The 52870-nt window shown below is 43.5% G+C and carries 72 protein-coding genes and 1 pseudogene (2 of these 73 only partly in view); 24 read left to right on the top strand and 49 right to left on the bottom strand.

Annotation, left to right across the window (positions count from 1 at the left end):
• The 4 genes in view from aroE to ACXVWB_RS07380 are tightly spaced (at most 15 nt apart) and all read right to left on the bottom strand, a layout consistent with a single transcriptional unit that may run on beyond the window.
• A protein-coding gene (aroE, locus tag ACXVWB_RS07395; protein ID WP_128787842.1) for a shikimate dehydrogenase crosses the window boundary here: on the bottom strand, positions 1 to 740 show its 5' portion. Its footprint begins 79 nt before the window's first position; the window shows 740 of its 819 coding nt (coding positions 1-740); the start codon lies at positions 738 to 740; its stop codon lies beyond the left edge, outside the window.
• A 3-nt stretch (positions 741 to 743) separates the two neighbouring features.
• Complete coding sequence (locus ACXVWB_RS07390; RefSeq protein ID WP_049356810.1) at positions 744 to 1295, bottom strand: Sua5/YciO/YrdC/YwlC family protein; 552 nt, start codon at positions 1293 to 1295, stop codon at positions 744 to 746.
• A gap of 15 nt (positions 1296 to 1310) precedes the next feature.
• Entirely contained in the window at positions 1311 to 1847 is a 537-nt protein-coding gene (locus ACXVWB_RS07385; protein WP_049356812.1) for a DNA topoisomerase family protein, read from the bottom strand.
• Positions 1848 to 1856: 9 nt separating this feature from the next.
• The gene (locus tag ACXVWB_RS07380) at positions 1857 to 3773 is read right to left on the bottom strand and encodes an ABC transporter ATP-binding protein (protein WP_458485296.1); all 1917 of its coding nucleotides are present in this window, start codon (positions 3771 to 3773) and stop codon (positions 1857 to 1859) included.
• A 139-nt stretch (positions 3774 to 3912) separates the two neighbouring features.
• Here ACXVWB_RS07380 and ACXVWB_RS07375 point away from each other — a divergent pair, with 139 nt between their 5' ends.
• The gene (locus tag ACXVWB_RS07375) at positions 3913 to 4953 is read left to right on the top strand and encodes an LLM class flavin-dependent oxidoreductase (protein WP_458485295.1); all 1041 of its coding nucleotides are present in this window, start codon (positions 3913 to 3915) and stop codon (positions 4951 to 4953) included.
• 32 nt (positions 4954 to 4985) lie between these two features.
• On the opposite strand, the gene ACXVWB_RS07370 is transcribed toward ACXVWB_RS07375, so the two are convergent.
• On the bottom strand, positions 4986 to 5888 hold the full coding sequence (locus tag ACXVWB_RS07370) for a LysR family transcriptional regulator (protein ID WP_458485294.1): 903 nt from the start codon (positions 5886 to 5888) through the stop codon (positions 4986 to 4988).
• Positions 5889 to 6016: 128 nt separating this feature from the next.
• On the opposite strand from ACXVWB_RS07370, the gene hchA reads away from it, so the two are divergent.
• On the top strand, positions 6017 to 6883 hold the full coding sequence (hchA, locus tag ACXVWB_RS07365; RefSeq protein ID WP_049356820.1) for a glyoxalase III HchA: 867 nt from the start codon (positions 6017 to 6019) through the stop codon (positions 6881 to 6883).
• Between the two features lie 136 nt (positions 6884 to 7019).
• On the opposite strand, the gene glpE is transcribed toward hchA, so the two are convergent.
• The 3 genes and pseudogenes from glpE to ilvY form a co-directional block, all read right to left on the bottom strand.
• On the bottom strand, positions 7020 to 7337 hold the full coding sequence (glpE, locus tag ACXVWB_RS07360) for a thiosulfate sulfurtransferase GlpE (RefSeq protein WP_049356822.1): 318 nt from the start codon (positions 7335 to 7337) through the stop codon (positions 7020 to 7022).
• Positions 7327 to 8214, bottom strand: a complete 888-nt coding sequence (gene rarD / locus ACXVWB_RS07355; RefSeq protein WP_049356824.1) for an EamA family transporter RarD — start codon at positions 8212 to 8214, stop codon at positions 7327 to 7329. The genes glpE and rarD overlap by 11 nt, the downstream gene beginning before the upstream one ends.
• A gap of 32 nt (positions 8215 to 8246) precedes the next feature.
• Positions 8247 to 9080 (bottom strand): annotated as a pseudogene (gene ilvY / locus ACXVWB_RS07350) (HTH-type transcriptional activator IlvY); the annotation flags it as partial.
• A 223-nt stretch (positions 9081 to 9303) separates the two neighbouring features.
• Here ilvY and ACXVWB_RS07345 point away from each other — a divergent pair.
• Positions 9304 to 9567 carry a hypothetical protein gene (locus ACXVWB_RS07345; protein WP_458485293.1) on the top strand — a complete coding sequence of 88 codons (264 nt, stop codon included), beginning with the start codon at positions 9304 to 9306 and terminating at the stop codon, positions 9565 to 9567.
• A gap of 39 nt (positions 9568 to 9606) precedes the next feature.
• Here ACXVWB_RS07345 and ACXVWB_RS07340 read toward each other — a convergent pair whose 3' ends face one another.
• The 13 genes from ACXVWB_RS07340 to ACXVWB_RS07280 all read right to left on the bottom strand — a co-directional run bounded on the left by ACXVWB_RS07340 (position 9607) and on the right by ACXVWB_RS07280 (position 20648).
• The gene (locus ACXVWB_RS07340) at positions 9607 to 10452 is read right to left on the bottom strand and encodes a DNA adenine methylase (protein WP_458485292.1); all 846 of its coding nucleotides are present in this window, start codon (positions 10450 to 10452) and stop codon (positions 9607 to 9609) included.
• A 61-nt stretch (positions 10453 to 10513) separates the two neighbouring features.
• Positions 10514 to 10633, bottom strand: a complete 120-nt coding sequence (locus tag ACXVWB_RS07335; RefSeq protein ID WP_005641687.1) for a Com family DNA-binding transcriptional regulator — start codon at positions 10631 to 10633, stop codon at positions 10514 to 10516.
• Between the two features lie 175 nt (positions 10634 to 10808).
• Positions 10809 to 11285, bottom strand: a complete 477-nt coding sequence (locus ACXVWB_RS07330; RefSeq protein WP_458485291.1) for an enoyl-CoA hydratase — start codon at positions 11283 to 11285, stop codon at positions 10809 to 10811.
• Positions 11278 to 12033, bottom strand: coding sequence for a hypothetical protein (locus ACXVWB_RS07325; protein WP_458485290.1), 756 nt, complete (start codon positions 12031 to 12033; stop codon positions 11278 to 11280). Before ACXVWB_RS07325 ends, ACXVWB_RS07330 begins: the two co-directional genes overlap by 8 nt.
• 10 nt (positions 12034 to 12043) lie before the next feature.
• Entirely contained in the window at positions 12044 to 12919 is an 876-nt protein-coding gene (locus tag ACXVWB_RS07320) for a phage tail protein (protein WP_458485289.1), read from the bottom strand.
• Between the two features lie 17 nt (positions 12920 to 12936).
• Entirely contained in the window at positions 12937 to 13515 is a 579-nt protein-coding gene (locus tag ACXVWB_RS07315; protein ID WP_458485288.1) for a phage tail protein, read from the bottom strand.
• The gene (locus ACXVWB_RS07310) at positions 13508 to 14608 is read right to left on the bottom strand and encodes a baseplate assembly protein (protein ID WP_458485287.1); all 1101 of its coding nucleotides are present in this window, start codon (positions 14606 to 14608) and stop codon (positions 13508 to 13510) included. The genes ACXVWB_RS07315 and ACXVWB_RS07310 overlap by 8 nt, the downstream gene beginning before the upstream one ends.
• An 8-nt stretch (positions 14609 to 14616) precedes the next feature.
• Complete coding sequence (locus ACXVWB_RS07305) at positions 14617 to 14979, bottom strand: GPW/gp25 family protein (protein WP_458485286.1); 363 nt, start codon at positions 14977 to 14979, stop codon at positions 14617 to 14619.
• Positions 14980 to 15038: 59 nt separating this feature from the next.
• Entirely contained in the window at positions 15039 to 15587 is a 549-nt protein-coding gene (locus ACXVWB_RS07300) for a phage baseplate assembly protein V (RefSeq protein ID WP_458485285.1), read from the bottom strand.
• The gene (locus ACXVWB_RS07295) at positions 15574 to 16635 is read right to left on the bottom strand and encodes a phage late control D family protein (protein WP_289902004.1); all 1062 of its coding nucleotides are present in this window, start codon (positions 16633 to 16635) and stop codon (positions 15574 to 15576) included. The genes ACXVWB_RS07300 and ACXVWB_RS07295 overlap by 14 nt, the downstream gene beginning before the upstream one ends.
• Entirely contained in the window at positions 16628 to 16858 is a 231-nt protein-coding gene (locus ACXVWB_RS07290; protein WP_005640674.1) for a tail protein X, read from the bottom strand. The genes ACXVWB_RS07295 and ACXVWB_RS07290 overlap by 8 nt, the downstream gene beginning before the upstream one ends.
• Positions 16839 to 17774 (bottom strand): phage tail protein, encoded by a 936-nt coding sequence (locus tag ACXVWB_RS07285; protein WP_289902005.1) that lies wholly within the window; start codon positions 17772 to 17774, stop codon positions 16839 to 16841. Before ACXVWB_RS07285 ends, ACXVWB_RS07290 begins: the two co-directional genes overlap by 20 nt.
• 12 nt (positions 17775 to 17786) lie before the next feature.
• Complete coding sequence (locus ACXVWB_RS07280; protein WP_458485284.1) at positions 17787 to 20648, bottom strand: phage tail tape measure protein; 2862 nt, start codon at positions 20646 to 20648, stop codon at positions 17787 to 17789.
• A gap of 45 nt (positions 20649 to 20693) precedes the next feature.
• Between ACXVWB_RS07280 and ACXVWB_RS07275 the strand changes: the two genes are divergently transcribed.
• The gene (locus ACXVWB_RS07275) at positions 20694 to 21008 is read left to right on the top strand and encodes a hypothetical protein (RefSeq protein WP_458485283.1); all 315 of its coding nucleotides are present in this window, start codon (positions 20694 to 20696) and stop codon (positions 21006 to 21008) included.
• Here ACXVWB_RS07275 and ACXVWB_RS07270 read toward each other — a convergent pair.
• From ACXVWB_RS07270 to ACXVWB_RS07150, 25 genes are all read right to left on the bottom strand, one after another.
• Entirely contained in the window at positions 20993 to 21145 is a 153-nt protein-coding gene (locus ACXVWB_RS07270) for a GpE family phage tail protein (protein WP_458485282.1), read from the bottom strand. The two genes, ACXVWB_RS07275 and ACXVWB_RS07270, sit on opposite strands and share 16 nt — an antisense overlap.
• Complete coding sequence (locus tag ACXVWB_RS07265; protein ID WP_458485280.1) at positions 21123 to 21407, bottom strand: phage tail assembly protein; 285 nt, start codon at positions 21405 to 21407, stop codon at positions 21123 to 21125. The genes ACXVWB_RS07270 and ACXVWB_RS07265 overlap by 23 nt, the downstream gene beginning before the upstream one ends.
• Before the next feature lie 89 nt (positions 21408 to 21496).
• A complete protein-coding gene (locus ACXVWB_RS07260; protein ID WP_458485279.1) occupies positions 21497 to 22015 on the bottom strand; it encodes a phage major tail tube protein in 519 nt (172 codons plus the stop codon).
• 12 nt (positions 22016 to 22027) lie between these two features.
• Positions 22028 to 23413, bottom strand: a complete 1386-nt coding sequence (locus ACXVWB_RS07255) for a phage tail sheath family protein (RefSeq protein WP_458485278.1) — start codon at positions 23411 to 23413, stop codon at positions 22028 to 22030.
• A 10-nt stretch (positions 23414 to 23423) separates the two neighbouring features.
• Positions 23424 to 23891, bottom strand: a complete 468-nt coding sequence (locus ACXVWB_RS07250; RefSeq protein ID WP_458485277.1) for a Gp37 family protein — start codon at positions 23889 to 23891, stop codon at positions 23424 to 23426.
• Between the two features lie 10 nt (positions 23892 to 23901).
• Positions 23902 to 24336: a gp436 family protein gene (locus ACXVWB_RS07245; RefSeq protein ID WP_458485275.1), complete on the bottom strand. Its 435-nt coding sequence runs from the start codon at positions 24334 to 24336 to the stop codon at positions 23902 to 23904.
• Complete coding sequence (locus tag ACXVWB_RS07240) at positions 24336 to 24575, bottom strand: hypothetical protein (protein ID WP_458485274.1); 240 nt, start codon at positions 24573 to 24575, stop codon at positions 24336 to 24338. Before ACXVWB_RS07240 ends, ACXVWB_RS07245 begins: the two co-directional genes overlap by 1 nt.
• Positions 24576 to 24648: 73 nt before the next feature.
• Entirely contained in the window at positions 24649 to 25575 is a 927-nt protein-coding gene (locus ACXVWB_RS07235) for a major capsid protein (RefSeq protein WP_458485272.1), read from the bottom strand.
• Positions 25576 to 25586: 11 nt separating this feature from the next.
• Complete coding sequence (locus tag ACXVWB_RS07230; protein ID WP_329505940.1) at positions 25587 to 26699, bottom strand: peptidase; 1113 nt, start codon at positions 26697 to 26699, stop codon at positions 25587 to 25589.
• Positions 26700 to 26933: 234 nt separating this feature from the next.
• On the bottom strand, positions 26934 to 27392 hold the full coding sequence (locus ACXVWB_RS07225) for a phage virion morphogenesis protein (RefSeq protein ID WP_458485271.1): 459 nt from the start codon (positions 27390 to 27392) through the stop codon (positions 26934 to 26936).
• Between the two features lie 115 nt (positions 27393 to 27507).
• Positions 27508 to 28761 (bottom strand): phage minor head protein, encoded by a 1254-nt coding sequence (locus tag ACXVWB_RS07220; RefSeq protein ID WP_458485270.1) that lies wholly within the window; start codon positions 28759 to 28761, stop codon positions 27508 to 27510.
• Between the two features lie 13 nt (positions 28762 to 28774).
• A complete protein-coding gene (locus ACXVWB_RS07215; RefSeq protein ID WP_458485268.1) occupies positions 28775 to 30232 on the bottom strand; it encodes a DUF935 domain-containing protein in 1458 nt (485 codons plus the stop codon).
• Positions 30233 to 30354: 122 nt separating this feature from the next.
• The gene (locus ACXVWB_RS07210; protein ID WP_458485267.1) at positions 30355 to 31851 is read right to left on the bottom strand and encodes a terminase large subunit domain-containing protein; all 1497 of its coding nucleotides are present in this window, start codon (positions 31849 to 31851) and stop codon (positions 30355 to 30357) included.
• Positions 31851 to 32393, bottom strand: a complete 543-nt coding sequence (locus tag ACXVWB_RS07205) for a DUF3486 family protein (protein WP_005708262.1) — start codon at positions 32391 to 32393, stop codon at positions 31851 to 31853. The genes ACXVWB_RS07210 and ACXVWB_RS07205 overlap by 1 nt, the downstream gene beginning before the upstream one ends.
• Before the next feature lie 9 nt (positions 32394 to 32402).
• On the bottom strand, positions 32403 to 32705 hold the full coding sequence (locus ACXVWB_RS07200; RefSeq protein ID WP_289902018.1) for a hypothetical protein: 303 nt from the start codon (positions 32703 to 32705) through the stop codon (positions 32403 to 32405).
• On the bottom strand, positions 32702 to 33010 hold the full coding sequence (locus tag ACXVWB_RS07195) for a hypothetical protein (protein WP_005661694.1): 309 nt from the start codon (positions 33008 to 33010) through the stop codon (positions 32702 to 32704). The genes ACXVWB_RS07200 and ACXVWB_RS07195 overlap by 4 nt, the downstream gene beginning before the upstream one ends.
• A gap of 116 nt (positions 33011 to 33126) precedes the next feature.
• Positions 33127 to 33330 (bottom strand): DUF2681 domain-containing protein, encoded by a 204-nt coding sequence (locus ACXVWB_RS07190; protein WP_390891371.1) that lies wholly within the window; start codon positions 33328 to 33330, stop codon positions 33127 to 33129.
• Positions 33331 to 33380: 50 nt separating this feature from the next.
• Positions 33381 to 33608 carry a DUF2644 domain-containing protein gene (locus tag ACXVWB_RS07185; protein ID WP_115180419.1) on the bottom strand — a complete coding sequence of 76 codons (228 nt, stop codon included), beginning with the start codon at positions 33606 to 33608 and terminating at the stop codon, positions 33381 to 33383.
• Positions 33592 to 33948, bottom strand: a complete 357-nt coding sequence (locus ACXVWB_RS07180; protein WP_115180420.1) for a hypothetical protein — start codon at positions 33946 to 33948, stop codon at positions 33592 to 33594. The genes ACXVWB_RS07185 and ACXVWB_RS07180 overlap by 17 nt, the downstream gene beginning before the upstream one ends.
• Positions 33949 to 34093: 145 nt before the next feature.
• Complete coding sequence (locus ACXVWB_RS07175; protein ID WP_458485266.1) at positions 34094 to 34642, bottom strand: N-acetylmuramoyl-L-alanine amidase; 549 nt, start codon at positions 34640 to 34642, stop codon at positions 34094 to 34096.
• Positions 34643 to 34727: 85 nt separating this feature from the next.
• Positions 34728 to 35642 (bottom strand): hypothetical protein, encoded by a 915-nt coding sequence (locus tag ACXVWB_RS07170; RefSeq protein WP_458485264.1) that lies wholly within the window; start codon positions 35640 to 35642, stop codon positions 34728 to 34730.
• A gap of 17 nt (positions 35643 to 35659) precedes the next feature.
• Complete coding sequence (locus ACXVWB_RS07165; RefSeq protein WP_289902022.1) at positions 35660 to 35881, bottom strand: excalibur calcium-binding domain-containing protein; 222 nt, start codon at positions 35879 to 35881, stop codon at positions 35660 to 35662.
• A gap of 21 nt (positions 35882 to 35902) precedes the next feature.
• A complete protein-coding gene (locus ACXVWB_RS07160) occupies positions 35903 to 36295 on the bottom strand; it encodes a hypothetical protein (protein WP_315568767.1) in 393 nt (130 codons plus the stop codon).
• Complete coding sequence (locus ACXVWB_RS07155; protein WP_458485263.1) at positions 36296 to 36739, bottom strand: helix-turn-helix domain-containing protein; 444 nt, start codon at positions 36737 to 36739, stop codon at positions 36296 to 36298.
• A gap of 193 nt (positions 36740 to 36932) precedes the next feature.
• On the bottom strand, positions 36933 to 37217 hold the full coding sequence (locus ACXVWB_RS07150) for a hypothetical protein (RefSeq protein ID WP_315568765.1): 285 nt from the start codon (positions 37215 to 37217) through the stop codon (positions 36933 to 36935).
• A gap of 64 nt (positions 37218 to 37281) precedes the next feature.
• On the opposite strand from ACXVWB_RS07150, the gene ACXVWB_RS07145 reads away from it, so the two are divergent.
• Positions 37282 to 37515 carry a DNA-binding protein gene (locus ACXVWB_RS07145; RefSeq protein ID WP_032827590.1) on the top strand — a complete coding sequence of 78 codons (234 nt, stop codon included), beginning with the start codon at positions 37282 to 37284 and terminating at the stop codon, positions 37513 to 37515.
• Between the two features lie 136 nt (positions 37516 to 37651).
• Here the strand turns inward: ACXVWB_RS07145 and ACXVWB_RS07140 are convergent, their stop codons facing one another.
• Complete coding sequence (locus ACXVWB_RS07140; protein ID WP_458485262.1) at positions 37652 to 37939, bottom strand: hypothetical protein; 288 nt, start codon at positions 37937 to 37939, stop codon at positions 37652 to 37654.
• 57 nt (positions 37940 to 37996) lie between these two features.
• Here ACXVWB_RS07140 and ACXVWB_RS07135 point away from each other — a divergent pair, with 57 nt between their 5' ends.
• From ACXVWB_RS07135 to ACXVWB_RS07050, 18 genes are all read left to right on the top strand, one after another.
• The gene (locus ACXVWB_RS07135) at positions 37997 to 38137 is read left to right on the top strand and encodes a hypothetical protein (RefSeq protein WP_289902027.1); all 141 of its coding nucleotides are present in this window, start codon (positions 37997 to 37999) and stop codon (positions 38135 to 38137) included.
• On the top strand, positions 38134 to 38433 hold the full coding sequence (locus ACXVWB_RS07130; protein WP_289902028.1) for a helix-turn-helix domain-containing protein: 300 nt from the start codon (positions 38134 to 38136) through the stop codon (positions 38431 to 38433). The genes ACXVWB_RS07135 and ACXVWB_RS07130 overlap by 4 nt, the downstream gene beginning before the upstream one ends.
• A gap of 10 nt (positions 38434 to 38443) precedes the next feature.
• Complete coding sequence (locus tag ACXVWB_RS07125) at positions 38444 to 39424, top strand: hypothetical protein (protein WP_289902029.1); 981 nt, start codon at positions 38444 to 38446, stop codon at positions 39422 to 39424.
• A 9-nt stretch (positions 39425 to 39433) separates the two neighbouring features.
• Positions 39434 to 41254: a transposase gene (locus ACXVWB_RS07120; RefSeq protein WP_458485261.1), complete on the top strand. Its 1821-nt coding sequence runs from the start codon at positions 39434 to 39436 to the stop codon at positions 41252 to 41254.
• Between the two features lie 18 nt (positions 41255 to 41272).
• Entirely contained in the window at positions 41273 to 42445 is a 1173-nt protein-coding gene (locus tag ACXVWB_RS07115; protein WP_458485260.1) for an AAA family ATPase, read from the top strand.
• A gap of 8 nt (positions 42446 to 42453) precedes the next feature.
• A complete protein-coding gene (locus tag ACXVWB_RS07110; protein ID WP_458485258.1) occupies positions 42454 to 42657 on the top strand; it encodes a hypothetical protein in 204 nt (67 codons plus the stop codon).
• Positions 42650 to 42871 carry a hypothetical protein gene (locus ACXVWB_RS07105; RefSeq protein ID WP_458485257.1) on the top strand — a complete coding sequence of 74 codons (222 nt, stop codon included), beginning with the start codon at positions 42650 to 42652 and terminating at the stop codon, positions 42869 to 42871. The genes ACXVWB_RS07110 and ACXVWB_RS07105 overlap by 8 nt, the downstream gene beginning before the upstream one ends.
• 3 nt (positions 42872 to 42874) lie before the next feature.
• Positions 42875 to 43399 (top strand): host-nuclease inhibitor Gam family protein, encoded by a 525-nt coding sequence (locus ACXVWB_RS07100; protein ID WP_458485256.1) that lies wholly within the window; start codon positions 42875 to 42877, stop codon positions 43397 to 43399.
• Positions 43396 to 43617 carry an ANR family transcriptional regulator gene (locus ACXVWB_RS07095; protein ID WP_289902035.1) on the top strand — a complete coding sequence of 74 codons (222 nt, stop codon included), beginning with the start codon at positions 43396 to 43398 and terminating at the stop codon, positions 43615 to 43617. The genes ACXVWB_RS07100 and ACXVWB_RS07095 overlap by 4 nt, the downstream gene beginning before the upstream one ends.
• Positions 43614 to 43772, top strand: a complete 159-nt coding sequence (locus tag ACXVWB_RS07090) for a hypothetical protein (RefSeq protein ID WP_458485254.1) — start codon at positions 43614 to 43616, stop codon at positions 43770 to 43772. The genes ACXVWB_RS07095 and ACXVWB_RS07090 overlap by 4 nt, the downstream gene beginning before the upstream one ends.
• Before the next feature lie 50 nt (positions 43773 to 43822).
• Positions 43823 to 44302, top strand: a complete 480-nt coding sequence (locus ACXVWB_RS07085) for a hypothetical protein (RefSeq protein ID WP_458485253.1) — start codon at positions 43823 to 43825, stop codon at positions 44300 to 44302.
• Entirely contained in the window at positions 44278 to 44652 is a 375-nt protein-coding gene (locus tag ACXVWB_RS07080) for a hypothetical protein (protein ID WP_458485252.1), read from the top strand. Before ACXVWB_RS07085 ends, ACXVWB_RS07080 begins: the two co-directional genes overlap by 25 nt.
• Positions 44649 to 45035, top strand: coding sequence for a phage protein GemA/Gp16 family protein (locus ACXVWB_RS07075; protein ID WP_458485251.1), 387 nt, complete (start codon positions 44649 to 44651; stop codon positions 45033 to 45035). Before ACXVWB_RS07080 ends, ACXVWB_RS07075 begins: the two co-directional genes overlap by 4 nt.
• Positions 45035 to 45412 carry a Mor transcription activator family protein gene (locus tag ACXVWB_RS07070; RefSeq protein WP_458485298.1) on the top strand — a complete coding sequence of 126 codons (378 nt, stop codon included), beginning with the start codon at positions 45035 to 45037 and terminating at the stop codon, positions 45410 to 45412. Before ACXVWB_RS07075 ends, ACXVWB_RS07070 begins: the two co-directional genes overlap by 1 nt.
• Positions 45413 to 46175: 763 nt before the next feature.
• Positions 46176 to 47657 (top strand): ketol-acid reductoisomerase, encoded by a 1482-nt coding sequence (gene ilvC / locus ACXVWB_RS07065; protein ID WP_049356828.1) that lies wholly within the window; start codon positions 46176 to 46178, stop codon positions 47655 to 47657.
• A gap of 70 nt (positions 47658 to 47727) precedes the next feature.
• Complete coding sequence (locus tag ACXVWB_RS07060; protein ID WP_289902418.1) at positions 47728 to 48342, top strand: hypothetical protein; 615 nt, start codon at positions 47728 to 47730, stop codon at positions 48340 to 48342.
• Positions 48343 to 48442: 100 nt separating this feature from the next.
• Positions 48443 to 50251 (top strand): autotransporter outer membrane beta-barrel domain-containing protein, encoded by a 1809-nt coding sequence (locus ACXVWB_RS07055; RefSeq protein ID WP_289902417.1) that lies wholly within the window; start codon positions 48443 to 48445, stop codon positions 50249 to 50251.
• Positions 50252 to 50306: 55 nt separating this feature from the next.
• The gene (locus ACXVWB_RS07050) at positions 50307 to 50993 is read left to right on the top strand and encodes an rRNA large subunit pseudouridine synthase E (protein WP_049356831.1); all 687 of its coding nucleotides are present in this window, start codon (positions 50307 to 50309) and stop codon (positions 50991 to 50993) included.
• 2 nt (positions 50994 to 50995) lie between these two features.
• Here the strand turns inward: ACXVWB_RS07050 and ACXVWB_RS07045 are convergent, their stop codons facing one another.
• Complete coding sequence (locus ACXVWB_RS07045) at positions 50996 to 51763, bottom strand: hypothetical protein (RefSeq protein ID WP_289902416.1); 768 nt, start codon at positions 51761 to 51763, stop codon at positions 50996 to 50998.
• Between the two features lie 63 nt (positions 51764 to 51826).
• Entirely contained in the window at positions 51827 to 52510 is a 684-nt protein-coding gene (locus ACXVWB_RS07040) for a 2,3-diphosphoglycerate-dependent phosphoglycerate mutase (protein ID WP_005694847.1), read from the bottom strand.
• 186 nt (positions 52511 to 52696) lie between these two features.
• Between ACXVWB_RS07040 and envC the strand changes: the two genes are divergently transcribed.
• Positions 52697 to 52870, top strand: partial view of a murein hydrolase activator EnvC gene (envC, locus tag ACXVWB_RS07035; RefSeq protein WP_289902415.1) — the start only. The gene runs 1059 nt beyond the window's last position; only the first 174 of its 1233 coding nucleotides appear in the window; the start codon lies at positions 52697 to 52699; its stop codon lies beyond the right edge, outside the window.

The raw sequence follows: 52870 nt of genomic DNA, 5'->3' as shown, positions 1-52870 counted from the left end.
GCAGCTTGCGCGACCAACATTCCAAAGCCATCGCTAACATTGGTTAAACCTAAACTTTTACATAATGCGATAAATGGCGTATCCGCACCTTTCGCATATTGCATATCATAAAAAGCCGAGCCCAATTTTAAAATTTCAGTATCAATTGGAGCCGTTCCACCACTTAATCCAGCGGAAGTCGCATTAATCACCAAATCATAAGTTTGTAGCGGAATAGAATCCATTGAGGCGGCTTGAATATTGCCATAAGGCTGAAATCTTTCAGCTAATTCTTTTGCTTTCGAAAAAGTGCGGTTAGCAAGGACAATATTTTGTTGAGCTTGTAAAAGTGGCAATAATACGCCTTTTGTCGCGCCTCCCGCTCCTAACATTAATACACGCTGATTTGGACGAAGCCAATTTAAACGCTCCAAATCCGTCACTAAGCCAATCCCATCGGTGTTATCCGCATAAAGCTCCCCATTATCGAGTTTTTTTAGCGTATTACAGGCTTCCGCCAGTTTTGCTCGTTGGCTATATTCGTCTGCCAGCTGATAAGCTCGTTCTTTAAAAGGCGAAGTAATATTGCAACCTTTTGCGCCCTCCTCAAAAAATGCCAAAAGCTGTTGTTCAAAAGCATCAAGATCGCCTAACTTTGCAATGTATTCTATGGCTTGATGCGTTTGCGCTGCTAACTGACTTTGAATTAACGGGGATTTACTTTGCGCAATCGGATTCCCCCACACAGCATAAAGATCCATAAATTATCCCTGTCTAAAAAGTTGATTTGTGCGCAAGTCTCGAATTTCGGATGGATTGCGTGCCCCGCCTACCATTTCATCTAATACTGGAAAATCTGCACCGAATTGTGACCGCACTTCATCAGCGATGCGGCAAGGTGGCTCACCAGTCAAATTGGCGCTAGTAGAAGTTAATGCAAACCCCGTGAGTTCACATAAGGCTTTTACGGAAGGATGATCGCACAAACGTACTGCGATGCTATCAAATTTGCCTGTGAGAAAATGCGGGGTGGTCGATTTAGCTGGCACAATCCAAGTAGTTGGACGTTCATATTTACCTTGAAGGCGAGAAAGCTGCTCATCATTAATCTGCTCAAAATCGACAAAAGGACGGAAAAAATCCAAGCTAGGTGCCACTAAAATCAACCCTTTTTCCACGGGACGTTGCTTTAAATCAAGTAATTTTTTTACCGCACTTTCACTTTGCGGATTACAGCCCAAGCCAAATACAGCTTCAGTGGGATAAGCAACCACTTGATTTTGTCGAAGGGCCTCGGCGACTTGTTCTCTATTCATTTCACTCTTTTACTTTTATTGCTCAAAAATATGACGGCAAGTTTTATTTGCACACTGGAAAATTTGTTTTTCCCCATCTTCGCTTTTTAACAAAGAAAGTGGAAAATGGCACGTTGGGCAAGGCACGGTATAAGGCTTGGCAGGCAAAGAAAATTTACATTTAGGGAAATTATCACAGCCGTAAAAAATCTTTCCTTGACGACCACGACGAGAAATCAAATGCCCCGTTTTGCATTCAGGACAAGCCATTTTTTCCTCAGATTCAGATTCTTCCCGCACCACAAAATCGCATTCAGGATAATAACTACAACCAATAAACATTCCAAAACTGCCTTGTTTCAACTGCAATAAATTACCGCACTTCGGACAAATTTCATCAAGTGTTTTTAATACTTTATGTTCCGATCGTTGCAAAGGTCGCAAATAATCACATTCAGGATAAGCAGAGCAACCTAAAAACAGCCCTTTTTTGCCTTGTTTAATTTGCAAAGGCGCACCACATTGAGGGCAATATTCCTGTTGTTTGCTATGATGAAAAAGGCTTTGATTCATAATCTGTCCTTATGCTTGAAGCATTGCTTCCAATTCTTCCTGGGCTGCCAACCAATCCATCTCGACTTCTTCCAATGCTTTCTTCTCCTCTACTTGCTGTGCCAAAAGTGCGGTCAATTTTTCTTTATTTTCTGCGCTGTATAGTTCGGAATCAGCCAATTGCTTTTCAATCTCCGCAAGTTTGGAGGCATGTTTATTCATTTTTTCCTCCAATTGAGAGATTTGTTTACGAAGAGGCGCAGTTTGTTGACGAAGTTCGGCCTCGCGACGTTTTTGTTCCTTGCGGTTTTGCATGGAATTTTCATTGTCGTCATTTTTCTCCGAGGATTTATTTTCTGGTGCACTATTTTGTTCATTCAGCCATTTTTGATAATCCTCTAAATCGCCTTTGAATTCTTCCACTTTTTTATCGTGTACCAAATAGAATTCTTCCACGGTATTACGTAGTAAGTGGCGATCGTGAGAAACCACCACCAAAGAGCCTTCGTAATCCACCAGTGCTTCAGTTAATGCCTGACGCATATCCAAATCCAAGTGGTTGGTTGGTTCATCAAGTAATAGCAAATTCGGTCGTTGCCAAACAATCAAAGCTAACACCAAGCGGGCTTTTTCTCCTCCTGAAAAGGATTTCACTGTTTGATTTACTTTATCGCCGTGAAACGCAAAACCACCCAAATAATCTCGAACCTGTTGCTCAGTTTGCTCAGGCGCGAGTTTTTGCATATGCCAGAGAGCGGATTCGTCTGCACGTAGCGTATCAAGCTGATGCTGAGCAAAATAACCGAGTTGCACGCCTTTAGCCAACTGTACTGTGCCTGAAAGTGCGGTCAGTTCTCCCGCTAAAAGTTTAATCAAGGTTGATTTTCCTGCACCATTTTTACCGAGTAAACCAATGCGCGAACCCGGTACTAAATTCAGCTTAATTTTACTTAAAATTTCTATCGCACTTTCACCGCTACCATAACCTGCACTCGCCTGCTCAATCATCACCAATGGATTCGGCAAGGATTGCGGCGGACGAAATTCAAAGGTAAAAGGATTATCCACATAAGCCGGTGCAATCAGTTCCATGCGCTCTAAGGCTTTCATGCGGCTTTGTGCTTGTTTGGCTTTGGTCGCTTTCGCTTTAAAGCGGTCGATATATTTTTGTAAATGAGAGATCTTTTGTTGTTGCTGACGATACATGGCAGTTTGTTGTGCCAGTTTAGTTGCTCGTTGCACTTCAAAGGAAGAATAATCGCCCGTGTATTCGTTAAGCTTCTGATTTTCGATATGGAGGATTTTTGTCACAATCGGATCGAGAAAATCACGGTCGTGGGAAATTAATACCAAGGAGCCTTGATATTGCACTAACCAACGTTCTAACCAAATAACCGCATCTAAATCCAAATGGTTGGTCGGCTCATCCAGTAATAATAAATCTGACGGACAAAGCAGAGCTTGCGCCAAATTCAAACGCATCCGCCAACCACCCGAAAAGGTTTTCACTGGCTGAGTTGTTTCTTCTTGGCTAAATCCTAAACCATGCAATAAAGAAGCTGCGCGAGATTGAATTGTCCACGCATCTAAGGTTTCTAATTGCCCGTGAATACGCGCAATGGCGTTACCGTCATTGCGTTCATTTGCTTGCTCAAGCTCTTGTTGCAAGCGGCAATATTCACGATCTCCTTGAATCACATAATCAATGGCAGGAATATCCAATGCCGGCGTTTCTTGATTCACCCAAGATACCCGCCAGTTGGATGGATAAGTGATCTCTCCACCCTCTGGCGTTAATTCTTTTTTTAATAGGGCAAAAAGAGACGACTTACCGCAACCATTCTTCCCCACCAAGCCGACTTTTTGTTTCGGATTGATGGTTGCCGTGGCATTCTCGAGCAATTCGGTTTGCCCGCGCTTTAGGGAAATATTATTAAATACAATCATTTTTTCGAATACATCTGAATTTGTGCCTATTTTGCAATATTTTTCCTTTTCTCGGAACAGTCTATTCCAATTTTATCGATATTTCTGCCAGAAAAAACACGTATAATGACGCTCAACAAATCAATCATGAGGAAATAAAATGAAGCTCTCAATTCTTAATCTCGCCCCTGTTCGAGAAGGGCAAACTTATTTGCAAGCGGTCGATTCGATGGTAAATCTTGCAAAACATGCTGAGAGCATTGGCATTGAACGCTATTGGATTGCTGAGCATCATAATATGAAAAATTTGGTGAGTTCAGCGACCGCACTTTTAATTCAACATACGCTAGCCAATACGAAGACCTTACGCGTGGGGTCTGGTGGCGTGATGTTACCAAATCATTCGCCGTATGTAGTAGCGGAGCAATATGGCACACTGGAGACGCTTTATCCAAACCGTGTTGAACTCGGTTTAGGCCGTGCGCCAGGAACGGATATGCAAACGGCTGCGGCACTTCGTCGTGGACGAAACAGCTTAGATTTCCCTGCAGAAATTGCGGAACTTCGCGGTTACTTTAAAGATAGCAACCCAGTTTCAGCTTATCCTTCCGCGGGCTTGAATATACCATTTTATATTTTAGGATCTAGCACCGAAAGTGCCTATCTTGCGGCAGAGCTTGGCTTGCCTTATGCTTTTGCTTCACACTTTGCGCCACGCATGATGGAAATGGCGGTGGAGATTTACCGCAAAAACTTCAAACCATCGACCTATCTTGCTGAGCCTTATGTCATCTTAGGTGTAAACGCGATTGTCGCCGAAACCGATAAAGAAGCAAGACAACTCGCGACGACACAAACATTATTTTTCTTAAATGTGGTGACTAACGCACAACAAAATTTACAACCACCGATGGCATCAGAAGAAGATGTTTGGAAAGCTCAAATGCACGCCCAAAAGAAACCGCACTTTGGCCCAGTCGATTTCGAGGAAATCCCAATTTACAACCAAGAGCGTGCCGTAGTGGAACAAATGACCGCTTGTTCGCTTATCGGTAGTCCTGAAAGCGTGGATTTTCAACTCAAGCAATTACGTGAACGGGTACATTTTGATGAAATTATGGCGGTGAGCTATATTTTTGATGAACAAAAACAAGCCCAATCTTATACAATGTTGAAAGCGATTGTGGATAAGCTATCGTGAAAAAAACATGGCGAGATTATCTCGCCATATTTTTATGCCTTAACCATTTTCGCTAACAAGATCTCTTTTAGTTTGTTATATACCCATATCACCCGCTCGGCGACAATCGTTTGATATGGTCGATATAAATAAAGCTGCCATTTTTGCTTTTCAATTTCAGGGAAGAGCTCCACCAATTGACCGTTTTCTAAATAGGGATCACAAACACTGTTGATAAAATAAGAGCAAGCGCGTCCAGCCAATGCTGATTGCAGTTCGCTTTGCACATCTGAGGCAAAAAAAATCGCGCGGTTTGGCATAAAGCGTTGTTCAGCATTGATTTGCCACTGCCAAATACGTTTAAGCTTAGGGTCAATCAAACCACTCAGCGGATAATTTTGAGCTAAATCTTGCAGATCTTTAGGAAAATCTAATCGTTTGAGTAAAGTTGGCGAAGCGACAATTTTTTCCGAAAAAGTGCAAATATGCTGCGCCACCCAATCCAGCTCGGGTTCTTGACAAATTCGCAAGCCAATATCGATCTGGTCATCCACACTTTTGAGCTTATCAATGCCCACCCACCAGTCAATCGCAATATCCGGGTAAGGCTCAAGTGCAGTTAATAATTCAAACAAAATTTCATCGTTATAAGGCATCGGAGGCAAAGTAATTCTCACAACGCCTTGCATTGCTTTATCTTTCACATTGTTTATGGAAAACAGCCGTTCACCTTCCGCCAAATATTGTGTGGCTTTCGGCAAAAATTGTTCGCCAAACTCTGTTAGCTTGATATTTCGTGTGTTACGTTTAAACACACTTTCACCTAATAAAGCCTCAAGATCGGCGATCATTCTTGTTACCACTTGAGGTGAAACGGCAAGCCGCTGAGCCGTTTCGCGAAAATTTAAGGTTTCAGCTGCGGAGCAAAAATAGCGAAGAGCCTCTAATTTATTCATCATTATTCCTTTTTTAAGAATAGTTTATTCTCATTTTATTGATTTTCAGTTCAAAAAACTAGGCTATACTTCACATCATTACGACAAATAACCTGTTTTAAATTTTCTTTTAACATTAGGAGAACAAAATGGCAGATCTCAAAAGTCCTGTGGCAGACCGTGCAGAACATAATGCGTTTTTCCCTTCAACGTACTCATTAAGCCAATATGTGGCAAAAAAAACGGATTTCGATGGTTTTAAATTCAACAAACCTTACACAGGCGGCAAACACAAAATTTTAATGGTCGCATCAGACGAGCGTTATCTTGAAATGAAAAATGGCAAATTATTCTCAACAGGTAATCACCCTGTAGAAACAATGTTGCCAATGTTACACATTCACCACGCAGGTTTTGAAATTGAAGTAGCAACCCTTTCAGGTAACGCTGTAAAATTTGAAATGTGGGCTATGCCAACAGAAGATGAAGCGGTGATGGGCTTATACGAAACCTACTTGCCGAAATTCAAAAGTCCACGTAAATTAGCGGATATGTTGGCGGAAGTCACTGCGGAAGATTCGCCATACTTAGGCGTGTTCATCCCTGGTGGCCACGCAGCATTGCACGGCTTACCGTTCAGCACCGATATGAAAGCTGTGTTAAACTGGGCGATAAAAAATGATAAATATATCATCAGTTTATGTCATGGTCCTGCGGCATTCTTAGCGGCAAGCGTGGACGAAAAACCAGAAGATTTCCCATTCAAAGGTTATGAAATCTGCGTGTTCCCAGACGCATTAGATGAAGGCGCAAACGTGGATATCGGCTACATTCCAGGTAAATTACAGTGGTTATTGGCTGAGCGCTTAGAAGCTTTAGGAATGAAAATATTGAATGAAGGCATTACCGGTCAAGTACACAACGATCGTAATGTACTAACTGGCGACAGTCCACTGGCGTCAAATAATCTTGGTATTTTAGCGGCGAATGAGTTGTTAAAGAAAGTAGGACAATAAGCCTAAATCAAGAAAAAGTGCGGTGAAATCAGATTTCATCGCACTTTTTGTTTATTAAGCCGGTTTTATGTCTACTAAATTCTCCCTATTAGAAAATAGGTATCAGATTAACCGCATTTTAAATCAACGAAAAATATTAATAAGCTGTTTCTATTGGTAAACCTGCCTTCTCCCAACCATCAAACCCACCGATTAAACTAAATACATTTTCATAGCCTTGCTCAACGAGAAACGTCGCCACATTTCGGCTACTCACGCCATGATAACAACTCACAATAATCGGGGAATCGAAATCCACCTGTTCTTCAAATTGTAAAAAGCTTTGGTTGGTTAAATGAAATGCCCCTTTTGCGTGGGAATAAGTAAAACGTTGTGGATCCCGAATATCTGCAAGCATGGCACCATTTTGTACCATTTCCCAAGCTTGTTCTGGACTAATTTCTTTAAATGACATGGTTTATTCCTTTAGCCCGTTGTTTATACACACCATCAAAAATAATCAGACTCATGGCCAATACTAAACAAATGAATAACGGATAGCTATTCGCATCCATTTCCTCTCCAATTAAAAATGAAATAATCACCATCAAAATGGTTTCAACATAACCTAAAAGGCCAAGTAAATTCATTGGCAGCATATTGCTCGCAATAACATAAGCAATCAATGCTGAGCCACTAATAAGCCCGAGTAATACCAATAATACCCAAATATTAGGATTCGATTCCTGCACGGTGGCAAAATCGGTTTGAAGGGCAAAGTAAACGCTTACTGGTAGTAATGCGATCATTTCTAAACAAAATGCGCCAAGATCAGTATTTTTTAAGGCTTTTCTTAGAGAGAAATAAGTCGTGTAGCCAACACAAATGACAATAGCTTCCCAAGATAAGCCACCTTTTAATATGATGTTGGAAATCACCCCGACTGTAGCAATTAATACCGCAATCAATTTTAGTGTCGAAATTCGTTCTTTAAAAATGAGTCGCCCCGCAGCCACCATCACAATTGGTAACAACAAATAACCGAAAGAGACACTTAAGGAGCTACCATTATTGGGTGCCCACAAAAAGAGCCACATTTGATAGCCCATTAATGCACCACAAATAATATAGGAGAGAACAAAGAGCGGTTGTTTTTTTATGCGTTTTATATGTTCCACTAATGCCTGTTTCTGTTTAAACATGATGACGGAAAGGGCGACGAAAGGAAATGTAAAAATCATTCGGTAGCCGAAAATATCCGTGCCGCTGAGGGGTTTCAGCAGCGTGGAAAAGTAATACATATAGCCAAATAAAAATGAGGCTAAAAGTGAAATGAGTACGCCTCTTAACATAATAAATCCTTAGGTCAATTTTGCTTATTATTCTAGTCTAACATCTCCCAAAATGCACGAATTAAGGGGTTTGCCAAATTTCTTTTTTGTACACAAACGCCCAAATCAAATGCCTCGACAGGATTGTCCAAATGCAAACGAGATACCTCCTTTGCCATCGGGTTATTATCAATCACCACATCAGGCAACATCGCTAATCCAAAACCGAGCGCTACCATTGGCACGATCCCTTCGTGTCCTGCTACGGTGGCATAAATTTTTGGATGTTTAATGTGTTTGCTACGTAGCCATTGTTCAATACGCTGCCGCGCCATTCCATCTAACGGCAAAATGAAAGGCATTTGCTGCCAATTGATGGGTTCTTCCTGTAATAATTGTGTCGCTAAACAAGCCACGTGAGGTGCAATCAATGAAAGGGAAATATCATCAATCTTATAAAACTCTAACCCTGCCGGCAGGTTGTTTGGTTTTCCTGCCAATGCAAGATCCACTTGCTCTGATTGAATAAATTGTACCGCTGAAGCGGGATCACCAGTTGTCAGTTGAATTTCTACTTTAGGATAACGTGTACGAAACTTGGCTAACACCTGTGGCAAGTGGCTATATGAAGCCGTTACCGAGCAAAATAAACGTAACTCCCCGCTTAATTCCGCAGAATTATCCCGAAGTTGGCGCTTAAACTGTTGCCAATTTTGCCATTCTGTTTTCGCAAATTGCAAAAATTTTTCACCTTGTTCGGTTAAACGCACTTGTCGATTATCACGAATAAATAAAGGCTGTTCTAATTCTTCTTCCATTCGTTGAATCTGACGTGAAAGCGTAGAAGGAGACATGTGGTTTTGGGTGGCGGTTCTGGCGAAGTTTTTTTAAACCCGCGCAACATAACCGCCCCTAAAAAAGCAAGATAATTTCTATTTCTTGCTTTTTTCATTTAGTGAAATAGCTTTACATATCTGCACTTATTTAGCCGTCCACACCTCCCCAGCTTAATTCGACCGCAGCCAGTCGTTTTGCCGCAATGATGACTTGCTATGCCCGCCGAAGAGAGTAATCCTGTGACCAACTTAAACAAATACAGGAAACCGCAAAATGACAAATTTTAAAATGAGAACCGAGCAGGAAATGATGATGGAATTAGCCCTTGTTGCGGTGAAAGAACACGACGGTTTTATTACGGACGGTTCGCAATATTCACTACCTAACGGACGGGGGCAAACCTTTGTGTATAACACGGCGTTTTTAGATGTGCGGTTTGTGGAAGACGGGCATAAAGATTGTGTAGTCAGATTTACGTCCACACTTGCCCCTTTCGCCCCACCGTTTTATTGTTTGCTTTCCGAATTAGAAGACTAATGCAAAAGGCTTCGTGATCACGCGAAGCCTTTTTTACTACTAGAATTTATAGACTAAATTATCTTCATACGCCACTTGGTAGTTCAGTTTTGCATTCACCGTAATGCGTTTGGCATTTTCAAACGCCTGCCAATTATCCACCTTGTTTTCCAACATATAATTCACAAATCGAATAAACTCCGACTTCGTCGAGCTAAAAAACACATACGGCGGACGAGTGATATTGACCAGTCGCAAGAAGTCAATCAAGTCAAAATAGGTGGCTTGTTTGTAACTTTCCTGTTTGGTGCAAAGGTAAGGCGGATCTAACACAAATAGGGCTTTCGGATCGTTGGCATACTTTGGCAGCAAGGTATGAAATGACTCGCGTACAACTTCTACGCCGTCCAAATAACCGTCCGCACTTGGATAATCGCTCAAGCGCACACAATGCCAGAAATCTTTGTGGTAGAGTTCTTCAAGCGAACCGACTTGCTGACCGCTAAACAATAACCAGCTCGCCAAGCAGTTTAAGTCTTTATAACCCTGAAATTCATCAATGATTTTAATGATTTCTGCCTTCAATACCTTTGGTAACCGCTTATTTTTTTGCGTAGCGTTACCGATTTTTGCAAAGATTTGTGCGCGTAGGGCGTTTGTGTCGTCTATATGCACCAATCTTTCCGCATAGCCATCAAAATCATTGTAAATGACGCGGGCTTTCGGTTTTAACCGTTTGGCGGTGTGACTGAGTAAGCCCGAGCCGCCAAAAGTATCAAGAATTGTCCAGCCTTCGCCGTTATCAGGAATGTTCTCATTTAAAATCTGCTCAAATTGTTTGAGAAACATACGTTTTTGTCCGATAAACGGCAATGGGGCTTGTTTAAAGGTATTTTGATTTGCCATAGTTTTTCCTTTCTATTCTATGGCGTTCCGATGCTCAGGGCATTCTGACACTCAAATCAAATTAACGTGTAGTATTAACGGTTTTGCAACGAGGGCATTTGATTTCTAAATAACCAACTATCCCCACTTTCGCCAATAATTTGTTACAAAATGTGCAACGGATTGCTTTAATTGACTGCATATATTTCTCCTAATCAAAAGATTTGTTACAATCCGCCAGCCTTGCGCAAGGTAGGCGGCGTATGGCTATATGCAGGCTAGTTCTGCGTAGCTGGTAACAACGAGCATTCCTAGTGCCGTTGTTATCGCCGTCTTTTCTTTACTGAATTAAACTTTGTGCAGGGTAAACGCTCCTTTTAACTAAATATAGCCCCTAATTGATTCGGGCTAAACCGCCAACCACTCTCGCCACCGTGAATCGCATTAAAACACCACTCACTGCAAAAATATTTTGAGCGTTTTTGTTTGATGCCTAGCACAATTCCTAACGCACCCCACCAGTCATATTTACAACCCAAAGTGCGGTCAAAATAAGCTTTGATTTGTTGCTCGGTGACATCGTTGAGTGGGATTAAATCCCATTTAGTATTATCGGATACATCAATCTGTTTGCACCGCACGCCACCGTCTTGCACCGATGATGAGTAGCAGTCATATACTGTCGCATGCTCATAATGATGCCCATTGCCAAACTCAATACGCTCAATGGCAATCTCACAATGCGAGTATTGACCTTTGGTAAAAAATCGAGTAATGCGGTCGGCGATTGCTTTAACTGGCTCTTTGCGCCAGTCTCGCTTGTGTTTGTACATCGCCAAATAAACCTTAGCCATTTTGATATGCCTCCATCAAGTTATCCATTTGCTTGATAATGTCATCATGGATTGATTGCAGTTGCTCAAGTGTGAGATTAGGGACTTGGAGTTCATATTTGCGCATACGTTGGTTGGCAAGCTCCATTTGTAGTTTTTCCAAGCCTGCCGCTTGCGTCAAAATCAGGTTTGTGGCGGTCTTGTTATCCAGTCTCGCACGTTGTGCAAAGTCTGAGATATATCGACTGCACTCACCTTCATAATTTGCTGATTTAAATGCTTCTGCGGCCGCTTGGCGTTCGCGATACTCACTCTCAAAACGTGTCCAGGTGCTGTAGATTTTTGCCGCGTGCTCGTCGATGTTGGCGATAAGGTAAGTTTGTTTTTTTGTAAAATTATCAGCAATCTTCACTTCATCTTTCACCCATTCTGTGTCATTCCACTTGCAAGGCTCGGCAAGTGGCGCAAGTGCGGTTAAATTTTCGGGCAATTCACCCAGGGCGGTATGTTCTACTTTTTCGCCTGTTTCCTTGCTGTAATAGGTGCCCCGATGGTCGGATTGATATTGCCAACTGTTATCTGCTCGCACAATGACAAAGCCTTGTTTCGGTTGTGGAGGTGCATCTAAATAACTACCTGAGGAAAGGCTTCCGCCTTCGCTCACATATTCGGTGGCACTGTGGCTATAAATACCTTGGTTGTCTGTGCAATACACGATGATATCACCACTGGTTTCGGCAAAGCCTTCTTGGTTAAATGTTATGGTCATGCTGTACTCCTTATTCGGCTAGGCAGATGTAGTGATAGGCGATGTTGCGTGGGCGGTTTTCGTTTGCAGTCGGAACTACACGACTAGCATCAAATGTTGCAAACGAATAATATTCTCCAGAGTTAGTTGAGGTTGAACCTAGGATATTGTTTTTTCTCTCCCCATAAAATACTTTACTTAAATAGGTGAACGCCCCGTTACTATAAAATCCGATATCACCAGTAATATTTCTAATTGCATCACTTTGTGCCGACAACACTCCACGCCCTGCATCTACACCCCGCCCATTATCCAAACCACGGATAAATTCACCGCGCATGTCTGGTAATTGCCCTGACGGATATTTCTGTGCCAATTTGGGATAACGACGAGTATCAAACCGCTGTCCGTTCATAGCCAAGCAACCTGTTGGGACGCTAGAGAGCGGATAAGGAATAGGGATACCAATGAATAAATCATGTAAGGCATTAAAATCAGTGGCGTTGGCTTTTTTCCCAATTTCCGCAAGCAAAGTCGCCTTTAAGTTTGCATCACCCGCTAATGCACGTGCCAGTTCTTCCAACGTGTCTAACGCTACTGGGGCAGTCCCCACCAATGCAGCGATTGCCGTTTTCACAAACGCAGTAGTCGCAATTTGCGCATTATTCGTCCCTGCCGCAGCCGTTGGTGCAGTGGGTATGCCGGTGAAAGCGGGGCTGGCTTTTGGGGCGTAGCCTGTGCGGTCTCGGTTGATTCCATCCACTTGGTCTTTTAGATAATTGGTTCTCGCCCCTAGCTCTTTGGCTTGGCGATTATCAATACCGTCTGGCCCGCCCATTACAGGGTCGGATGTTTCCAATTGATAGATGTTTTCTACCCATTGTCGGGTTAAGGTTAAATTTGCCATTTTGTTTCCTTTTTGAATTAAGCTGTACCACGATTAAATCTGCCGTTACGCATTGCCATACCGTTGTGCCGAAGTGCTGCTTGACGGTAGTCTAAACTTGCCAACACACAGCGTGCTGGTGCAAATACACGCAAGGTCTTACGCAGTAAATCGGCTTGGTCGTTGGTGATGGCTTGTTGCAAAATCACGCGGTAATGTGCCCATTTTGAACGGTCACCGTGGTAGTAAGTGCCATCTCGAATAAATGAACCGTCGCGACGTTTGTCAAACAAGCCTTCAATAATTTCCACTTCGCCAAAGCCCAGCTGGCGAATAATTTCTCGCATTGCCCACGGTGTGCCTTTGTAGCGGTGCAGCTCGACCGCGCGTTTAATCAGCTTGCGTTTGGCGTCAATACTTTCGGCGAGCACCCAGCCGTCATAGCCGGTGACACTCCATTTTTCGGCAAGCAATTCCAAAAACTCGGTCGGAACTAAATCTACAAAGCTGGTCATAATTTGCGATTTATCCAGCCGATTTAACCGCTTGCCAAGGTCGGCAAGTGCGGTCAGTTTTGGCGATATTTCAATAATTGACGGATATTGCAACTTAGCCATCTTTGCGCTCCGCATTGATGTTTATCGTGATACTTTCGCATTCTGCCCATTGTTCAGGTGTGAGCTCGGTAAGTTGTGGGCTTACCAAATGCACGTTATACACGCCTGCGACTTTCAGCACGCTTTGAATATCAAGCGGTACGATGTCCAGCCCCAATTTTTGCGTGCGTGATGAAAGATAGGTTCGCAAAGCGGTTTCAGCTTTGGCTTTCACTTCATTTTCGGCGACGGTAGCGAGCAAATCTAAGTTAGCAACCACACGATAGCTTTTGCGTTCAGGCGCAGCCACAATCACGGTGTCACACAGCGGTCGGTGTTTTTCACCACTGATGTAATGGCGAATTTTTTTCTGCAAAATCTCAGACGGCAGTCCGTGCTTGGTCAGCACTGTGACTTTCACCGTGCCGCCTTGTGGGGTGGAAATTGCCACATCAGAAATCACTTGCGACACGCTGCGGGTGTGATATTCATACGCCGCCACCGAACCGCACGTGGTGAACGCTTCAGGCGCGAGCAAAATCCGCTTGCGGTAGTCGTCATCGTTTTCCGTATCAATGCCATTTGCCGACACATCAATGTTGGAAACCGTTACGCTCGCAGGCAATTCGCTTTTGAGCGTTTTCACTTGCCCGATTTGCCAGCCATTGCCACTTTCGCCTGTGGTTTGGCAAATGGCGGTAACGTCTACATATTGCTCGGTCGGGTTAATTCGCACTTCGGTTTGCGTAGCGAATAATAGGCTGTCGGTTGCACCAACTAACGTGCCTTGCGGAATCACGATTGCCGAATGACTGCCTGCAACACTAAATCGTAAGGTAACATCTGCTGCTTGGTCAGATAGACGATAACAGCCCATCGGCTCACCGCATAAATCTAAAGCAAGCCCTGTGGCAAATTGCGGAAAGGTTTGCAAAAAGGCATGGTTAATTCCTTGTCGCACTAACATTTCGCGGTAGGCGTAAGATTGAATAATAGAGCGTTCAATATGGGCAGGTTGCAATGTTTTACTTGTGCGCTGCTCGTAGTCGGCAATGGCGTCCGCTAAAATTTGCTTGATGTCGTCAGACACAATTTTTACGTCTTCTTTTTTCATTGCGGTTCCTACATTACGAGTGTGGTTTGATAAATCTCCCGATACACTTCATCCACTAACGCCCAATAAATTGTCAGTTCAAAATACGGAGCCTGTCCGTCAATGGCGATATGATCAACCTCGATGCGGGGTTCCCATTTTTGCAGGGCAAGCGTGATTTCACGCACCATATTGGGCAGTGCGATGCCTTCGGGGTAGTCGATGTAACGAAAGTGGTCGGAGCCAAATTCGGGGCGAAGCACATCGGTGCCTTTGAGCGTGTTGAGAATGTTGGCAATACACTGATGAATATCATCAATGCCTTGCATCGCCTGTTCATTAAGGTTAGGTGCAAGTTGCCAGTGGGTTGAGTGTATCGGATTTGTATTCATAGCCTTGATGATACAAGGCTATTTGGGCTGGGGCTTTTAAACTGATTTAAAGAAGTGGGCTATTCTGGAATGCCTGTTTTACCGCCGGAGTCACCTGTGTGTTTATGTTTGCCGAGTTCAATGCTTCCTTGAGTTACTTTCGGTGCGGAAACTCCTGTGCCTGATGTAATTTTTCCTGTGGCGTGCAATTTGCCATTGATAGTGGTGTCAGCGTTAATAGTTGCACCACCGTCTGCTGTTGCAGTGAGGTGCCCTTGGGTTTTCACAACGACATCACCGCTTTTACGATTGTGCGAAATGACCGTACCGTTACTGAATTTCTTCATCCACATATCGCCATCACTAGTTGGTGTCGGGTCTTGCGCGTTATAAATTGCACCTAGCACACAACCGCCCTCACCGCGCGCGTCAAGGAGTAGCGCGACTAATTCGCCCACGTCTGGCAGGCAATAAAATTGATTGCCACCTGCGTTGGGCGTCAGATACGAAAGCCACGCGGTTTCCAAATCTTCAAGCGCGGGGATTCTGCACCGCACTTTGTGGCTTTTCGGGTCGATTGCCGACACAATGCCTTCTTGATAGGTCGCACCAAAATTATGGGTTTGCATTCGTCATCTCCATGCCTAAAGTCATCAAATCATCTGGGATAAATTCCAACATTCTCACCTCGATGCTGGTGGTGTAGCCCTGTTTGTTAAAGGTATGGCGTGATTGTTTGATTAAGTATTTGCCTGAAAACACGCCCAAATTTTTAACCATAATGGTTGAACCTGCCACCAGTTTGGGGTTGCCAATCAGGGTAATATCGCCTGCACTTTGGTCTTCGTTTTGCTCACTTAATGCAGCATCGCCTCTGGCATCAATCTGTTCTTGGCTTTCGCCACGTGTCGTGATTTTGAGCGTATCGCCACTTGCTGCCTGTGCCTGTTTCATTTTCGGGCGAAGTGCGGTGGCTTTTTTGCTTTTTTTCACCACTTTTTTACCGCTTGTATCAAATCCTTTGATTTCCACTTGCTTTGCTGTATCTTTAATCCGATCTCGAAGTCGCAAGCTAATACATTCGCTTTCATCGAGTACGACTACAGGTTCGCTTTGCCCGAGTTCATCTTTATCGGTAAACACCAGCTGATTGCCCACAATCTTGAAACTGTGATGATATTCACGGGCAAGGCGGGCAAGAAATTCCACATCGCGCTCTTGATATTGGGTGATGCGTTGAATGGGAATGTGGCGAATTTTTCCTACCAATTTGAGCTTCAAACGGTTCGCTACCGCAGCCACCACTTGGGCAAGCGTGGTGTTCTCGTAGGCTTTCGGTTTAAGCGTACGGTTGGATTTGCTAATTCCTGTGGATAAGGCTCGCAAGGTAATGCTAGATGGGTGATAGCCGTATTCCACCTCATCAATCTCAAACGCCCCAATTTCGACTAACGGCTCGCCCTGATAGCCAATCGCTGCCTTGAGTTTGTCGCCCTGTGTCGGGAACCATTGGCGAATCCACTTACCGTTGATGTCTTCAAACTGCACGGAGAGTTCGTCTGATTGCCCTTCAAGATAGTCGGTGTAGGTCAATTCAATCAAGGACGACTCAATATCAGCGGTAATGTTGGTTTTCTCATAAAAAAGCGAAAAATCGGGCGTTTGGACTTTACTCATTATTTCCTCTTAACCACGGCGGTAAATTTTCGTTTTGGGTCGGCTTCACATTTAGCACTGGGATAAACACTGTCGCCCCTGTAGGCAACACTTCGCAAAAGCTGATATGTGGATTGGCTCTAATGATGCGAGCATATTCCAGAGCGTCGCCATAGTAATAATAAGCAAGGTTATCCCAGCGTTCGCCTTGTTTGACAGTGTGTTTAAGGACGGTTTGGGTCATTTTCATTCTCCACGTTTTCATCTTCACGCAACACGATCCAAGCGGTCATTTTGGCCACTGAATTTGCAGAATTATCCAGCCGCTCATTGATTTCAGTTAAAGCATTATCGGCAGGCGTAAACCAGTTATTCCATTCGCTATCAGCAGACGCCCGACTGAAACTCTGTTTCATTATTTGCAAATCATCATATACCGCAGACACATCACGGCTAAATTCGCTAATGGCAGGCAGATACTGGCGAACGCCCTCGAAAGCAGATTGCATTCCGACCAGTTCGCCAAAACCACCCAAGGCGTTGTCTAAATTAGCAAGCGTACTCGGCAAATACGCCAATGCGGAAGCGGGGTCGTGTGCCAACTGGCGAACTACTGCAACGGTGTTGCGAACTTCATCCACCGCACGTTTGCCTTGGTTGTAGAGTTCCACGCCACGGCTAACCGCACTTTTCACAGTTGAAAGTGTGTTGGTTAAACCTTTCGGCAAAATCGAACCGAGCAGCGATTTACCGCCTACATTCAACGCCGCACCAAGTAAGCCCGCTTGCCCATTGCCGACAAACTCTTTCAGGCTAATATTCATCTCACGCGCCAAAGCATTACCTTTGCCGTCGGTAAATAGTGTGGTTGATGAAATATCAGTAATCACAAAATTGCCTTTGTATTTTGAACCCCACATCAAGGCAAGAGCGTCTTGCTTAGCTTTTGCCGAAAGTAGCGATTGATAACGACTTTCCACGCCGCCGATTTTGTGGTGCAGGCGAATCGCAAAGGATAAATCTGTCAGTTTCTCGCCCATAGCTTGCAGTTTTGGCTTGCCTTTAAGCACCGCGTGTTCGGCAAAATCCGCAGAATGGGTTTCGTTGAAGTCGGTCAAATTGACTGGCTCAAAGGCGATATTACCTAGCATAAAATACATCGTTGTTTCTCCTTAGTAGGCTCTACGCATTTTCTGATCCATAATTCGTTCGATAGCTTTTTCTAATTCATACAAACTCATTTGCATACCTTGCTGAACTTGCTCCAACACGCCCTGATTCTGGCTACCGTTCACGTTAATGGTCGGGTTAAAATTGACCACAATGCCGTTGTGCTGATTGGTTTCGTTATTTGTCACCGCATTTCTATTTAGCGGTTGATAATCGCGAAAGATTGACGGATTTTGACCGCTTGCCTGATTAAAATCAGGCGTGCGGAAATCGGTCGATTGATTTAGCCCAAGCAGATTGCCGACAAAATTCGCCCCAAATTTCACATCGTCCCACAGTGTGCCTAAAAAGCCTTTTTTCTCGTTTAACAGCGATTTAAAGGCGGTTTCAACGCCATTTAAAACAGGCTCGAATTTCACCGCACTTTTTGCTACCAGTGGTTCAACCGTTGGCATTTTTGGGGCTTTTATTGCAGGTGCAGCCACGTTTTTTGGAGTTGCTTTCTTGACCTTTTTCCCCATTTTATCGACCGCTTGTGTGGCTTGAAGGGCATTTTCAGCAATCCCAATGGCAAGCCCTGAGACGATATTTTCGCCATAACCTTTAAACACACGCGAAGGGGAATGGATCTTCATTTCGCCAGTAAACCAACCTTTGATAGATTGTCCTAAACCAATAACCCATTCTTTCGCTCCGTCCCACGCATTGCGAATACCATTGACTAAGCCGTTGATAAGGTTAGAACCAAATTCGGTAAACTTACTTGGTAAATCAATCCCAAACCACGAAAGCACGCCTGCAAAAGCTTGATAGAATAAGCCTAATGGCGACCAGTTCAGAATGGTTGCGGTGATGTTGCCGATGCCTGAGTTGAAGAAGATGGTGATGTTATTCCAAAGTTGCCCGAAGTAATCCGACACACCTGCCCACGCACTCGAAACCCATTCAGTTGCTCCTGTCCAAATGTCTTGCACCCAGTTGCAGAAGTTTTGGAAGTAACCTGTGACTTTCGTCCAAAGGTTGGAAAACCAAGTTGAAACAGGTTCCCAATTGTCATAGATGAGATAGGCGGCAACAGCGATGGCGGTAATGGTTAAGCCGATAGGGTTGGTAAGCAAAGCTTTCCCTAATCCAATAAAAGCTTTTTTCGCAACACCAAAGGCTGAGCCAAGCCATTTCATTACTCTACCTGTTTTGGTAATTGTACCCGTTAAGGTTTCAAGTTCTTTGGCTGCTTTAATTGCCTTAAATACTTTAAATGGCATAAATGCTGCTGAAAAAATGGATGCTATGCCATTAAACGCAAATTTTGTTGCTAATACGCCTGTGCTTAGTAAGGAAAAACCGCCTGCAGTAGCAGCGATCCACTTAATCGCTGTTTTATGCTCGCTGACAAAAGGTGTCAATGTATCTTCAACAAAACCTTGTAGTGCTTTCGCTCCCGATTTAATATCATCGGCAAAAACAGACCCTATATTCCCGACTGCACTTTCCCATGCACCGCCTAAACTCTCAAGGGCAGAACCAAGTGTTTTCGTTTTTTGGGCAACACGTTCTTCAAGGCTGGCTTGGTCTTTCATTTTCTGCAAGAAATCTTGTAAGCCTTTTGTGCCTTGCTGACCTAATAAGGTGGCAACACGCTTACCCTCAGTGCCAAACATTGCATCTGCCACATCCTCAGCGGCTTGATCACCAAATTTTTTGCGTATAATTTCTAATTTCTCAAGCTCCTTGACCATTCCGTCAATACCTTTGAAATTGCCTTTTTTATCCCAGAAATTAAACTTTACACCGCTTTTTTCGAGAATATCCCGAGCTTCTGCCTTCATCCCTTTCTTGGCTTCGGCAATCATTTGCGGACCTTTGCTCATTCGGTCAAGCATTGTGGAAAAGTTTGTACCGAATGAGGTGCCCTCTAAACCTTGTTGAGCTGCTAAACCCTCAATAGCATAAATTTTTTGTGAGTTTTCTCGCCCTGTTAATTTCATCGAACGGACTTTAGATGCGTAATAGGTCATCGCCCCGTACATATCATCTTTTTTCATGCCTGCAGCGAACATGGCTCGTTGCATATCATCCGCTGATGCCCCGAGCTCAGCTTCAGATAAGCCGTGTGACTCCATCATTTTGGCAAAGAACTCACCGCCTTGCTCCTGATCCATTTCAAGTAAAACGTTGAGTTTTGCCGATGTTTTTAAGCCACCGTTAATCAAAGTGTCATCAGAGACACCTTGCATTTTCATTGCTTTGGCAAGCTTATAGAAATCTTCACGTGTTCCAGGTAAATCCGTGCCAAGTTGGTCGGCAATTTTGCCTATTTCCTTAAATTTGCCGAATGTACCGTCAGCTTTCATCATTGAAATTTTCAGGTTATTTGCTGCTTCTTCCTGTTGCATATAGGTTTTCACAGCATTCCACGTAGGTAACGCTACGCTAGCTGTTATTGCGGTAGATTTAGCTAACTTACCTTTTAATTCATCACGGTTTTGTTTGCGTGCCTGTTGTTTTTCTAAAGTACTAGATAAGGAACGTTGAGCTTTTTCAGAAGATTGAATGGCTCGGGTAAAATGTTGTTGCTTTTCTGCTGTGCGAGCAATTACTGCCTGCATTCGCTCATAACGTCGAGTAAGTTTGCCAATATTCTGATCGCCCGAAAGATAGGCAAGTTGCATTTTTTGATGCAGTGCGACTTGGCGTTCTTGCCATTTCGCCATTTTTTCACCCAATTTTTCGTTTTGCTGGGTTGCTTTACCCAAATTATTAGAAAGGTTTTCAATGGTTTTATTCGCCTTTCCAAAGGCAGCAGAAAAACTACCTTTTAAAGAAGCACCAATCACTAAACCAAGTACTAAATTATTTGCCATTTTTTGCTCACTATGTTAAATATACGAAAAATTCAGGAGGCGTTTATGTTCGACTTATTCAAAGAAATCATAGAAGACTGGAAAGATTACGATATAGTAGAAAAAGCCTACTGGTCTGTGATAGGTTTATTGTTTTCTATCGGTTTTTTGGCGTTTTCTTGGTGGTATTGGGTAGGTATGTTTAATGCCACAGACAGCTTTTTTATTGCTTTTGGTATGGGCTTTATTCTTTATCTTGTGTTAGGCACGATTATCGCTTTAGTAACTGCCCCTTTAATGACCTTGCTTTCTTTAAGTGCCGCTACAATCACAGGGGCAATTATTGGGCTGGTTAAATTTTACCGTCAAGCTCGTACATAACCCGCCTTAACCTGACGATTGGCTTGAAAAAGCCAATCGTCAAATTCTTTTAGTGTCCAACCATCAATTTCTTCTGCTGAAAAACCAAACCACCAAACAATGTCGGCAATCGCATTATTCAGCGTCTCTATCTTCACTGCTTGCACCAAACAGAAATCGTTGAATTTGAACGTAATCTTTCCATTTGATTAAGTCCATATCTTCCAAGACTAAACCACAACATAAGGCAGCCACGATAATTTCTCGGTCTTCTGCTGTTTTACCTTGTTGGCTTGCAATACGGAAATCTTTGACTAACGGATCACGCACTTTGACTTCTTCAATGACTGTGCCATCAGGTAAGTTAATCGGGCTGGATAATTTAATGGTGGTGCGAACTGCATCGACTTTTTGAGACATAAAAAACTCCTTTGTGAGTATGTTGTTTAACTTTCACAAAGGAGTTTACTTAAATGAGCTTTAAAGGTCGTTTAAACTGCTTTAAAGAATTACTGCCCAATATTCGTGCGGTATTTTTGCAATACATCCTGACCGTTTACACGGTAGATGTTCGCAAGCACGTCAACGAACAAAATTTCTTTGCCTGCCAGCGTTTGCTTGATAGACATAATTTGGAAGCTGTCGGAATGTTCCGTCGCTTCTTTATTCTTCAAGCTACCGCCTGTAGTTTTGTTAAATGCCACGTTCATAATGGTGACAAGTGCTTCTTCCGCAGCCAAACCACGAGAATCAAACACTTGCACATTAGAGCGTGCCATCAGTTGCACGTTTTTATAAGGATTATAGGCATTTACTCGCACTTCAGAATAGAAACTATCCCAAATCACTTCGCCTTCCATAGCATTCAACCCTGCAGGCAGTTTGATTGTGCCGTGTAGCCCCAAGCCTTTGTGTTCGATAAATTCGAACTCAATGTCAGGCAATTTAAACTCTTTGGCTTTGCCCAAAAGCGAATTGCCGTTCATATACACATTGGCGTTCACAATCTGATGAATTGCGGTACTCATAATTTTCTCCTTCTAGCGTTGTGACACCAAGTTCACTAAATATTTACGGGTCATTACCGATTTATTGCTGATAAGCTCGGCTGGCAATTTCGGCGTGTATTCATACATCAACGGCACGTGACCTTTGCTAAATTCATCGACTAAGTCAGTGTCGTAGTCAAGGCTGACGCGATAACCTACGATTGACGGCAAGGCTCGCAAATAGGTGTCCACTGTTTCCAATAAACTGTCAATCAACGCATCATCAATCGGGCGGTCGATAAATTGCAACTCTGTGCGGCGAATGCTTTCGTCGATTAAGTCACCTGTGCGCAACGCCGTTTCAAAATTGATGACATGGGTTACTGTTGGATAGTTTGACGAACGGTTACCCCATAAGCGGAAGCCTGTACCAAAGCTATTGAAAATCGTGGTAATGCCGACTGCGTTAAGTAGGTTGGTTTCCGATTGCTCATCATCCACGCGAGCGGTTAAAGGTACTTCCATACCTATTACGCCTTGTAATTGACGGTTAGAAGTGGAGAACCAGTAGCCGTTGTCGGTATCGGTTTTCATCCGCAAGCCTGCCGCGTGTACCGCTAAACTTTCTAATGTATTACTTGAGCCAAGCGCATAGGGATAGAAATGGCGAACACGTTCAGAGCTTGCGGAGGCATTCAATACACCAATCGGGCCGCGAGCTTGAATCGCTTTAGAAAGCGATGTGCCTTTTGGTAGTTGCACGTAAGCTACTGCTTTGAGCTGTTCCGCAAGAGTTGAAAGTGCAGCTGCACAACTTGCCGTTTTGTCAAACTCTGGGCAGATTAAAATTTTGGCATCCGCACCGTATAAATTGAAACCGTCACGCACCAATTCCAAGCCTTTGCGTTTGCCGGTAGCAGCGTCAATACCGCCTTTGATGTCCGCTTCGGTCACTTTTTCAGGATCAGCATAAGCGTAAGTCGCTTTTAACCCTTCGTGGCGTGTAGTAAAGGTAATTTCGCCTGTTTGCAAGTTTACGCTGTAATCAGTGCCTTCTTGCAAGGTTTGGCTAGATGATTGAATGCTGATGTTCAATAAGCCTGCTTTCGCTGTTTTTGTCATTAAGGTGGAGCTGTCTTGCGTTAAGACTTCGTCTGTAATGTCAGTTTTGTGTTTTTTCGGATCTAACACATTGACCACATACACCTTACCTGCAGCATAGCGTGCTAATACATCAAAGGCATCAAGCAGGGTAAAGCCTTGGTTTAAAATCACACCAAATTGGGCAAAATCTTTGGTGGTTTGGCACACGGTCAATTCATTGACTGCGCCGATAGGTGCAGTCCCTACGATGCCAATAATTGCACCGTCCACCGTTTCCACCGCGACAGAACCGCCTGCCACGCGTGTTGTTTTCGTTCCGTGATGAAACGCCATAATGTTCTCCTTATGGTTCTTTGCGGCGGTAACGTGCCGCGGTAAATTTTGGTAAATTTTGCGGCTGGTGTGCTTCCACCTGCCACGTTTCAGTTTGAATAATCAGTTGGTATTGCCACAGCCCATTGTCTTCGCCTGCAAATTCTTCACTAATTAAATGACAAGCGGTGCAATTGGTAGGCTTAAATCCCACAATCGCCAGCCGTAACTGGTCGAGCATATCCAGTGCACCTGTGTCATCGTGTTGGCTGCGGGCAATTACCGTGAGGGCAATCAGCACTTTGCGGCGCTGTTGGATAATGTCGGTGCTATCAAGACTTTCAAATTTGGAACCTGCATACTGCACCAGCACCGCACCATATTGGTCGGTGAGGTTGTAGCGGTCTAAGTCATCGGGAAACAACTCGATGGAAAAACGCGTGGTCTTCTGTTCGATGTGGTTTCGGATGCTTTCCAAAATAGGCAAAGTGGCACTCATTGATGATCCCTTAATAGTCCGATAAATCCAATTTCTGCGGTGCACGGGCTTTAAATTTCAACGCAGACGGCAAACTGTCATCGCCTTCCGCGCCGATTTCCGTTAAGCCCAAATGCAGTTTGCCACTGGCAATGCGCTCCAAATCTTTTAAGGCTTGGCTGTGGGTTTCTTTCACATTGTCGGGAAAGCCTTTGCCTTCAGGACGGCGTGAATACAACCAATAGCGAGCCAGTTGTAGGCAAATGTTACGCACAAGCGTTGGCACATCATTTAACGGTAGCAAATAACGTGAACGTAAATAGCCGTCCACCGTTTCGGTAGCGTATTCGCACGCCTTGTTTAATACGGCATAATCGACTTCCGTTGCTCTTGTGTTGTCATTAGAGAGTTGCACAAGCACCACTTCGCTCACCACTTCCGTTAAATCTTGTGCCTGAATGTACATTATTCTTTACCTTCGCCTTTATTGTTTTTGTTTGCCTTTTCCGCTTCTTTGCGGGCTTTTTCTGCTTCAGCTTCCGCCTGTTTGCGTTTTTCGTCTTCGGCTTCATCTAGCTTCACATAAAGCGAGATTTTTTCGGCTTCTTCGTCTGTGAGTTCTAGCTTGTCGCCTTGCTCATAGCGTTGGTTGTTGTGGTAAATCGCCATGGTGCTGATGACGGCGTATAGTTTGGTTTTGTCCATTGATTTTCTCCTAGTGAAACGGTGTTACAAATCTTCCCTAACCCCTCTTTACTAAAGAGGGGGATTTTTGAGGTTATAGGCAACCTTTAATCAAATAACCAGCCGATGCACCGAGTAAGTGCGGTTTGTGAATATCGGTGGTGCGAATGACTTCAAGCTTGCCACCGTTTTCTTTGTAGGTGTCCACAAATAAACCACCTTGACGACGGACGGTGTAGCCATAAGACGGCTCATACACTGTGCCTTTGCGTTCGGTTGAACGTGGCGCAACATAGGCAAGCACAATGGCATCAGACCAGATGTCTTTAAGCTGATTGCTTTCTTCGTAAACTGCTTCGCCGATTTTCACGGTGTCGATACCAATCAATTTGGCGAACACTTCAGGCGTTACAATCGCCACCTGTGAGTATTTGAGTTTTTCAATCACCGCAGGGTGTTCTTTCAACGCCGCCCACACATCGCCTGCAATCACGCATACATTCGGCTTGCGACCAATCGCACGCTTCACGGCACGAATGCCGGTGTCGAACATCGCAAAAATGTCCGCTTGTTTGCTGGTGATTTTTGATGTACCGCTTAACGTGATTTTGTTGCCGCTGTCGTATTTGTTTTCGTCTAAGGCGAGCGTTGCCACTTCTTTTTCACGACCGAGTGCAATCACATCTTGGGTGGTGTTTAAGGCGAATTGACGGAGCGAGAAAATCGCTTCGTTTTCCTCGCGGTAGTCGATGGCGTATTCCACATCGTGCTCTTCCAACGCCACGTCGATTGCCGTGATGTCTTCAGGGTCTAAACGGTTTGACGTGCCGCGTAAGTTACGCACCGTACTTGGTAAGCGGAATGCAAGGCGACCGAATTTCGGAATTTTGCCCGCTTCTTTGTCGATTTCGACGGTCGGCATTAACACTTCGCCGATGAGTTCTAAATTGTGATAGCCCTGTGCCAATTTGGTTAAAACAGGATCTTGCACACGGAGTGCTGCGAGATTGTGAGCAGTCATAAATTTCCCTTCTATTGATAAATTGCGTTAAAGGCGGCGGTGTAGCTCACGCCGTGTTCTTTGGCATACGCCATAATTTTTTGGTCAGCTTCGATGCTGGCTGGGTTTGTGCCTTCGGCATATTCCACCGTGCCGTCTTGCGGAGCTGCCACTTTGTCTTTGGTGGCGACTTCACCGAAGTTCACCACTTGTGGCTGAGCATCCAAAAAGGCTTTGAGTTTGCTGTGTAGGTTTTCGCCTTCGCTAAATTCAACTACACCACCTTGCATTGTGGTGGAAGCATAGTTCAATAAATCTACCGCTTGCTGTTTAGCAATCGGGGCAAGTTTGCCCGCTTTCACTAAACCTTCAGCAAAGTCGGCATTTTCGGCTTTGGCTTGGTTGAGCGCGGTTTCAGCTTTTTCGGCTTTCAATTTTTCGTTTTCTGCCTTGAGCTGTTCAATTTCTTCAGGTGTCATTTCAAGTTCTCCTTCGGTTGATTGAGCTGGGTCTGAAGTTGGGTTATTCGGTTCATTAAAATTCGGCACAGGAAAACCTGCTTCATCTTGTTGATACCGTTTCAAATCATTGCGGATAGATTCTTCTACCACGCTATTGACTAAATAATCAGGCAATGCTTTGTCGGCTTCATCTTGTCCGTGTTTGCCAATCAGCCATTCACGCAAACGTCGCCACAAACCTGCTTCCGCCCAGTCGGAAAAATCCACTACGCCTTGTTCGTTTTCGGCAAATTCAGGGTTACGCAAGCCTTTTACGGCGGGTGGCATTGCCCCTAAGAAACCGACGTGGCGTAAGTACAAACTGCCCGGGCAAGGATTGTTTGGGCTATCGGCAAGATAGAACGAAGACGACACTTTCTTAAATCGTCCTTTTTCCACCATTTCGGCAAATTCAGGATCCACTTGGTCGAACTCGGCTTTGAGTACATCACCGTCCAACTCAAGGCGTTTTACCCAGCCATAGGCAGGTGCATTGTGTTTTGGGTGTCCAACTACCGCGGGGGATTCGTGAAAGTTTACGTCGTAGGCATTGACGGCTTGTTGCAAATCATCGATGGTAATTTCCACTTCTACGCCATTTGCATCTAGTCGTTTGCCGGCTTTGAAAATTTCAATAAAGGTCATTTTGTTCTCCTTGTTTGCACACATCATAGAAAAAATGACCGCTTGTAGCTTTTAAACTGGTTTAAGGATTGAAAAAGAGAATTTGAAATGGGAAGAAGGAGAAAAGGCGTGTTTTTGCGTGTTTACGGGTGTTTATAAACACGCCCAAGGGATTTCGAGCAATCATTTATCGAATCCAATTTAAAACGCCACAGAGGGCGTTTTATGCGTTATTTTTGAGTTTAGACAAAGTGACTAACTTTGGTCGATTTGGCGTTGCAAAAGAGCGGTCGCTTTTCGCAAGAGTTTTTGCTCGTCTTGTTCGCTTACGCCTAACCACGGACGTTTAGGAATGGTGACTTTACCCCCACGCCCCGCCTTACCGCCGAATTGGTGCAAACGGGCATATTTAGCATCTGAACCAAACTCGACATTTTGGTCGTTATAGTTATAGGCGGTTTTCTCCGACAAATAACCGTCTTGACGCAGGATTTTGGTGGTCTTGCCTTTCTTTTGTTTGCAAGCCAAGGTTTTTGGCGAAAGCGACTGCCAGTTATTGCCTTCAGGATCAACTTCCTGCTTAAACCGTTCCGCATGGATTTTCTTCAAGGTTTCGCCCAGCACGCCATAGAGCTTGCGAGGGTGTTGCAGTTGTTGGGCAATACTGTGGAGTTTTGCGGCTGCTTGGATGTCGTTGAGGGTGATTTTGATCATAACATTTGCCTTTTAAAAAAGAGTGGCGTATAGTCATTTTAACGGTGGGGGTTTCCTACTGGAAAGGTTGTGCTGTCAAAGGCTCATTATCCTGTTCGAATCAGGCAAACCACCGTTATAATTTCCCCCACAACACTTCATATTTGTGCATTCCTGACTTATCTGTAAATACACTCGCCGTTCTGACCAAATTGACTCTATGAGGTAGCTTTTTCTTACTTAATTCATCTTTCAGTTTGATTTCATAGTCCATTTTTACCGCAACTTTGCCTTGCTCGGTTTCATAGATAAAAAGCAAGGTGGGTAATTTCTGATCACGTTCCAACAAAATCGCCTTTGGATTTCTCAACTTCTCTGGCAACTGCTCCCAAAACTCAATCGGCAGGTTAATACCTTTGGCTTGTTTGGTATCACGCAGGGCGTGCAGTACATCTTCATCACGCACGGCAATCACGGCAGATTGCGGTGCTTTTTCAAGTGCTGTCAATTTATCAATCACTTTGGCTGGGATTATGCCCACGTTTTTCATTTGTCCACGTGCCATTTTTTCGGTGGCAACGGTATCTACCATCGACTTCATCGCGCCGTTTAACATCATCACGGCACGCGGATTTTGTAACACGTTTTCAATCAGTAGGCTGGCAAGTTTTGGCTCGGCATTGACGAACTTATTGAACAACAGCTGATCCACGTCCGTATTTCGCCCTGCAGTCAAGCGGTCAAAATTATGCGGTTGAAATCCTACATCATAGCCCTTCGGCACACGCACCATTCTTGGATTGCCCGAACGTGTACCTACTAGTTTTTCTTCCCATTCGATTTCAGGCGATGGGCTGACGGTTTTACCCATTTCTTTCAAATCGTCTTCATCGTGGGCGGTCACGGTGCAGTGGCAGCCGTAGGCTTTAATGGGGTAGTAATAACGCCAAAATGGATCGCTTGCGGGCAAAATCGTGCCGTCTAAATCAATATGCTCTTGACGTGGGTGAGCGTTGTCGTGGTGATGATATTCCCAATAAGGCATCACATCGGCTAAGTCCAAATGCTGTTGCAAGCGTCCGCGATTGTAGGCGGCGTAAACGTTGGTGTCGTAAATAATACGGGTTCGCCAATTTCTACCGCCTTTGTAATCCCAGCCTGTGCGAGCGATAACCTCATCAAAACGCTTGCGGAAGCCTTCCAGTGTTTTGCCGTTGTTGATGGCTTCGTCCACCGCTTCGCGAAAGGCAAGCAGCACTTCATTACGATTTGCTCCTGCGACCATAAAAAAGTAGTCGTGTTCTTCGCCTAATACGTCAAGGTAGCTGTTGGTCGGTAGATTGAGCTTTTTCTCAAAGTATTTGACTTGATTTTCAAAGGTGAATTTCATTGAAAAATCTCCTCTAGCCCTTCTTTACTAAAGAGGGAGACTTGGCACGCTCATCTTCTACAGATTGTCGCCCTGCAAATTGGGCAGTGGTTGAACCCCACGCCAGCAGTTCGCCATATTCCGCAAAACTTAATTCAGGAATAAGGCTATCCAGCTGATTGCGGAAATCCTCAAGGCTTTCGGCTTGCCCTAATTGGTCGCGAATGCTTTGCAGCCAATGTTCAACGTGGGTTTCGCCCTCTACTTCTAACTGTTCGCCGATGGTCTCAATCACGCTTTTCGGGATAGGTTCGGCAAAGTCGGCAGTGTTGGCAGATTTTTCCGCTTTTTCGACCGCTTGCATAATGATGTCACCATCTTCAAAACCATAAGTGCGGTGGATATATTGCTCGGTAAAGCTCACGCCGATTTCAGTCAAAATCTTGTCACGTTCCGCCTGCAGTTTGTCAATGCTTTCTTGCTCGAATAGCTCGAAGGTTGGCAAGGTTTCTACGTTGAAATTCAGCTCACAAATCCACGCCAGCAACTGATTGAACACGCCTTCCACAAGGCTGGCATCGTCGTTGCGAATATCACGCGTCACTTCTAGCCCTGCGGTGGCACTGGCTCGGTTAGCTTCCGCTTCGGTGGTTTGGTTTTGCCCTAAAATCGCAATGGCGATTTCCGATTTGCAATACTTGATAAAGTTATCAAAGGCTTCTGATGAGCCACTTTTATCAGCACCTTCCACTAAGCCTATAGAGCTATCATCAGGAATTGCGGCAACAGCAGTGCCAAGCATTGCTTCCATACTATCGAGCAAATCCTCCACTTCGTGAATTTGCGCTTGTCGCGGATGTTTCCCCACTAGCCAAGGCGAGCCGTATTTTTCGGTAAATTCCAACCAATACTTAAAGCCTGCTTTTTTAAAGGTCGCCGCCCAAAAGCAGAGCGAGAGATCGCCCAAGCCATACGGGTTGATGTAGGTCGCATTTTGGGTTGCCAGCAACATTCGATAAAGCGGCAGTTCTTCGCCGTTGATGTTCTCTTTGGTACGAAGTTTAAGCTGGTTTTCATCATCGAAAACGAACCATTCTTGCGGTTTGCCGACAATGGCAACAGGCAACAACAAGCCGTCGTTGCTTTCCCACATTACTTCCAACACTTGATAACCAAACAACGTGGCATCTAAAATTTGGCTAATAATGTGCGACATCGGCAAGCGATCGAAAAGTGCGGTCAAAATCTCGTCCGTTTTTTCGTTTCCTGTCGGTGTAATTCGCCACTCTAAGCCTTTGATTGCCGCTTTACGTCGGCGAACACAGCCCCCGACATGGCTATCAGAAAGGATTTCACGGTAGGCGGAAATATCCTTGCCCATTTTCTTCAACACAGGATCAGGGTTCGGCAAATAGTGCATAAACGACCAATAGTCAATGGCGTTGGCACGGCTGGCGATGACGCGGATTAAATCTTGTTTTTTTGGTGTCATTGGCTTTCCTTATTTTTCATAATCCACAAAGGTGGCAAGCAATAAAAATACCCACCAAAACGGTTTGTCGTAAAAAATCAGCACAGCGGCAGAAATGGTTAAAGTTACAAATGCGATCATGGTTAATATCCTTGCGTTAATTTTCGGCTGGCTCTTGGTTTGCGACTGTGAGCTTTAACAGGCAACTGCACCAACTGACGGCTAGCATAATGAGCAAGCAATAAAGAAATTGCGGTGTCGCCGTGGCGTTTGTTTTTGCCGTCTGCACTTTTGGTTCGTTTATCGGGAATGCGAGGCACACCTTTTACCACTTGGAATGAGCGCAAATCGGCAAGAATATCGGCATCTTTGGGAATGCTGTCGAGTTCGCCATCTTCGAGCGCGGCTTTAAATGGGGCGGTGTGTTCGCGATACCATTTTTCCGATAACTGCACGCAATCCACCAATGAACCAAACGCATCGCGAGCGGCTTCAGCTAAATAGCCTCCGTTCCCTCGTGCATCAAAAGCTGCACCGGCGAAGCGTGGCAAATGCTTGAGAATAAACAGCACAATTTGTTCTTGTTGCTTGTAAGGCATATTGCCCAGCTCCACAATCAACCGAACGCTTTTGGTTAAGTTTTGCTGTTGTGCTAACACCACAAAGGACGTCATATCGCCACTGCGGGCAAAGTCTTCGCCTAAAAAATGTAATTGTGTTTGATCTAAGGTTTGCAAAATCGGCTGAAGCGTGGTTTCACACCAATCCTGCATTTCCTGATAGCGTGTCGGTTCAGGCACAAGGCTAAAGCCATCTTTTGCCGTCATTCGGATTATGGGCGTGCTTTCGCTCATTTGGCGTTCAATCAACGCACGTGAGAGCCATAACCCTGTGCCGTTTTTCGGTACGCAGTAGTATTCTTCTTCCGCATCTTCTTTGGTTGCCGTGTCATTGAGTAGGTTTTCTTTCCACTCGGCTTCTTTTTCAGGTGTCCATTCTTGTTTACTGACTTGGCAAATGCGTTGATATAAGCCTTCGGCACAAGCGTCATCAAGGGTAATGGTGTGTACGGAATAACGTTTTCTACCTGCCCGACTATCTAAAATCAGCTCATTGAAAAGGTTGTCCGCACCGTTGTGGGTAGAAATCAACCGCACTTTTGCCCCCCACATTGTCAGCGCAAGAGCGGCTTTTAATACTTCCGCAAGGTATTCGTGAAAGGCTGCTTCATCAATGACCACCACGCCTTGCATACCACGTAAGTTTTTCGGGTTGCTGGAAAGAGCTTTTACTTTGAAGCCTGATGCAAAATAGATTACATAGGTCAGAATGTCCTTATCTTCATCTTGCAACACTTCTTCTTGAATTTCGCCTGCTGCATAGTTAAACGCCCTTGCCCACATTGCCACCGCGTCAATAAATTCGCGTGCCATTTCCTTGTTTGACCCAATGTAGAACACATCAGAGCCCCCATCTTTTTTAGCAAGGCTGGCAATCAAAGCATCATCAGCAGCTTCTGCCCACGTCAAACCTGTTCGACGAGATTTTTCAGCGATTTTGAGCTGGGATTTATCGGCTATCCAACGTTTTTGGTAGCCCAACAGTAGCTCATTTGGGTCAAAGGGAATAAGATCTTTCACTATGCAATACCTAAAATTTGCTGTTTGATTTTGTCTGCGGTTTCTGCCGATAAGCCCGCCTGAATAACAATTTTTTCCGTTTCTTCTGCGGCAAGTTCCGCACGCCGTTTCACATCAGCTTGATAGACTTTGAGCTTGGTGCTTGCTTGAATGAGTGATGCCACATTTTTGCCTGCAAAACTTAGGGCTTGGAATTTCTCCATCGGGGTCATCTCATCGTCTTTGGCTTCTTCGATGTCCACAAGCGCGTCAAATAGGGACGACTGCAACATCCCCATTAAGGCTTCACTACGTTTGTCTTCCTTATCTTCTGCGCCTTCGGCAATAATGCGAGCCGCTTCAGTACTGTCCTTGATTGCCTTAAAACGGCGTTCAATCTTCTGCCCATAGCGATGAATCGCCGATTTGCTGATGGAATAACCTTTCTCACGCAATAGCGTTTCCAATTCCACATAACCCGAAAAACCGTTCTCAGTTAAGGCGCGTTCCAGCCAGCGGCGGACATCTTCGGGCAGTTTTTCGATACTTGAACGGGGTGCCATGATTTCCCCCTATGCCCAATACTTTTCAGGGCGTGCAATTCCTGCTTGGCAGTCGATGGTGTATTCCACAATGTCCACGCCTAGGCGGTTAATATCGGCAAACCACACGCCGTGCGGTTGTTTGTCGATTTCGACCAGTTTGCGGTCGGTGAGGTATTCCAACTGCTGACGCACTTCAAGAGCGGTGACGTTTGGGTAAATGCCACGCATCACATCAAGTAAAAACTGCTCGCTGGTGGTGTAAGGCATTGCTTTATGTAATACGTTGAGCAACTGCCAACGCATACCTTCTCGGCGGGCTTTTTCCATCATTTTGCACTCTCCATTTTGTATAAATCACTTAAGGTTTTGTGTAGGGCATCCATTTTGGCTTCCAGCACCGTTTGCCCACGAATGTAGTCATCTCGCAACACATAAACGAGCGGCAAGGACGACTGCATTTGATTGAATTGCTTTTCCAATTCTTCCACTTTGTCGTTTACTTTGAGCTGGTTTTGGTGGCGTTCACTCAAACTGTTTTGGAACTGCGATACTAAAATCTTGGCAAAGCCAAAACAGCAACCAAGAAACGACAACAACAACCCGACCAAATGCCAAAATTCCACGTTAATGGTCATTGCTTGTCTCCTTGCAAATCTCCCGATAGGTCGCGTTATGCACCGCAATTTGGCGTAGGGTTTCGGTGGTGTCTTGGCGACTGGCTTTGATTATGCCAAAGCCCGAACAGCTGGGGTTAATCACGGAGATCGCCTTGTTGTTGCAGGCGGTTAATGACATCATCACGGCGAGAGCCACGAGTGTTTTCTTCATTTTTCTTTCTCACTTCAAAATGTTTGACTTGGGTTTGAGCAACTGCTTTATCCTGTTGCAGTTGCTCGTTTTGCTTAGACAAGCGGTCGATTTCTTGTCGAGATTTGCGGATTTTATAGGTGGCCATCATTGTCCCTACCAGACCTACTACAGCAAAACCTAAAATCAGATAAAAAATCATTCTTCACGCCCCCGATTATTTAACGCATTGGCAAAACCTTTGGTTGCCACGCCACCACCGCAGAATAGAGCGAAGGTGGTAAAGAGTTCGCCTACATAAGTGCGGTCAAGCCAGACGGCATACACCAAAATGCCAGCCATCAATAACGCTCCGAAAAATTGGATAAAGGCGGTGGTGGAAAGACGACCGTTATCGTTGGTAATCAACTCACTCAGTTTTTTCATTTTCTTTTTCCTTGTTGAAATAGTTTTGTTGGGCTGAAGCATAGCCAAAGAAAGTCAGGATACTCGCACAAACAAAGTAGCCGTAATATGCCAACATAATGCCAAGCAAAGTATTTGTGATCATTTCCCAATGATACTTAGCTTTGGTGTATTGGAATCTCGGCTTTGAAGAGCCAAAGAACATTGCCAATATCGCAAGTGCGGTCATAAAGTAAAAGAACCATTCATAGGCTTGTACAAGGTTTTTAATGCCTAATTCATTGGCAGAAATAAAACCACCGAAAATAATGATTTCCCATACCAAAGAGAAAAAGGTAATTCCGCGAATTTCTCGTTTCATTTTAGTAACTCCAGCGTAAGTAAAAGGCAGTAGCAGCGGTTGTGCCACCGTTGATTTTGCGATTTCGTTTGGCGTTGCTACTCATTCGCCAACCTCGTGTAAATTGCTTCTGATGATTTGGAAAACGTATTGATGCACTCATCATTTATCCCTTAAATAAATGCTCAACATTCACGACTTCTTCACTATCCAGCCAACTCCACACATCAAAGCACGGGCAGTCTTTAATCCATTCATTAGGCGTGATTGTTCCATCGCCATTTAAGTCTGGGCTTAAATCGCGATGTCCACAAATGCGAGCGCTGGGATATTTCGCCTCAAGCTCACGCAGTAAACGGTGCAGGGCTTTCCATTGGGCTTCCGTATATTCGCCGTGATTGCGTTTATCTTTGGTAATACCGCCGACCAAGCAGATGCCAAGGCTGTTTAAGTTATGCCCTTTGACGTGTGCGCCTGTTTCGCCCTCTTTGCGACCGGTTTCAACTGTGCCGTCGGTATCAATCACAAAGTGATAGCCAATATGTTGTAGATGAGGATTAAAGGCTTTGTAATTGCCTGCTAAACGCTGAAAGCCACGCTGTTTGTGCCAGTCGTCGATACGTTGTGCGGCGGTTTGAGTGGTGGTGCGTAACTGCTTGCCGTTTTGGGTGGCTGAGCAGTGGATTACGATTTTGGTGATGGGTGAGGTGTGCATAAAAAAAACTCCAGTTATCAAGGATTGGTTGATAACTGGAGTTTAAGAAATATGACTTTAAAATGATTTTAAACAGGTTTAAAGATTATTTTGTATGTAACACATCAAGGATAATTTTTTTACGCTCAATCTTATCGCCTTTTTCACGATAAACCAAAGTAACGGTTGCCTTTACCGCTTCCTGTTTTGCCAATATACTCAGATCTACGGTTAGTGGAATTTCAATCGGCAGACGTTGCGTAAATGCACCTTCTATATACCCTAACCAGCCAGTATATTTATCACGATCCAATGAACGAATTTGTAGCGTGATATTTTCAAATGTTGTTGTTTTATCTTCTGAAACTTCAGGCTCTTGATAGGCTGGTACGTGGGCAATCACCTCCGCTGGAATTTCAAGTGGTTTTTCTGTGCTTCCTTGTCCAAAAGTTACAGCACCGTTACTTGTTGCAGATTTTGCCATTTGCACAAATTTTTGGGCGTTTTTTGCCAATTTAGCTTTATCATCAACACTGTCTTCAATCGCTTTTTTAAAGGCTTCTTCACTGATATTGAGCGTGCCAGCCCCATTGGTGATAATCGTGCCATAATTATTGATAATGACACGCTCACCTTCGGCGGTTGATTTTTTTCTTAAACGATAAATGCCATAGCTTAATAAGCCTGTTAGCACCACCGCCCCCAATGTTGTTACCATAGAATGTTCAATAGCCCAAGTTCGAGTTTGCTCAATAAACAAATCTAAATTTGCCTGATCTTTGAAAAGCAATTTTAAAATAATATCTTCTTTAAGACTACCTTTCTCAATATCATCAATCAATAAATCCACAGAAATAATTTCTGTATTGGTTAATACACCGAAAGCACGTGATGATTGTTTAGCAATTTGCTCTAAGGCTTGCAAATGTTTAACTAACTCAGGCACAGTAATTGGCAGGTCGGTTTCCAGTTTGATATGTTCTTTTAATGAAAAGCTATAAATAATTTGTTGTTCTACCATATCTATTTCCTAAGTCCTTATTTCTTTTTCTTCCCACCACAAATACTTTCACAAGGTACGCCGTCTTTGTCGCGGTCTAGGCTACTGACACCGCATTGAGTAAGATAGAAACGGGCTTCTTCGCAGCTATCCATCTCTTTACAGGTTCGTTTGCCTTCGCATTGGAATTGTTCTTTGGCAAATACGGCAGCCGCCACGCCTAGTAGGGCGAAAGCGATGTATTTTAGGGATTTTTTCATTTCGGTTTCCTTAATAATAAATTACTGTTGTTCTGCTGTTTTTAGCCACATGAAAAGCCATAGAACGCCGCCGAAAAAGAACCATGTCATTTTGGGCGAATGAAAGTATTGTGAACCGATATAGCTAATCACAATACTTAATACAAAACCGACTAAGCCAATTAAAGAGCAAAAGCCTTTTTGTCTTTCTCGCTCACGTTGCTCTGCAATCTGTTCTTGTTCATTGAAATACTGCTTAATCCCAAAGGTGCATTTGCCGTTGTAGCAGTATTCATTGAAGCGGTAGCTTTCTCCGCCGCACTGTGGGCAAATCACGATGTGTGGGCTGTTTTTATCAATCGCTTTTTCGGCTTGATGAAAGTGAGCTTGATTGATGTGATTAAGCTGTTCTACCTTGTTGATATTTACGTCCATTTATTTTCCTTTATTAAAATGAATGCCGCCTGCAAGGTGTTCGATGTTGTTTTGTTGTTCTACGTTGCCGATATTCATCGTGGTGCGAGAACGGTGCTGCGGGTTGATTTTCGCCGCCAAAGCACTTGCGGTTTTCTCTATGGCTTCTTTGCCTTGCTCGTTGCTTTCGCGGTAGTCTTCGAGCAGGATTTGTTCTGAGGGTGAAAGTTCATTATTCGGAATTTTTCCGATAAAAATATCTCCTATTCCAGCAATAATCCAATTTGCATTCACATTAAACTTGGTGATTAGTTCAAACATCAAGTCATCAGGCAGTTTTTGCTTACCTCTAATAACATCACTTAAGCGTGAAGCGGTCGTTTTTTCTAAAGCCTCTGCAAATTTTTCTGCACTTGAATAACCTAATTCTTTCTGTAATTGCTTAATTCTTGCCCCAATAGTCATATTTTTAGCCTTTTACAGGAAATAATCCGAAAATAATTTGGGTTTTTCGGAAGTTTCACTTGTTATTTCGGAATTATTCCGTTATATTTTACCACATCAACAACAAACGAACCATAAACCAACAGAAAGAAGGAGACATTTATGTTCAGCCGTTTATTGATTTATTTTTTGAAAAAGCCACAGGTGGCAAAGGTTATTCGGGAGATTGCTCACCCGCCTGTTGAGCCATTAAATCTGCAAACGTCTTTAGACGATTTTGAACAACTTCTGGCACGCGTCCTTGAACAGCGAAAACGGCGTGGGTATCCAACATCTCTCGAATAACTTGGCTCACAGCTTGTTTTTCCTTACTGCCTAATGCGGCAGAAGCAACAGTATTTAGTAAGAGAGATTGAGTAGATAAAAGAAGTGTGAGTTCTTCTTGCTCGGTTCTTAATTGTTTAATTTCGTTTTTTAATTCGGCAATTTGATTTTCCATTTTACGCTCCCAAGCAAATAAAAATTGATTGCCATAATTTACCACAAAACAACACGGAGAAGAAATGACAAACAAGGTATTTCATCCCTTGCCGTATCCACAAACGCTAGAGAGTGCAAGGGCTTATTTCTTACTGCACGGGATTAACCGTAGCGAATGGGCAAGGCACTTTGGTGTGGATCAGCAAGCGATTTCCGATTTACTTCGCGGACAGCTGAAAGGCACTTGGGGCGAAGCCCATAAAACGGCGGTGTTGTTGGGTTTAAAGCCTAACCCAGACCACAAAGCGGCGGCTTAATCACGCAACCTGCTCTTTAACAATTTGGAAAAAACAGCGAAAAATCGACCGCTCTTTATAAAAACAATAGGAGATTTTATGCAGAAAGAAAAGAAATCAGACAAGCCTGACAGCCTGTCTGTTGAAGAAAAGGAAGCTACTTATCCAAAAGAGATAGTAGTTGGTTAAGATAAACGGATCTGTTATTCCGTTTTTGGGGAGATGGCAGCGCGTTTTCCACATCGTCCAAGCCGAGTTCGTAAAGAGTCTCAAAATCTTTAATCCACGCTTGGCGTTCATTGTTGGGCAAGATGGAAATCAGCGAAGCCAGAATAGATTGATAAAGCCGATTTTCTGTATCGAGATTTTGAACGTGAATTTCTAGTTCATTTACTCGTTGTTCGAGTTCGGTGAGCCGTTTTATCGGCAATTTAATTACCGTCATAGGGTTTCCTTTTGGAAGTTGAGAGAGCCAATAGGATACCACAGGGAGAAAAATCAAATGAAAATGTTAGAAAAATTATGTTTATGGTATTTGAAAAAGTACTGGAATAGCAAAGGTTACAAAAAGGCTTATGCCCTTGAGCAACAAAAACAGGCGGAAAACGTACCGCAGTTTATGAAATCAGGGCAAGCCAAATGAAAGAAAAAATTAACGGCACGCAGCGTGCGTTGCGGATTTTAAAAGCCCTGAAAGGGCGAACGATGGACGGCTTAAGCAATAAGGATTTGTGCGAAGCGATTGATGAAACACCGGTGAATATCACCCGCGCTACGGCAATTTTAGAAAGCGAGGGCTTTTTGCGCAAACTGCCCACAGGCAACTGGACGCTTAGTTTTGCCCTGCTCAATCTTGCGGTGTGTTATGAGCAGGATATGCAGGCAGTAAATGAACGGTTTAATGAAGTGCGCCATCGGGTGATGACGGGCGGTTTTTAAGGAGTGAACAATGACAGATTTAAGATTAAGTGAACAGCAAGATGCGGTGGCATTGGCAACAAAGGCAATGACACAAGATTTGGCAGAAGCCTACGAAGTTATGGGAACATTGAAAGCCTTTAACTTTGTACAAAAACTTCTGACGGTCGGAAGTTTGAAAAAATTGCAAGAAATCAAAGAAACCAAGAAATACAAAGGATTGAGCGTTGTTGATGATAGCGGAAATCTTCTGACTGTCGGAAATTTTGCTGATTTCTGTAAAGCCTGTGGGTTAAGTGATAAGAAGGTTTATGAAGATCTACAAAACCTTAACTATTTCGGTGAAGAATTTATGGAAACCAGCCAACGCCTCGGCTTAGGCTACCGCGAAATGCGAAAACTTCGCCAGTTGCCTGAAGAAGCCCGAGCGGAAATTGTGGACGCGGATTATTCAGACACCACCGATAAGGAAGAGTTGATTGAGAAAATCGAAGACTTGACCGCCCAACACGCGAAGGAGAAAGAAGCCTTACAAGTCCAGTTGAAACGCAAATCGGACGATTATGAAGCGCAAGCGAAAGTGCTTGCCACCAAAAATGAGCGGATTAACCACTTAGATTTGGAGCTGGCGAAGAAAACCAAAGCGATTGAAACCCAAACGCCTGAACAACGTGGTGGCGTGTTACGCGAAGAAGCGGCTGCGATTTCTTACAAAGCAGAAGCCGTGCTACGCGGACAAGTTTTCCAAGCCTTTGAAGCCTTAACCGCTCACACGGAAGCCACAGGCATTGACCACAAGCAGTTTATGAGTGGTGTGCTTGCCGAGTATCAGTTGATTTTGTCAGAACTCAAAGAACGCTTTGGGTTGGATGATACGCCAAGCGGCGAAGCCTTACCTGAATGGGCGAGAGAAGATTATCAGCCTGACGGCAAGTTAGATGAAAGTGTAACGAGCATTTTGGACGAGATTGAGCTTGATGCTCGCATTCAAGATGCGGAAGTGGTGGGTTAAGGAAATGCAATGGCAATACTACCGAGCGTTCTCGCCCAATATGCCGAGCGTGTGGAGAAAGCAGGCTTTGGCGAGAAGGAAAAAATTATTGAAGAAGGCTGTGCATTCACCGGTTTAAGCCGAGCCACCTTTCTTCGGCAAATTAAGCCCTACCGCCCAGCGAGTGGTCGCAAAGTACGGTCAGACAAGGGGAAACATCAAATGGATGCGAACGAGCTGAAATTGATTAGTGCGGCGTGGTTACACCTACGGCGGAAAAATGGCAAAACCATGGCAACGTTGGAGCGGATTTTAGACATATTGCGAGCCAATGACAAAGTGAAAGCGGAGTTTGTGGACGAGAAAACAGGCGAAGTCCGCCCTTATTCGGCAAGTTCGGTGGAGCGTGCATTACGCAATGCTAATTTGCACCCTGACCAGCTGTTACGCCCTGCCCCAGTGGTACAGTTGCAAAGCCGACACCCGAACCACGTTTGGCAAATCGACCCGTCTTTGTGTGTGCTGTATTACCTGAAAGAAACCGGCAAAGGCAATGGGTTGTGCGTAATGGAAGCCGAGCAATTCTACAAAAACAAGCCAGCGAATGTGGCGAAAGTCGAACCACAGCGGGTGTGGCGGTATGTCATTACCGACCACGCGAGTGGCGTGATTTATGTGGAATATGTGTATGGTGGTGAAACGGCGGAGAACATTTCTGAAACCTTTATTAACGCCATTCAGAAGAAAGATAACCCTGCCGAGCCATTTTTCGGCGTGCCGAAAATTTTGATGTTCGACCGTGGTTCTGCCAATACGTCGCAAATGTTCACGCACTTGCTGAACCAGTTAGACGTAAAAATTGAAGTGCCGAAAGCTCACAATGCCCGAGCCAAAGGACAAGTGGAAAAAGGCAATGATATTGTAGAGCGTCAATTTGAAAGCGGTTTGCGGTTTATGAACGTGAGTGGTTTGGCAGAACTCAATCAGCTTGCCCACCAGTGGATGCGGTATTTCAACGCCAAGGCGGTGCATAGCCGCCACGGTATGACCCGCTATTCTGCGTGGCAGAAAATTCACGCCAAGGATTTGATTTATCCGCCCAGCCGTGAGATTTGCCAAGAGCTGATGATTACTGCACTCACCGAGCGATTGGTGACCGATAAGTTGGAAATCAGCTTTGAAAATCGCCGATATGATGTGCGTGATGTACCTGATGTGAAAATTGGCGAGAAAATCACGGTGGGCAAAAATCCGTACCGCCCTGAATGTGTGCAAGTGCAGTGCTTTGAGCAGATTTTTGCCGATGATGGCACGATGAGCCTGAAACCTTACTGGGTGGTGTTGGAGCCTGTGAAAATCAACGAACTAGGCTTCCGTGTGGATGCTGCAATCATCGGCGAAGAATACAAAGCCCACCGCAAAACGGCATTTGAAACCAACAAGGAACAGGCGGAGCAACTGGCTTATGGTGTGGAAACCGAAGATGAGTTGAAACGAGCCAAGAAAGCCAACGCACCGTTATTCAACGGCGAAATCAACCCTTACAAACACATTGAAGAGAGCAAGCTGACGTGGTTCTTACCGAAAAAAGGACAAGAACACGAACTCACCACTAACGCACGCCGTGTGGAGCAAAAGCCAATGTCGGCGGTGGAATTTGCCAAAAACGGCAAGGCACGCTGGGGTGAGTTGTGGACGGGCGAATGCTATCAATGGATTACTGGCAAATATCCGCAAGGTGTGCCACAGGTGGAAGCCGAACGGTTGCTGGGCTTAGGTTTTGATGAGTTTAAGGCGGAGTTTGTTGCACCAACACCAACAAAATCACATTTGAAGTTGCTCGCAGCTTAATGATGAACGGAGCATTTTATGCTGAAACTAAAACAGGTGCTGATTGATAAGGGCGTGAGCCTGCGACAGTTGGCACAGATGATGAACGTGTCGCCTGCGACCATTTCCCAGTTGATTAACCACGATCAGCGGGTGCGGGAGTGGGCGGCATTTGAGAAGAATTTAATAGCGGCTTTGCAAAAAATTGGGATAAACCAACCGCTTGCAACGCTATTAGAAAAGGAAGCGACAGGGGAAAGTTTGGCGACCGAGCCTGCCGCTTCCGCCCTTAAAACAACACAAGAGATTAAGGACGAGATTATGTTACTCGCAAAACAGGCTTTATTTCCAGCCACTAAGAAACATTTTTCATTACCGATTGACCCTTTTTCCGTCGATATTCGCTCGGCTGACGAAGTTTTCGCCACCAGCGACATTCGTTATGTGCGGGAGTCGCTTTATCAAACCGCTAAGCACGGTGGCTTTATGGCGGTGGTGGGAGAATCAGGTGCGGGCAAATCGACCCTGCGCCGTGATTTGATTGATCGCATTCGAGCAGAAAACGCCCCAATTGCGGTGATTGAGCCTTACATCATTGCGATGGAAGACAACGACATCAAGGGTAAAACACTGAAAGCAGCCCATATTGCCGAAGCGATTATTTCCACCCTTGCCCCATTGCAAAGCGTGAAACGTTCGCCCGAGGCACGTTTTCGCCAGTTGCACCAAGTGTTGAAAGAAAGCTGTAAATCGGGCTATTCGAACGTGCTCATCATCGAAGAAGCGCACTCCTTGCCAATTCCGACGCTTAAACACTTGAAACGCTTTTTTGAGTTGGAAGATGGCTTTAAAAAGCTGATTTCGATTGTGCTAATTGGTCAGCCTGAATTGAAGCTGAAACTATCGGAACGCAACACCGAAGTGCGCGAAGTGGTGCAACGCTGTGAAGTAGTGGAACTTGCTCCCCTTGATGCAGAGTTAGAAAACTATGTGGCATTCCGCTTGGCGAAAGTCGGCAAAAAACTCAGCGATATTTTTGATGAAGATGCTTTCCTTGCGGTGCGACAACGCTTAACGGCGGTGGGAAGAAATAAAACCACCACCAGCTTGTTATATCCGCTCGCAGTAAATAACTTGCTAACTGCGGCGATGAACTTGGCAGAAAGTTTAGGTGTGCCGAAAGTGAACGGCGATGTAGTGATGCAGGTTTAGGGGGCGATATGAGAAAAACAACCTTAATTTTAACCGCATTTTTGTTGGCTGGCTGTGATGACGGAATGATACAAAAGCAAACGTGGGCGTATGCCGAACTTTGTATCAGCGGTGTAGTTTACCTCCGCTCGCCCAACGGCAGCTTAACCCCAAAAATTAACGCGGATTTTTATCCTTACACTTGCACGAAAGGAGTAACGAACAATGACTAATCTTGAAATTATTAACAGAGATAATAAAGAAGAATTTTTTAAATGTTGTTTTGTCTTTGCGACTAAAACACAAAAAAATCCAATGGTAATGGCAAAAGCGCTTGAGCAAGGAATCGACCATTTCGAACTTAATCGAGAAAATGGAATGATTGAAATCAAAGCAGTTTTAATGACTGATGTTGAAGAATGTCAAATATCCGCTAGTAAGGAGTAAGCAATGGCTAAACGAGCAACACGAGTAAAAAGCGAAGTATTAGAAATCACCTTGCAAACCCAAGATGAAGTGGCGATGGCAATTAAGCAAATCGGCGATTTAGAACGTGAGCAGGTGCGATTAAGCACCCAGCAAGCGGACGAGAAAGCAGCGGTTGATGAAAAATACACGGCACAGTTGACTGCGCTGAAAGAACAAGTGAAGCCGTTGCAAAAGGCGGTGCAGGCGTTTTGTGAAACTCGTCGTTTAGAGCTCACTAACGGCGGCAAACAGAAGACGGCTTACTTTACCACCGGAGAAGTACAATGGCGTGCCAAACCGCCAGCAGTGGTTGCCAAAGGCATTGACGGCATTTTAGAAAGCCTGCGCAATTTGGGGCTTTTTCGCTTTATTCGCACGAAAGAAGAGCTCAATAAGGAAGCGATGCTTGCCGAGCCTGATATTGCACGCTCTATTTCGGGCGTAACTATTCGAGAAGGCGTGGAAGAGTTTGTGATTAAGCCGAATGATGAAGAGGTGCGGAAATGAGTCGAAGACCAAAGATCGACCGCGATGTGCTAGAAGAAGCCTATCGCGAAGCAACAGAAGTCGCAGCAGAAATGGAGCGTTCTGGCAATTATGCCCGAGCTAGTGAATTGTGGGGAGAAGCAGCAAAGCAAGCGGTAACACTCAAACAACGTGAGTGGTGCAACACGCGCAAAACCTACTGCAAAACATGGCAAGGTAAACGGGAGAAAAGACAATGATTTCCACACTAGATGCCTTAAAAATGCAACTTCGCCAAGCGATTATTCAGCTGGAACAGGCTGAAAAATCACTAGATAAAGAAGAAATGATGCACGCCAGTATTTATGTGCAGAATGCGAAGGGGATTTTGATGAAACTTGGCATTACTTTTTAAGATAAACCAAACCGCCTTCGGGCGGTTTTCTTGTATTAGGAGAACCGAAAATGAAAGTGAAATGTAGTGCGTGTGGAGCGTTGCATTCGTTGGATGCGTTGATTGTCAACAAGGCAGCAAGTGATGCCTTAAATGCGGCATTGTTGGTGAGTGGTGAGTTAGGCGAAGCCTTAATTCGTTATTTGGGGCTGTTTCGTCCTGCGAAAAGTTCGCTCACGTTCGACCGTGTGGCAACCTTGCTGGGCGAACTCACACCGATGATACAGGCTAAGACTATCAAACGTGATGGGCGTGAGTTTCCTGCACCGCCTGAGGCGTGGATTTATGCCATTAACCAAATGATGGCGAGCCGTGTCAATTTTACACTGCCGATGAAGTCGCATGGTTATTTGTTGGAAATTATTGCAGGCTACAAGCCTATCGGCACAGCGGTGGCTGTGCAAAATCCTGAGCAAAATCGACCGCTTGCAAGTAATAAAATGAACGCAATTAAAGGAGCGTTGGAATGGGGCAAAACAATCAATGGCTAAAACCTGTGCTAGCTCAAGGCGTGGCAATGTTATTGCTGTTACGCCTAAAAAATTCGCCAACGGAAGATGTGATACAGCCAACACTGGAAGCATGGTATCGGGTAATCACTTATAAAAAGTCGTGGGATATGGAGCTGGATAAGGTGCGGTTTGAGACAGCATTTATGACACTTGGGCAAACTTGTGATTGGTTTCCTACGCCAAAACAACTGCTAGAAGTCTTGCCACAGCGTGAATATCCTGAGCTTCCGCCACCACCGCCAAAAAGTGTAGAAGAAATGGCACAGGAAAAGGCACAAGCGGAAAGTAATTTACAAAGATTGAAAGCAATTTTAAGGGGGAAACGATGAGAAAACGATTATTACAACTGGTGCATATTGGGAAAAGTCAGTTAGGAATGGACGATGAGACTTATCGAAGTCTATTATCTCAGCAATTCTACCAAAATTCTGCGAAAAATATAAGCTATTCAGAGCTAGTGAAACTGGTCAAAATATTGCAACAAAAAGGTGCAAAAATTCGCTTACCGCGTGATATTCCACAGCTTTCTGCCGTTCAGCGGAAATTATGGGCAGTGTGGAAAGCGGTAGCTGATGAAAGCAGTTCGGCAGCGTTGAATGCGTTTGTGCAGCGCTATTATGCCGAAATTGCGGACTGGCGTGAGCTAGATAGCGAGCAAACGACAGCTATTATTGAGCAGTTAAAACAGTGGAAAAAACGAGTAGGTAAATGATGAACGAAGCCAAATTTGACAATAATGACTTTCAAACCAAAGCCCCTGATTTATTGGCAGATTTGGCGAAATATACGGTGATAGCGGTGCGTGAATGTTACCCTGAAATGGACGCGGAAACGGCGGAAAATATCGGAATGATTGTGGCTTTGAAAACAGGCTATAACTGGGGCGGTTTGAATGTGTATGTGCCGAAATCAATGTCGCTTTTCGCCTGCGAGCGTGAAAAACAAATTTTCAACGAGTTCACGGGCAATAATCACGCCTACCTTGCTAAGAAGTATGGTTTATCTTTGCAATGGATCTACAAAATCGTCAAACGCGTGCAGAAAGAAGAAATTGCCAAACGGCAGTTCGATATATTCGCTCAATCCTAAAAAAACAAACCCAGTGACCGTAAAAAGTCGCTGGGTTTTCTTTTTCTCTATGTGTAACTCTATTTCATTTCGCCTTTTTCATTTCTTCCCACTTCATCCAAATTTTTCCCATTTATGTTAGATTATTTTTAGTAGTTATGTTGGATGTGTTTATTTTTTGTATCACTGAGGTGAATGAATATTTGTAGGTCGTTAAATTCCATAATTTCTTCTTTTATTTAATATCAGGTTTCGCCGATGGCGACTTACTTTCTTTTGCTTGTACAAAAGAAAGTAAGCAAAGAAAAATACACCCCAGTTAAATCGCTGATCTTTGCTTTGTTTCAATTTTCTTTACGGCAATTTTCTAAACTCGCTGCGCTCAAACAGACGAAAATTGCCTAAAAATTGAAAGTCACAAAAGCGATTTATATGGGGCTTAAGATGTATTAGCACATTATTTTAAAATGAAGTTGATTATAAGATTATTTTTATAATGAAAAATATTCAATTTTTAACCGCACTTTAAATCAAAGAAAGAATAAAATATTTTCCCTTCTTTGCCTACTTTTACTTTGCACAAGCAAAGAAAAAGTAGGTCGCTCATCGAGCGAAATACGATGCCAATTCACAAAAAAACAAAATAATTGCATAAATCGCAACATGACATTCCTATAATATCACTTTACGCAACAACAAAAAATCCTATAATCAAACCACAACAAAAAAATATGCAAACACAACCTCATACAAACATTAATCAACATCATACAAAGGATGAAAAATGGCTAACTATTTCAATACATTAAATTTACGCGAAAAATTAGATCAATTAGGTCGTTGTCGTTTTATGGATCGCAGCGAATTCGCTGATGGTTGCAACTACTTAAAAGGCAAAAAAATCGTTATCGTAGGTTGTGGTGCGCAAGGTTTAAATCAAGGTTTAAATATGCGTGATTCTGGTTTAGACATTGCTTATGCATTACGTCCAGAAGCGATTGCAGAAAAACGTGCTTCATTCCAACGTGCGACTGAAAATGGTTTTAAAGTGGGCACTTATCAAGAATTAATTCCAACCGCAGACTTAGTGATCAACTTAACACCAGACAAACAACACTCTAAAGTGGTGGCTGATGTGATGCCGTTAATGAAAAAAGATTCTGCATTCGGTTACTCACACGGTTTCAACATCGTTGAAGTAGGTGAGCAAATCCGTGAAGATATCACTGTTGTAATGACTGCACCAAAATGTCCAGGTACTGAAGTACGTGAAGAATACAAACGCGGTTTCGGTGTACCAACATTAATCGCAGTTCACCCAGCAAATGACCCACGTGGTGAAGGAATGGCAATTGCAAAAGCATGGGCAGCTGCAACCGGTGGTGACCGTGCAGGTGTATTAGAATCTTCATTCGTCGCAGAAGTAAAATCTGACTTAATGGGCGAACAAACCATTCTTTGCGGTATGTTACAAGCAGGTTCTATCGTATGTTACGACAAACTTGTTGCTGATGGTAAAGATCCAGCATACGCAGGTAAATTGATCCAATACGGTTGGGAAACCATTACTGAAGCCTTAAAACAAGGCGGTATCACATTAATGATGGATCGCTTATCAAACAGCGCAAAATTACGTGCATTTGAACTAGCTGAGCAAATCAAAGAAAGCCTTGGTTTCTTATATTACAAACATATGGATGACATCATCAGCAGTCACTTCTCTGCGACCATGATGGCTGACTGGGCAAACGGCGACAAAGATTTATTCGCATGGCGTGAAGCAACTGGCAAAACTGCCTTTGAAAATGCACCAAAAGCAGATGGCATCAAAATTTCTGAACAAGAATACTTTGATAACGGTGTATTAATGGTTGCAATGGTGAAAGCAGGCGTAGAATTAGCCTTTGATGCAATGGTAGAAAGCGGTATCTATGAAGAATCAGCTTACTATGAATCACTTCACGAATTACCGTTAATTGCTAACACTATCGCGCGTAAACGTTTATACGAAATGAACGTGGTAATTTCTGATACGGCAGAATATGGTAACTACTTATTCTCTAACGTCGCGACGCCTATTCTTGCTAAAGAAATCATTCCAACCTTACAAAAAGGTGACTTAGGTGAACCAACACCAGCAGTTGCTATCGACAACATCACCTTACGTGATGTAAATGATGCAATCCGTAACCACCCGGTTGAATTAATCGGTCAAGAGTTACGTGGCTACATGACAGATATGAAACGTATCGCTGTTGCAGGTTAATTATTAAATCGGTAAAATTCAAGCCAACTTATTCAATAAGTTGGCTTTTTTATAATCCAAAGGAATTAATATGAAAAACAATAAAATTTTTAACCGCACTTTTAAAGTGAGTCTGGTGGCTGTGGCGTTAGGATTAGTAAACCCTGTGTGGGCTATTGATTATAAGCTATATGAAGGTACCATATATAAGAATCCGGAAAGAACTGACTCTGAAGTAAAAAATATGAATTTTAATTCAGATTATGGCTATGATTTAACAAATAAAAATAATCTTGCAAGTGTATCTTTTCGGCTGAAAAATGGTTTAAAGGATAACGATTATCCAACAGAATCATTAATTTCCCTCGATCCTCGATTTTCTAATGGATCTACCTCATTAGAAATCAAACCTAATAGCACTTTCACATTATCGAAAGCTTTTCCTGCAAGTTCTGTTTTTGAATTGAGAGATTCAAACCTTAAATTTCACTTCGGTAATATCAATTTATCTGAGGGGCTTTCTACAGTTGATGCAGATGGTGAGACTGTTTCAGGAAATGTAGCATTTAATCTTCAAGATAATAGCACCATTGATATTGATGCAGTTCGTATAGTTAGTTTGGCTAAAGATGACGCAGGATACCAAGTGTATAATAAATCTACAGCAAATATTACCCACTCCTCTATTTTTCTGGGGGGGGGATAACAGCACTGCTATAGATGCCGAAAACTCAACATTATATATCAAAAATTTAGATATCACGCTACAACCAGCAGGTATCGATAAATCAACCACTATTGCATACATGTCTGAGAATACTACATTAAATATTGAAGACAGCTTGCTCAAAATTGAAGCGAAAGGTCAAAGTCAAGGTTTAGGTTTTTTACTTGATGGTGGCGTAACCAACATTACAAATTCTAACATTGAAAATAACACTGGAGATGTAGTTATTTTTACTAATAAACAAGATCCTCGAGATGAAACAAATAATTACGACTCAACTACCGTTAATCTAAAAAATACAAAAGTACCTGATGCAAAAGTGCTTGTAGGGTTAAATATGCCTGAACTAGCCGATACGGACTTAGCTGAAGGTGAAAAGACAAGTTCACCGAGATTTATTTTGAATGCAGATAACTCTCAGTTGAATGGTGTGGTAAAACAATACGACAACAAAAATAAAACACCTGTTACATTAAACCTCACTAACAATTCTACATGGGATTTAGTTAATAACTCAGAAGTAACTGACTTGCATTTAAATAATTCAGCCGTTTCCTTAACTAGCACCAAAGCGCCTTATGCTGTATTAACTATCACGGGAAATCTTACTGGCTCTGGCATATTTAATCTTTACACCAATATTGAAAATAACAATGCAAATAAAATCATTGTTCAAGGCACTGCTGAAGGTAATCATAAAATTGGGGTAACGAACCAAGGCGCAAATGTTGCTAACGGTAAAGTGACACTTGTCGAAACCCATGGTGGTAACGCTGCATTTAGCTTAACAAACCCGAATAATCGTGTAGATTTAGGGGCTTACCAATACTTCCTCACAAAAGAAGGAAATAATTGGGTGTTAGCGAACTCTAAAAATGAAGTCACCCCAACTCCACCTGTTGCACCAGTTACACCAAGCAAACAAGTGGTGACTCCAAGCAAACCTACGGTAACGCCTAGCACCCCAGTAGTAACCCCAAGTAATCCAGTAGTACCACCAGCAGTTCTACCAAGCGAACCGTTACTTTCAAACTTAGCAAATGCACAAGTTTCTCTTCGCCAAGCACAATTGCGTTTAGTGGAAGATGATTTAAGTGGCATCCATCAACGTCTAGGCGAAGTGAAAAACGGTGAAAAAGGTAATGTATGGGTTCGTAATGTGAATTCTCGCCAAAAATTAGCCGCACTTTCGACTGGTGAGAGTGAAACTGCTGGCTTTAAACAAAACGTACATAGCTTACAAGTGGGCGCAGATGCTGCTGTAACCGATAACCTCCGTGTTGGTGGGTTTGTTGGTCGTAGCCAAGCTAACGTTGATTTCAATGGCCATTACGGTAATGGCAAAGTAAGAAGCAACAGCGTGGGGTTATATGCAGCTTACCTTGCAGATAACGGTATTTATGTAGATAACATCGTGAAATACAGCCGTTTACACGCTAACTCAGATCACACTGAAAAACGCCATTACAACGCTTATACTATTTCGAGTGAATTAGGCAAACGCTTTAGCCTTGTGAACGATTGGACAATTACTCCGCAAGCACAATTAGCGTGGACACATATTTCATCACAAGAGAATGAAGATAGCTTATCTTCTGTTTATTCTCGAATTGGTTTACGTGTAGCCAAAGGCTTTGCATTAAGTAATGGTTGGAATTTACAACCTTACGCGGCAGTCAATGCAATTACCAGCAAAAACCGTAGTAGCAAAATTCATTACGCAAACAGCGCGCTTGATGTTGCAAGCAGCCGCGGACGTTTTGAAAGTGCAGTCGGTTTAAATGCTGGATTTGCAAATCATCGTTTTGGTTTAGAAGTAAGCCGTGCTGACGGTAAAAACTTCGATAAACCTTATGCAATTCAAGCAGTCTATCGTTATCAATGGTAATATAAAAGGGCGGAGTAAAATCCGCCTTTTTTCTCTTTTTTACTCAATAAATAATATGTCAAAATCTTTCCCTTCTCACTCATTTACAACCAAACGAACGGCAAAACCTACTCGTTCATTTAAGCCAAAAGCAAAGCTACTTACATTAGAACAAACAATCGTTGTTTTATTTAACAAACCGTTTGATGTACTGACACAATTCACCGATGAAAATGGCCGAGCTACATTAAAAGATTTTATTACCATTCCTAATGTGTATGCGGCAGGACGATTGGATCGTGATAGTGAAGGGCTGCTGATTTTAACGAATAATGGTGAAGTGCAACATCGTTTGGCAGATCCTAAGTTTAAAACCGAAAAAACGTATTTTGTACAAGTAGAAGGCATTCCTGAAGAGACAGACTTAGACAAACTCCGCAAAGGCGTTGAATTGAAAGATGGGATGACGAAGCCTGCAAAAGTGCGGTTGATTTCTGAACCGGATTTTCTTTGGCCTCGCAATCCACCTATTCGTGAACGTCAAAGTATTCCAACGAGCTGGTTGGAAATTAAAATTAGTGAAGGGCGTAATCGACAAGTGCGTAGAATGACGGCACATATCGGCTTTCCGACATTACGACTTATCCGTTATCAAATGAGTCATTTAACACTTGATGGATTGGGTAATGGTGAATACCGCCGTTTGAATGAAGAAGAAATGCGTGCGCTATTCAAACAACTCCATTTAAATAACGCACGTTAAGATTAGAAACGTTGAGCGGGTTGTGCGTTTTCAACTTGCACGAAAAAGCCTTTATCATTCAAGATAATGCTGTAATTCGTAACATATTTAACGCCATTAGTTCTAACTATAGCGTTACAACTCCGAATGCCTTGTTGTGGGTAAGATTGTGTTTCATGCGCTTGGATAATCTGTTTTATAGTCATTGGTGTATTAGTCACGATACCTTGCTTGTGGAACGCATCAGATAATACGGCAAAGACTTTTGAATCATTACATCTTGGCACAACAACGGATTTTGTCACGGTATTCGCTGTTTTCTGAGTAACAGTTTCCACGCTATTTTCAGTCACTTTTTCAACAGATTTTAGTTCTGCTTTCTTCACTTCGGTTTTAGCCGCAGGTGTTTTTTTAGCCATCACTTTTTCAGGTTTCGCTGATTCTTTAACTGCAGTTTGCTTAGTTTTTTCTACTCGCTGTTTGCCTTTCGTTTTTGTCGGCTCTGCTTTAGAGGCTTTATTTGTCGTTTTATTTTTCATTTTTTCTTTTTTCGTTACCGCTTTTTTCGCTTCGGCAATTTTAGTTGGCTTTTTCGCTTCTGCTTTTTTGGCATCGGCTTTCTTTTTTGCTGTTTTGACTACGGCTTTAGGCGTAGTGGCTTTCTTGACTTCCACTTTTTTAACTGCCGTTTTCACTGACTTAGTTTGAGTTGATTTTGCCGAGTGATTTGGCGATGCTGCAAAGGCCAAAACAGGTAACAAGGCAAAAATCACCGCAAGTAATTTTTTCATCCGTTATTCTCCTTAAACAAAAAGTGCGGTCAAAATTAACCGCACTTTGAAATCATTTATAAATTAAAGATAGTAGTGTTCTACATAGTTTAATTTATCATCAAGTTTTAACACTAACGGTTGACCGGTTGGGATTTCAAAATCCATGATTTCCGCATCAGAAATACCAATAATGTGTTTTGCTAATGCACGAAGTGAGTTACCGTGCGCCACCACTAAAACACGTTTACCAGAAAGCATTGCTGGTGCAATTTGATCTTCCCAGAATGGTAACGCGCGTTCTAAGGTTAATTTTAAGTTTTCTGCGTTTGGTACCACGTCAGATGGGATGTTTGCATAACGACGGTCGTTATGTGCAGAGTTTGGATCTTTCGGATCTAAATCTGGAGGAGAAATGTCATAAGAACGACGCCAGATATGAACTTGTTCGTCACCGTATTGTTCTGCGGTTGCTTTTTTATCTAAGCCTTGTAATGCACCGTAGTGACGCTCATTTAAACGCCAGTTTTTCACTTGAGGAATCCATAATTGGTGAGATTCTTCTAACACGATGTTACAGGTTTTGATTGCACGAGTTAAAACAGAAGTGAAGGCGATATCGAATTCATAGCCTTTCTCGAACAATTTTTTACCCGCTGCTTTTGCTTCTTCTACGCCGCGCTCGGTTAAATTCACATCACGCCAACCAGTGAATAAATTTTTTGCGTTCCACTCACTGAAACCGTGACGAATGAATACTAATTCCATAAGGATCTCCTAAGTATTGATAAAAAATGAATGGTTCTTTTATAGCAAAAAATCATTATGTTTAAAAGTAAAAAGGCGGCATTTACTGATCTTTCGCAAAAAATCGCCTGTAAACTTTTAGCCACTCAAAAATAATGCTAGTATTTAAGTTTTATTCGTCCCTTAATTTCTCTTAAGTTTAGATGTATGCAACAAAGCAATCGTAGAAAAAAAAGCTTATCAAAACTGACCGCACTTTTTGCTTGTGGCTTGCTTGGCTTTTCATCTTTCGCGCAAGGCAACGATCTCAACCAGATTCAAAAACAAATTAAACAACAAGAGTCAAAGATCGCTGAACAGAAGCGAGAACAAGCCAAATTA

It is taken from the genome of Haemophilus sp. SZY H53, assembly GCF_054332375.1.
Note: the sequence above shows the minus strand (reverse complement) of the source record. Positions and strands in the feature narration are given on the sequence as shown.

What these genes read in the sequence shown, in the direction of transcription:
- ACXVWB_RS07160 (WP_315568767.1), bottom strand. Translation starts at nt 36,295, where the DNA reads ATGGACGTAAATATCAACAAGGTAGAACAGCTTAATCACATCAATCAA.
- ACXVWB_RS07050 (WP_049356831.1), top strand. Translation starts at nt 50,307, where the DNA reads ATGTCAAAATCTTTCCCTTCTCACTCATTTACAACCAAACGAACGGCA.
- ACXVWB_RS07225 (WP_458485271.1), bottom strand. Translation starts at nt 27,392, where the DNA reads ATGATCAAAATCACCCTCAACGACATCCAAGCAGCCGCAAAACTCCAC.
- ACXVWB_RS07105 (WP_458485257.1), top strand. Translation starts at nt 42,650, where the DNA reads ATGACTAATCTTGAAATTATTAACAGAGATAATAAAGAAGAATTTTTT.
- ACXVWB_RS07075 (WP_458485251.1), top strand. Translation starts at nt 44,649, where the DNA reads ATGAGAAAACGATTATTACAACTGGTGCATATTGGGAAAAGTCAGTTA.
- ACXVWB_RS07215 (WP_458485268.1), bottom strand. Translation starts at nt 30,232, where the DNA reads ATGACACCAAAAAAACAAGATTTAATCCGCGTCATCGCCAGCCGTGCC.
- ACXVWB_RS07325 (WP_458485290.1), bottom strand. Translation starts at nt 12,033, where the DNA reads ATGACCATAACATTTAACCAAGAAGGCTTTGCCGAAACCAGTGGTGAT.
- ACXVWB_RS07260 (WP_458485279.1), bottom strand. Translation starts at nt 22,015, where the DNA reads ATGAGTACCGCAATTCATCAGATTGTGAACGCCAATGTGTATATGAAC.
- ACXVWB_RS07390 (WP_049356810.1), bottom strand. Translation starts at nt 1,295, where the DNA reads ATGAATAGAGAACAAGTCGCCGAGGCCCTTCGACAAAATCAAGTGGTT.
- ACXVWB_RS07290 (WP_005640674.1), bottom strand. Translation starts at nt 16,858, where the DNA reads ATGACCCAAACCGTCCTTAAACACACTGTCAAACAAGGCGAACGCTGG.
- ACXVWB_RS07230 (WP_329505940.1), bottom strand. Translation starts at nt 26,699, where the DNA reads ATGACCTTTATTGAAATTTTCAAAGCCGGCAAACGACTAGATGCAAAT.
- ACXVWB_RS07235 (WP_458485272.1), bottom strand. Translation starts at nt 25,575, where the DNA reads ATGACTGCTCACAATCTCGCAGCACTCCGTGTGCAAGATCCTGTTTTA.
- ilvC (WP_049356828.1), top strand. Translation starts at nt 46,176, where the DNA reads ATGGCTAACTATTTCAATACATTAAATTTACGCGAAAAATTAGATCAA.
- ACXVWB_RS07205 (WP_005708262.1), bottom strand. Translation starts at nt 32,393, where the DNA reads ATGGCACCCCGTTCAAGTATCGAAAAACTGCCCGAAGATGTCCGCCGC.
- ACXVWB_RS07185 (WP_115180419.1), bottom strand. Translation starts at nt 33,608, where the DNA reads ATGAAAAAACTGAGTGAGTTGATTACCAACGATAACGGTCGTCTTTCC.
- ACXVWB_RS07115 (WP_458485260.1), top strand. Translation starts at nt 41,273, where the DNA reads ATGCTGAAACTAAAACAGGTGCTGATTGATAAGGGCGTGAGCCTGCGA.
- ACXVWB_RS07335 (WP_005641687.1), bottom strand. Translation starts at nt 10,633, where the DNA reads ATGCAGTCAATTAAAGCAATCCGTTGCACATTTTGTAACAAATTATTG.
- ACXVWB_RS07120 (WP_458485261.1), top strand. Translation starts at nt 39,434, where the DNA reads ATGGCAATACTACCGAGCGTTCTCGCCCAATATGCCGAGCGTGTGGAG.
- ACXVWB_RS07045 (WP_289902416.1), bottom strand. Translation starts at nt 51,763, where the DNA reads ATGAAAAAATTACTTGCGGTGATTTTTGCCTTGTTACCTGTTTTGGCC.
- ACXVWB_RS07340 (WP_458485292.1), bottom strand. Translation starts at nt 10,452, where the DNA reads ATGGCAAATCAAAATACCTTTAAACAAGCCCCATTGCCGTTTATCGGA.
- ACXVWB_RS07315 (WP_458485288.1), bottom strand. Translation starts at nt 13,515, where the DNA reads ATGGCTAAGTTGCAATATCCGTCAATTATTGAAATATCGCCAAAACTG.
- hchA (WP_049356820.1), top strand. Translation starts at nt 6,017, where the DNA reads ATGGCAGATCTCAAAAGTCCTGTGGCAGACCGTGCAGAACATAATGCG.
- ACXVWB_RS07345 (WP_458485293.1), top strand. Translation starts at nt 9,304, where the DNA reads ATGACAAATTTTAAAATGAGAACCGAGCAGGAAATGATGATGGAATTA.
- ACXVWB_RS07090 (WP_458485254.1), top strand. Translation starts at nt 43,614, where the DNA reads ATGATTTCCACACTAGATGCCTTAAAAATGCAACTTCGCCAAGCGATT.
- ACXVWB_RS07245 (WP_458485275.1), bottom strand. Translation starts at nt 24,336, where the DNA reads ATGTACATTCAGGCACAAGATTTAACGGAAGTGGTGAGCGAAGTGGTG.
- ACXVWB_RS07380 (WP_458485296.1), bottom strand. Translation starts at nt 3,773, where the DNA reads ATGATTGTATTTAATAATATTTCCCTAAAGCGCGGGCAAACCGAATTG.
- ACXVWB_RS07295 (WP_289902004.1), bottom strand. Translation starts at nt 16,635, where the DNA reads ATGAGTAAAGTCCAAACGCCCGATTTTTCGCTTTTTTATGAGAAAACC.
- ACXVWB_RS07095 (WP_289902035.1), top strand. Translation starts at nt 43,396, where the DNA reads ATGAGTCGAAGACCAAAGATCGACCGCGATGTGCTAGAAGAAGCCTAT.
- ACXVWB_RS07100 (WP_458485256.1), top strand. Translation starts at nt 42,875, where the DNA reads ATGGCTAAACGAGCAACACGAGTAAAAAGCGAAGTATTAGAAATCACC.
- ACXVWB_RS07145 (WP_032827590.1), top strand. Translation starts at nt 37,282, where the DNA reads ATGACAAACAAGGTATTTCATCCCTTGCCGTATCCACAAACGCTAGAG.
- ACXVWB_RS07180 (WP_115180420.1), bottom strand. Translation starts at nt 33,948, where the DNA reads ATGAAACGAGAAATTCGCGGAATTACCTTTTTCTCTTTGGTATGGGAA.
- ACXVWB_RS07165 (WP_289902022.1), bottom strand. Translation starts at nt 35,881, where the DNA reads ATGAAAAAATCCCTAAAATACATCGCTTTCGCCCTACTAGGCGTGGCG.
- ACXVWB_RS07155 (WP_458485263.1), bottom strand. Translation starts at nt 36,739, where the DNA reads ATGACTATTGGGGCAAGAATTAAGCAATTACAGAAAGAATTAGGTTAT.
- ACXVWB_RS07125 (WP_289902029.1), top strand. Translation starts at nt 38,444, where the DNA reads ATGACAGATTTAAGATTAAGTGAACAGCAAGATGCGGTGGCATTGGCA.
- ACXVWB_RS07110 (WP_458485258.1), top strand. Translation starts at nt 42,454, where the DNA reads ATGAGAAAAACAACCTTAATTTTAACCGCATTTTTGTTGGCTGGCTGT.
- ACXVWB_RS07175 (WP_458485266.1), bottom strand. Translation starts at nt 34,642, where the DNA reads ATGCACACCTCACCCATCACCAAAATCGTAATCCACTGCTCAGCCACC.
- ACXVWB_RS07255 (WP_458485278.1), bottom strand. Translation starts at nt 23,413, where the DNA reads ATGGCGTTTCATCACGGAACGAAAACAACACGCGTGGCAGGCGGTTCT.
- glpE (WP_049356822.1), bottom strand. Translation starts at nt 7,337, where the DNA reads ATGTCATTTAAAGAAATTAGTCCAGAACAAGCTTGGGAAATGGTACAA.
- ACXVWB_RS07135 (WP_289902027.1), top strand. Translation starts at nt 37,997, where the DNA reads ATGAAAATGTTAGAAAAATTATGTTTATGGTATTTGAAAAAGTACTGG.
- ACXVWB_RS07370 (WP_458485294.1), bottom strand. Translation starts at nt 5,888, where the DNA reads ATGAATAAATTAGAGGCTCTTCGCTATTTTTGCTCCGCAGCTGAAACC.
- ACXVWB_RS07195 (WP_005661694.1), bottom strand. Translation starts at nt 33,010, where the DNA reads ATGACCATTAACGTGGAATTTTGGCATTTGGTCGGGTTGTTGTTGTCG.
- ACXVWB_RS07150 (WP_315568765.1), bottom strand. Translation starts at nt 37,217, where the DNA reads ATGGAAAATCAAATTGCCGAATTAAAAAACGAAATTAAACAATTAAGA.
- rarD (WP_049356824.1), bottom strand. Translation starts at nt 8,214, where the DNA reads ATGTTAAGAGGCGTACTCATTTCACTTTTAGCCTCATTTTTATTTGGC.
- ACXVWB_RS07080 (WP_458485252.1), top strand. Translation starts at nt 44,278, where the DNA reads ATGGGGCAAAACAATCAATGGCTAAAACCTGTGCTAGCTCAAGGCGTG.
- ACXVWB_RS07085 (WP_458485253.1), top strand. Translation starts at nt 43,823, where the DNA reads ATGAAAGTGAAATGTAGTGCGTGTGGAGCGTTGCATTCGTTGGATGCG.
- ACXVWB_RS07385 (WP_049356812.1), bottom strand. Translation starts at nt 1,847, where the DNA reads ATGAATCAAAGCCTTTTTCATCATAGCAAACAACAGGAATATTGCCCT.
- ACXVWB_RS07375 (WP_458485295.1), top strand. Translation starts at nt 3,913, where the DNA reads ATGAAGCTCTCAATTCTTAATCTCGCCCCTGTTCGAGAAGGGCAAACT.
- ACXVWB_RS07305 (WP_458485286.1), bottom strand. Translation starts at nt 14,979, where the DNA reads ATGAATACAAATCCGATACACTCAACCCACTGGCAACTTGCACCTAAC.
- ACXVWB_RS07170 (WP_458485264.1), bottom strand. Translation starts at nt 35,642, where the DNA reads ATGGTAGAACAACAAATTATTTATAGCTTTTCATTAAAAGAACATATC.
- ACXVWB_RS07320 (WP_458485289.1), bottom strand. Translation starts at nt 12,919, where the DNA reads ATGGCAAATTTAACCTTAACCCGACAATGGGTAGAAAACATCTATCAA.
- ACXVWB_RS07060 (WP_289902418.1), top strand. Translation starts at nt 47,728, where the DNA reads ATGAAAAACAATAAAATTTTTAACCGCACTTTTAAAGTGAGTCTGGTG.
- ACXVWB_RS07220 (WP_458485270.1), bottom strand. Translation starts at nt 28,761, where the DNA reads ATGAAATTCACCTTTGAAAATCAAGTCAAATACTTTGAGAAAAAGCTC.
- ACXVWB_RS07310 (WP_458485287.1), bottom strand. Translation starts at nt 14,608, where the DNA reads ATGAAAAAAGAAGACGTAAAAATTGTGTCTGACGACATCAAGCAAATT.
- ACXVWB_RS07300 (WP_458485285.1), bottom strand. Translation starts at nt 15,587, where the DNA reads ATGCAAACCCATAATTTTGGTGCGACCTATCAAGAAGGCATTGTGTCG.
- ACXVWB_RS07200 (WP_289902018.1), bottom strand. Translation starts at nt 32,705, where the DNA reads ATGATGGAAAAAGCCCGCCGAGAAGGTATGCGTTGGCAGTTGCTCAAC.
- ACXVWB_RS07070 (WP_458485298.1), top strand. Translation starts at nt 45,035, where the DNA reads ATGAACGAAGCCAAATTTGACAATAATGACTTTCAAACCAAAGCCCCT.
- ACXVWB_RS07140 (WP_458485262.1), bottom strand. Translation starts at nt 37,939, where the DNA reads ATGACGGTAATTAAATTGCCGATAAAACGGCTCACCGAACTCGAACAA.
- ACXVWB_RS07265 (WP_458485280.1), bottom strand. Translation starts at nt 21,407, where the DNA reads ATGTCTCAAAAAGTCGATGCAGTTCGCACCACCATTAAATTATCCAGC.
- ACXVWB_RS07055 (WP_289902417.1), top strand. Translation starts at nt 48,443, where the DNA reads ATGTCTGAGAATACTACATTAAATATTGAAGACAGCTTGCTCAAAATT.
- ACXVWB_RS07285 (WP_289902005.1), bottom strand. Translation starts at nt 17,774, where the DNA reads ATGTATTTTATGCTAGGTAATATCGCCTTTGAGCCAGTCAATTTGACC.
- ACXVWB_RS07250 (WP_458485277.1), bottom strand. Translation starts at nt 23,891, where the DNA reads ATGAGTGCCACTTTGCCTATTTTGGAAAGCATCCGAAACCACATCGAA.
- ACXVWB_RS07275 (WP_458485283.1), top strand. Translation starts at nt 20,694, where the DNA reads ATGTTCGACTTATTCAAAGAAATCATAGAAGACTGGAAAGATTACGAT.
- ACXVWB_RS07190 (WP_390891371.1), bottom strand. Translation starts at nt 33,330, where the DNA reads ATGGCCACCTATAAAATCCGCAAATCTCGACAAGAAATCGACCGCTTG.
- ACXVWB_RS07130 (WP_289902028.1), top strand. Translation starts at nt 38,134, where the DNA reads ATGAAAGAAAAAATTAACGGCACGCAGCGTGCGTTGCGGATTTTAAAA.
- ACXVWB_RS07280 (WP_458485284.1), bottom strand. Translation starts at nt 20,648, where the DNA reads ATGGCAAATAATTTAGTACTTGGTTTAGTGATTGGTGCTTCTTTAAAA.
- ACXVWB_RS07040 (WP_005694847.1), bottom strand. Translation starts at nt 52,510, where the DNA reads ATGGAATTAGTATTCATTCGTCACGGTTTCAGTGAGTGGAACGCAAAA.
- ACXVWB_RS07240 (WP_458485274.1), bottom strand. Translation starts at nt 24,575, where the DNA reads ATGGACAAAACCAAACTATACGCCGTCATCAGCACCATGGCGATTTAC.
- ACXVWB_RS07330 (WP_458485291.1), bottom strand. Translation starts at nt 11,285, where the DNA reads ATGGCTAAGGTTTATTTGGCGATGTACAAACACAAGCGAGACTGGCGC.